General features: G+C 31.1%; 57 protein-coding genes, 1 tRNA gene and 1 pseudogene (1 of these 59 running past the window's edge). 36 read left to right on the top strand and 23 right to left on the bottom strand.

Annotated elements, in window-relative coordinates; genetic code table 11:
- Both SLH33_RS09305 and pdxA read right to left on the bottom strand, forming a co-directional pair.
- On the bottom strand, window positions 1–176 hold the start of the coding sequence (locus SLH33_RS09305; RefSeq protein WP_320418810.1) for a DUF177 domain-containing protein. 370 nt of this gene lie to the left of the window's left edge; 176 of the gene's 546 nt are visible here — the first part of the coding sequence; its start codon is at window positions 174–176; its stop codon lies off the left edge, out of view.
- A 73-nt stretch (window positions 177–249) separates the two neighbouring features.
- On the bottom strand, window positions 250–1284 hold the full coding sequence (pdxA, locus tag SLH33_RS09300) for a 4-hydroxythreonine-4-phosphate dehydrogenase PdxA (protein ID WP_320418809.1): 1035 nt from the start codon (window positions 1282–1284) through the stop codon (window positions 250–252).
- Window positions 1285–1341: 57 nt separating this feature from the next.
- Between pdxA and SLH33_RS09295 the strand changes: the two genes are divergently transcribed.
- From SLH33_RS09295 to SLH33_RS09265, 7 genes are all read left to right on the top strand, one after another.
- Complete coding sequence (locus SLH33_RS09295) at window positions 1342–1929, top strand: riboflavin synthase (RefSeq protein WP_320418808.1); 588 nt, start codon at window positions 1342–1344, stop codon at window positions 1927–1929.
- A 50-nt stretch (window positions 1930–1979) separates the two neighbouring features.
- Window positions 1980–2612: a Crp/Fnr family transcriptional regulator gene (locus SLH33_RS09290; protein WP_320418807.1), complete on the top strand. Its 633-nt coding sequence runs from the start codon at window positions 1980–1982 to the stop codon at window positions 2610–2612.
- Window positions 2613–2709: 97 nt separating this feature from the next.
- On the top strand, window positions 2710–3051 hold the full coding sequence (locus SLH33_RS09285) for a rhodanese-like domain-containing protein (RefSeq protein ID WP_320418806.1): 342 nt from the start codon (window positions 2710–2712) through the stop codon (window positions 3049–3051).
- A 1-nt stretch (window position 3052) separates the two neighbouring features.
- Window positions 3053–4042: a DUF3365 domain-containing protein gene (locus tag SLH33_RS09280; protein WP_320418805.1), complete on the top strand. Its 990-nt coding sequence runs from the start codon at window positions 3053–3055 to the stop codon at window positions 4040–4042.
- Between the two features lie 3 nt (window positions 4043–4045).
- On the top strand, window positions 4046–4345 hold the full coding sequence (gene trxA, locus SLH33_RS09275; RefSeq protein ID WP_320418804.1) for a thioredoxin: 300 nt from the start codon (window positions 4046–4048) through the stop codon (window positions 4343–4345).
- A gap of 1 nt (window position 4346) precedes the next feature.
- Entirely contained in the window at window positions 4347–4937 is a 591-nt protein-coding gene (locus SLH33_RS09270; protein ID WP_320418803.1) for a methyltransferase, read from the top strand.
- Window positions 4938–5054: 117 nt separating this feature from the next.
- Window positions 5055–5771, top strand: coding sequence for a peroxiredoxin (locus SLH33_RS09265; protein ID WP_320418802.1), 717 nt, complete (start codon window positions 5055–5057; stop codon window positions 5769–5771).
- 55 nt (window positions 5772–5826) lie between these two features.
- Here SLH33_RS09265 and SLH33_RS09260 read toward each other — a convergent pair whose 3' ends face one another.
- Entirely contained in the window at window positions 5827–6441 is a 615-nt protein-coding gene (locus tag SLH33_RS09260) for a LysE family translocator (protein WP_320418801.1), read from the bottom strand.
- 111 nt (window positions 6442–6552) lie between these two features.
- Between SLH33_RS09260 and SLH33_RS09255 the strand changes: the two genes are divergently transcribed.
- From SLH33_RS09255 to cydB, 3 genes are all read left to right on the top strand, one after another.
- The gene (locus tag SLH33_RS09255; protein ID WP_320418800.1) at window positions 6553–6990 is read left to right on the top strand and encodes an OsmC family protein; all 438 of its coding nucleotides are present in this window, start codon (window positions 6553–6555) and stop codon (window positions 6988–6990) included.
- 83 nt (window positions 6991–7073) lie between these two features.
- Window positions 7074–8405: a cytochrome ubiquinol oxidase subunit I gene (locus tag SLH33_RS09250; protein ID WP_320418799.1), complete on the top strand. Its 1332-nt coding sequence runs from the start codon at window positions 7074–7076 to the stop codon at window positions 8403–8405.
- A gap of 2 nt (window positions 8406–8407) precedes the next feature.
- On the top strand, window positions 8408–9484 hold the full coding sequence (gene cydB / locus SLH33_RS09245) for a cytochrome d ubiquinol oxidase subunit II (RefSeq protein ID WP_320418798.1): 1077 nt from the start codon (window positions 8408–8410) through the stop codon (window positions 9482–9484).
- On the opposite strand, the gene SLH33_RS09240 is transcribed toward cydB, so the two are convergent.
- Window positions 9481–10464 (bottom strand): AraC family transcriptional regulator, encoded by a 984-nt coding sequence (locus tag SLH33_RS09240; RefSeq protein WP_320418797.1) that lies wholly within the window; start codon window positions 10462–10464, stop codon window positions 9481–9483. The two genes, cydB and SLH33_RS09240, sit on opposite strands and share 4 nt — an antisense overlap.
- A gap of 109 nt (window positions 10465–10573) precedes the next feature.
- Here SLH33_RS09240 and SLH33_RS09235 point away from each other — a divergent pair, with 109 nt between their 5' ends.
- The 13 genes from SLH33_RS09235 to SLH33_RS09175 all read left to right on the top strand — a co-directional run bounded on the left by SLH33_RS09235 (window position 10574) and on the right by SLH33_RS09175 (window position 30108).
- Window positions 10574–12922 (top strand): TonB-dependent receptor, encoded by a 2349-nt coding sequence (locus SLH33_RS09235; protein ID WP_320418796.1) that lies wholly within the window; start codon window positions 10574–10576, stop codon window positions 12920–12922.
- Between the two features lie 78 nt (window positions 12923–13000).
- On the top strand, window positions 13001–14137 hold the full coding sequence (locus tag SLH33_RS09230) for a PepSY-associated TM helix domain-containing protein (protein ID WP_320418795.1): 1137 nt from the start codon (window positions 13001–13003) through the stop codon (window positions 14135–14137).
- A gap of 2 nt (window positions 14138–14139) precedes the next feature.
- Window positions 14140–15327 carry an alpha/beta hydrolase-fold protein gene (locus tag SLH33_RS09225; RefSeq protein ID WP_320418794.1) on the top strand — a complete coding sequence of 396 codons (1188 nt, stop codon included), beginning with the start codon at window positions 14140–14142 and terminating at the stop codon, window positions 15325–15327.
- A gap of 92 nt (window positions 15328–15419) precedes the next feature.
- Window positions 15420–15926 carry a DUF2202 domain-containing protein gene (locus SLH33_RS09220; protein ID WP_320418793.1) on the top strand — a complete coding sequence of 169 codons (507 nt, stop codon included), beginning with the start codon at window positions 15420–15422 and terminating at the stop codon, window positions 15924–15926.
- Between the two features lie 155 nt (window positions 15927–16081).
- Window positions 16082–17542 (top strand): FAD/NAD(P)-binding oxidoreductase, encoded by a 1461-nt coding sequence (locus SLH33_RS09215; RefSeq protein ID WP_320418792.1) that lies wholly within the window; start codon window positions 16082–16084, stop codon window positions 17540–17542.
- A 331-nt stretch (window positions 17543–17873) separates the two neighbouring features.
- The gene (locus tag SLH33_RS09210) at window positions 17874–19181 is read left to right on the top strand and encodes a TolC family protein (RefSeq protein ID WP_320418791.1); all 1308 of its coding nucleotides are present in this window, start codon (window positions 17874–17876) and stop codon (window positions 19179–19181) included.
- A gap of 109 nt (window positions 19182–19290) precedes the next feature.
- Window positions 19291–20370, top strand: coding sequence for an efflux RND transporter periplasmic adaptor subunit (locus SLH33_RS09205; RefSeq protein WP_320418790.1), 1080 nt, complete (start codon window positions 19291–19293; stop codon window positions 20368–20370).
- A gap of 20 nt (window positions 20371–20390) precedes the next feature.
- Window positions 20391–23594 (top strand): efflux RND transporter permease subunit, encoded by a 3204-nt coding sequence (locus SLH33_RS09200; protein ID WP_320418789.1) that lies wholly within the window; start codon window positions 20391–20393, stop codon window positions 23592–23594.
- Window positions 23594–23899: a hypothetical protein gene (locus tag SLH33_RS09195; protein ID WP_320418788.1), complete on the top strand. Its 306-nt coding sequence runs from the start codon at window positions 23594–23596 to the stop codon at window positions 23897–23899. Before SLH33_RS09200 ends, SLH33_RS09195 begins: the two co-directional genes overlap by 1 nt.
- A gap of 2 nt (window positions 23900–23901) precedes the next feature.
- Window positions 23902–24093 (top strand): DUF2892 domain-containing protein, encoded by a 192-nt coding sequence (locus SLH33_RS09190; protein WP_320418787.1) that lies wholly within the window; start codon window positions 23902–23904, stop codon window positions 24091–24093.
- A gap of 104 nt (window positions 24094–24197) precedes the next feature.
- Window positions 24198–24587, top strand: coding sequence for a hypothetical protein (locus SLH33_RS09185; protein ID WP_320418786.1), 390 nt, complete (start codon window positions 24198–24200; stop codon window positions 24585–24587).
- Between the two features lie 68 nt (window positions 24588–24655).
- Window positions 24656–28969, top strand: a complete 4314-nt coding sequence (locus SLH33_RS09180) for a CusA/CzcA family heavy metal efflux RND transporter (protein WP_320418785.1) — start codon at window positions 24656–24658, stop codon at window positions 28967–28969.
- Between the two features lie 11 nt (window positions 28970–28980).
- Window positions 28981–30108, top strand: a complete 1128-nt coding sequence (locus SLH33_RS09175; protein WP_320418784.1) for an efflux RND transporter periplasmic adaptor subunit — start codon at window positions 28981–28983, stop codon at window positions 30106–30108.
- Window positions 30109–30198: 90 nt separating this feature from the next.
- On the opposite strand, the gene SLH33_RS09170 is transcribed toward SLH33_RS09175, so the two are convergent.
- Window positions 30199–31605, bottom strand: a complete 1407-nt coding sequence (locus SLH33_RS09170) for an MBL fold metallo-hydrolase (protein ID WP_320418783.1) — start codon at window positions 31603–31605, stop codon at window positions 30199–30201.
- A 129-nt stretch (window positions 31606–31734) separates the two neighbouring features.
- Here SLH33_RS09170 and SLH33_RS09165 point away from each other — a divergent pair, with 129 nt between their 5' ends.
- Window positions 31735–33015, top strand: a complete 1281-nt coding sequence (locus SLH33_RS09165) for an acetyl-CoA hydrolase/transferase family protein (RefSeq protein WP_320418782.1) — start codon at window positions 31735–31737, stop codon at window positions 33013–33015.
- Window positions 33016–33095: 80 nt separating this feature from the next.
- Here SLH33_RS09165 and SLH33_RS09160 read toward each other — a convergent pair whose 3' ends face one another.
- From SLH33_RS09160 to SLH33_RS09120, 9 genes are all read right to left on the bottom strand, one after another.
- Window positions 33096–33464, bottom strand: a complete 369-nt coding sequence (locus SLH33_RS09160) for a hypothetical protein (protein WP_320418781.1) — start codon at window positions 33462–33464, stop codon at window positions 33096–33098.
- A gap of 9 nt (window positions 33465–33473) precedes the next feature.
- Window positions 33474–34520: a type I restriction endonuclease gene (locus SLH33_RS09155; protein ID WP_320418780.1), complete on the bottom strand. Its 1047-nt coding sequence runs from the start codon at window positions 34518–34520 to the stop codon at window positions 33474–33476.
- 21 nt (window positions 34521–34541) lie between these two features.
- The gene (locus tag SLH33_RS09150; protein ID WP_320418779.1) at window positions 34542–34889 is read right to left on the bottom strand and encodes a hypothetical protein; all 348 of its coding nucleotides are present in this window, start codon (window positions 34887–34889) and stop codon (window positions 34542–34544) included.
- 17 nt (window positions 34890–34906) lie between these two features.
- Window positions 34907–35446: a hypothetical protein gene (locus SLH33_RS09145; protein WP_320418778.1), complete on the bottom strand. Its 540-nt coding sequence runs from the start codon at window positions 35444–35446 to the stop codon at window positions 34907–34909.
- A gap of 4 nt (window positions 35447–35450) precedes the next feature.
- A complete protein-coding gene (locus tag SLH33_RS09140; RefSeq protein ID WP_320418777.1) occupies window positions 35451–35744 on the bottom strand; it encodes a TM2 domain-containing protein in 294 nt (97 codons plus the stop codon).
- Between the two features lie 103 nt (window positions 35745–35847).
- A complete protein-coding gene (locus SLH33_RS09135) occupies window positions 35848–36126 on the bottom strand; it encodes a hypothetical protein (RefSeq protein ID WP_320418776.1) in 279 nt (92 codons plus the stop codon).
- 94 nt (window positions 36127–36220) lie between these two features.
- Window positions 36221–36886, bottom strand: a complete 666-nt coding sequence (locus tag SLH33_RS09130) for a response regulator (protein WP_320418775.1) — start codon at window positions 36884–36886, stop codon at window positions 36221–36223.
- A 3-nt stretch (window positions 36887–36889) separates the two neighbouring features.
- Window positions 36890–38566, bottom strand: coding sequence for a tetratricopeptide repeat protein (locus SLH33_RS09125; RefSeq protein ID WP_320418774.1), 1677 nt, complete (start codon window positions 38564–38566; stop codon window positions 36890–36892).
- A 52-nt stretch (window positions 38567–38618) separates the two neighbouring features.
- Complete coding sequence (locus tag SLH33_RS09120) at window positions 38619–38786, bottom strand: hypothetical protein (RefSeq protein ID WP_320418773.1); 168 nt, start codon at window positions 38784–38786, stop codon at window positions 38619–38621.
- Window positions 38787–39130: 344 nt separating this feature from the next.
- Between SLH33_RS09120 and SLH33_RS09115 the strand changes: the two genes are divergently transcribed.
- The 3 genes and pseudogenes from SLH33_RS09115 to SLH33_RS09105 all read left to right on the top strand — a co-directional run bounded on the left by SLH33_RS09115 (window position 39131) and on the right by SLH33_RS09105 (window position 41377).
- Entirely contained in the window at window positions 39131–39844 is a 714-nt protein-coding gene (locus SLH33_RS09115; protein ID WP_320418772.1) for a hypothetical protein, read from the top strand.
- 150 nt (window positions 39845–39994) lie between these two features.
- A complete protein-coding gene (locus SLH33_RS09110; protein ID WP_320418771.1) occupies window positions 39995–40786 on the top strand; it encodes a universal stress protein in 792 nt (263 codons plus the stop codon).
- A gap of 6 nt (window positions 40787–40792) precedes the next feature.
- Window positions 40793–41377, top strand: a pseudogene (locus SLH33_RS09105) (phosphoribosyltransferase).
- A 113-nt stretch (window positions 41378–41490) separates the two neighbouring features.
- Here the strand turns inward: SLH33_RS09105 and SLH33_RS09100 are convergent.
- Together SLH33_RS09100 and SLH33_RS09095 are read right to left on the bottom strand one after the other, a co-directional pair.
- Window positions 41491–41564: transfer RNA gene (locus SLH33_RS09100), tRNA-Ile, on the bottom strand.
- A 54-nt stretch (window positions 41565–41618) separates the two neighbouring features.
- The gene (locus tag SLH33_RS09095; protein WP_320418770.1) at window positions 41619–42590 is read right to left on the bottom strand and encodes a polyprenyl synthetase family protein; all 972 of its coding nucleotides are present in this window, start codon (window positions 42588–42590) and stop codon (window positions 41619–41621) included.
- Between the two features lie 126 nt (window positions 42591–42716).
- On the opposite strand from SLH33_RS09095, the gene SLH33_RS09090 reads away from it, so the two are divergent.
- The 5 genes from SLH33_RS09090 (at window position 42717) to SLH33_RS09070 (ending at window position 49884) form a co-directional block, all read left to right on the top strand.
- Window positions 42717–43319 (top strand): TetR/AcrR family transcriptional regulator, encoded by a 603-nt coding sequence (locus SLH33_RS09090; RefSeq protein ID WP_320418769.1) that lies wholly within the window; start codon window positions 42717–42719, stop codon window positions 43317–43319.
- Window positions 43320–44651, top strand: coding sequence for a TolC family protein (locus tag SLH33_RS09085; RefSeq protein WP_320418768.1), 1332 nt, complete (start codon window positions 43320–43322; stop codon window positions 44649–44651).
- A gap of 7 nt (window positions 44652–44658) precedes the next feature.
- Window positions 44659–45840 (top strand): efflux RND transporter periplasmic adaptor subunit, encoded by a 1182-nt coding sequence (locus SLH33_RS09080; protein WP_320418767.1) that lies wholly within the window; start codon window positions 44659–44661, stop codon window positions 45838–45840.
- Between the two features lie 20 nt (window positions 45841–45860).
- Window positions 45861–49328 carry an efflux RND transporter permease subunit gene (locus tag SLH33_RS09075; RefSeq protein WP_320418766.1) on the top strand — a complete coding sequence of 1156 codons (3468 nt, stop codon included), beginning with the start codon at window positions 45861–45863 and terminating at the stop codon, window positions 49326–49328.
- Window positions 49329–49413: 85 nt separating this feature from the next.
- Window positions 49414–49884 (top strand): regulatory protein RecX, encoded by a 471-nt coding sequence (locus SLH33_RS09070; protein ID WP_320418765.1) that lies wholly within the window; start codon window positions 49414–49416, stop codon window positions 49882–49884.
- Here SLH33_RS09070 and SLH33_RS09065 read toward each other — a convergent pair.
- Together SLH33_RS09065 and SLH33_RS09060 are read right to left on the bottom strand one after the other, a co-directional pair.
- Window positions 49881–50399: a nuclear transport factor 2 family protein gene (locus SLH33_RS09065; RefSeq protein ID WP_320418764.1), complete on the bottom strand. Its 519-nt coding sequence runs from the start codon at window positions 50397–50399 to the stop codon at window positions 49881–49883. The genes SLH33_RS09070 and SLH33_RS09065 overlap by 4 nt on opposite strands.
- Window positions 50389–51057, bottom strand: a complete 669-nt coding sequence (locus SLH33_RS09060; RefSeq protein ID WP_320418763.1) for a hypothetical protein — start codon at window positions 51055–51057, stop codon at window positions 50389–50391. The genes SLH33_RS09065 and SLH33_RS09060 overlap by 11 nt, the downstream gene beginning before the upstream one ends.
- Before the next feature lie 181 nt (window positions 51058–51238).
- On the opposite strand from SLH33_RS09060, the gene SLH33_RS09055 reads away from it, so the two are divergent.
- Genes SLH33_RS09055 through SLH33_RS09045 form a run of 3 tightly spaced genes read left to right on the top strand, consistent with a single transcriptional unit; the run spans window position 51239 to window position 53051 of the window.
- A complete protein-coding gene (locus tag SLH33_RS09055) occupies window positions 51239–52195 on the top strand; it encodes an NAD-dependent epimerase/dehydratase family protein (protein WP_320418762.1) in 957 nt (318 codons plus the stop codon).
- A 20-nt stretch (window positions 52196–52215) separates the two neighbouring features.
- On the top strand, window positions 52216–52695 hold the full coding sequence (locus SLH33_RS09050; RefSeq protein ID WP_320418761.1) for an ABC transporter ATPase: 480 nt from the start codon (window positions 52216–52218) through the stop codon (window positions 52693–52695).
- Between the two features lie 47 nt (window positions 52696–52742).
- Window positions 52743–53051 carry a hypothetical protein gene (locus tag SLH33_RS09045; protein ID WP_320418760.1) on the top strand — a complete coding sequence of 103 codons (309 nt, stop codon included), beginning with the start codon at window positions 52743–52745 and terminating at the stop codon, window positions 53049–53051.
- Window positions 53052–53060: 9 nt separating this feature from the next.
- Here the strand turns inward: SLH33_RS09045 and truB are convergent, their stop codons facing one another.
- The 5 genes from truB to mce form a co-directional block, all read right to left on the bottom strand.
- Window positions 53061–53753, bottom strand: coding sequence for a tRNA pseudouridine(55) synthase TruB (gene truB, locus SLH33_RS09040; RefSeq protein ID WP_320418759.1), 693 nt, complete (start codon window positions 53751–53753; stop codon window positions 53061–53063).
- A 2-nt stretch (window positions 53754–53755) separates the two neighbouring features.
- On the bottom strand, window positions 53756–54550 hold the full coding sequence (locus SLH33_RS09035) for an undecaprenyl-diphosphate phosphatase (RefSeq protein ID WP_320418758.1): 795 nt from the start codon (window positions 54548–54550) through the stop codon (window positions 53756–53758).
- A gap of 2 nt (window positions 54551–54552) precedes the next feature.
- Window positions 54553–54789 carry a DUF3098 domain-containing protein gene (locus SLH33_RS09030; protein ID WP_320418757.1) on the bottom strand — a complete coding sequence of 79 codons (237 nt, stop codon included), beginning with the start codon at window positions 54787–54789 and terminating at the stop codon, window positions 54553–54555.
- Window position 54790: 1 nt separating this feature from the next.
- Entirely contained in the window at window positions 54791–55669 is an 879-nt protein-coding gene (locus SLH33_RS09025) for a cell division protein FtsX (protein ID WP_320418756.1), read from the bottom strand.
- 62 nt (window positions 55670–55731) lie between these two features.
- A complete protein-coding gene (gene mce, locus SLH33_RS09020) occupies window positions 55732–56133 on the bottom strand; it encodes a methylmalonyl-CoA epimerase (RefSeq protein ID WP_320418755.1) in 402 nt (133 codons plus the stop codon).
- A 408-nt stretch (window positions 56134–56541) separates the two neighbouring features.
- On the opposite strand from mce, the gene SLH33_RS09015 reads away from it, so the two are divergent.
- A complete protein-coding gene (locus tag SLH33_RS09015; RefSeq protein WP_320418754.1) occupies window positions 56542–57228 on the top strand; it encodes a hypothetical protein in 687 nt (228 codons plus the stop codon).
- Window positions 57229–57671: the final 443 nt, after the last annotated feature.

Genomic DNA, 57671 nt, shown 5'->3' with positions numbered 1-57671 from the left:
GAAAGCTCTAACAAAGTGCTTTTTTTAACAAAATTGATTGTTACGGTTGCGTCTACATCATTAAATTCATCAAACTGAAATGCGTCAAAGAACTTTTTATCAATATGATATTCAAATGTATGACTTCCTTCTTTTAAACCTATATAAGGGATGTTAAATTGTTTAAAGTCTTTCATTATCAACATCAATTTGAGCGTGCAAAGATATAAAAAATGTTTTTATTTTACAGTATTGTAAAAAAAAAATAAACTATTTCGTTTTTAGGGCGTTAGCTTCAAGTTCTAAAAGCTCATTCCGATTCCTATAAATTTTAATTGCAGCAAATAAAGCTTCTTCAAAAGAATCAGAATTTGCAATGTTTTTTCCTGCAATATCATAACCTGTTCCGTGGTCTGGAGAAGTTCTTACAACCTCTAAACCTGCAGTAAAATTCACTCCGTTACCAAATGATAAAGCTTTGAATGGTGCTAAACCTTGATCGTGATACATGGCTAATACTCCGTCAAATTGTTTATAGGTTTTTGATCCAAAAAAACCATCCGCAGCATAAGGACCAAACACAAGTTTACCAGTTTCTTTAATTTCGGTAATAGTTGGTCTAATAATTTCATCATCTTCTTTTCCTATTACACCTTTATCTCCACAATGAGGATTCAAACCTAACACTGCAATTTTTGGTTTGTTTATATTGAAATCTTGATATAAAGAACGATGCATAATTTCAACTTTTTCCTTAATTAGTTCAGGGGTTATGGCTTCTGCAACATGAGATACAGGTATGTGACCTGTTATTAATCCGATTCGCAATTCATCGGTCATTAATATCATTAAGCTTTTTCCGTTAAAATGCTCTTCTAAATATTCTGTGTGTCCAGGAAAATGAAATTCATCTGATTGGATGTTTTCTTTGTTAATAGGTGCAGTTATTAAAAGATCAATAGTCTTGTTTTTTAAAGCGTCTGCAGCAGCTGCTAAAGATTTTAACGCATATTTACCACCTTCTGGAGTAATTTTTCCTAGATCTATATTTACATCTTCTTTCCAAGCATTTACCAAGTTAATTTTGCCATGTACTGTCTTATCTGCACTATGAATACCATGAATGTTGGTTTCAGAACCAAGTAATTTTTTATGATATGATACCACTTTTGAGGATCCAAATAAAACAGGGGTACAGAAATCTAACATCCTTTTGTCTTCAAATGTTTTTAAGATGATTTCTAAACCGATTCCGTTAATATCTCCTATTGATATTCCAACAATAATTTTACTTGATTTCTCCATATATACTTGAGTAATATCGTATTTTTGATGCAAACAAAAGTAACTAAAATTTAGAGAATGTTTACAGGAATTATTGAAACTCTTGGAGAGGTTATTAACTTAAAGAAAGATCAAGAAAATTTACACATTACTGTTAAAAGCGATATTACTAATGAACTTAAAATAGACCAAAGCGTTGCTCATAATGGGGTTTGTTTAACTGTAGTGGCTATTAATAATGACGAATATACGGTTACAGCAATTAAAGAAACTTTAGATAAGACAAACATTGAAAGTTTAGAGCTAGGAGATAAAATAAACCTAGAAAGAGCCATGAAGTTAGGAGATAGATTGGATGGACATATTGTACAAGGTCATGTGGATGAAACGGGAGTTTGTAAATCAATAAAAGATGAAAACGGAAGTACAGTTTTTACATTTCAATACAATTCTAATAACAACAATGTTACTATAGAAAAAGGATCCATAACTGTAAACGGAGTAAGCTTAACGGTTGTAAATTCTAAAAAAAATGAATTCAGTGTAGCTATTATACCGTATACTTTAGAGCATACTACTTTCAAAAATTTTAAAATAGGAACTAAAGTAAACCTAGAGTTTGATGTAATTGGTAAGTATGTTGCTCGACTAACCGAGCTAAAATAAAATCAATTTAAAATAGTAAATTACACTACTTTTTATAAAACCAAAAACAATTGAAAGAAAAAATACAACAAAGCTACGGTCATATTTTTGAAAAAGAATTATTAGATGAAATTGCGGAAGTTGGTGTATACAAAGAAGTACAAAAAGGCGATAAATTAATTGAAATAGGAAGTTATATCAAGTCAATTCCGCTTTTAATATCCGGAGCTATAAAAATTTTACGTGAAGATGAAGACGGAGATGAATTGTTGCTGTATTATTTAGAAAGAGGAGACACCTGTTCAATGACTATGACCTGTTGCTTAGGTAACCAGCAAAGTAAAATTAGAGCCATTGCCGAAATAGATACAGAGTTGATTATGATTCCGGTTAATAAAATGGAGCAATGGTCGGCCAAATATAAATCATGGAGAAATTTTGTGTTTGATAGTTATAATAATAGAATAAATGAGCTCTTTGAAACTATAGATAGTATTGCTTTTGATAAAATGGATGAACGTTTAATAGGGTATTTAAAAGAAAAAAAACGAGTAACCAAAGATAATACCATTCAAAACACACATCAAGAAATAGCTTATGAAATGCACACCTCAAGAGTAGTAATTTCAAGATTACTAAAGAAATTAGAAAAATTAGGAAAAATACAATTACACCGTAACTCAATTGAAGTAATTGATTTATAAAACCTGCCTTGTGCAGGTTTTTTTATGTAACTATTGTTACTGTAATGGCTTTGTAAACTCAATAATTTAGCATACCAAAAACAATTGAAGATAAAATATGTCAATTTTTAAATTATTATTCGGAAATTTATTTCAAAACCCTAACGTAGAGGTTTTAACAAGAGAAGATTTTAAAAAAGCTATTTCTAAACCTAAAGTACAATTAGTAGATGTTCGTTCTAAAGGAGAATATAAAACCGGACATATAAAAGGAGCAGTAAACATTGATTTTTATCAACCACAAAACTTTAGAGCCAGTTTTGAGAAACTAGATAAAAATAAACCAGTATATATTTATTGCAGATCGGGTAATAGAAGTAGAAGTGCTTCAAGGATCATTTCTAAAATGGGATTCGAGCAAATTTACGATCTACAAGGAGGTATTTTAAATTGGAAATAATATGAAAAAGCTAGCCATACTTACTGTTTTATCCTTTTCTTTTTTACTGAGCTGTAACTCTAAAAAAGAGAAATACGAGTCAACTTCAACAAAAAAGCAAGAAAAAGTTGCTGAACAAAAAGTACATCCGGGTAAAAAATTAATAAAGACCCAATGTTTTCTTTGTCATAGTCCAACCGCATCACATGATGATAGAATTGCACCTCCAATGATTGCGGTAAAAGCACATTATGTTGATGCTAACACAACCAAAGAAGAGTTTACTAAAAAGTTTGTTGATTTTGTTACTAAACCCACAAAAGATAAAGCAATTATGTTTGGTGCTGTAAGACGTTTTGGAGTGATGCCAAAACAGAATTACAAAGAAGAGGATATAAAGTTAATAGCTGAGTATATATACGATTATCAAATTGAAGAACCAGACTGGTTTAAAGAGCATTGGCAAGAAATGCAAGGAAAATCGTATATTAATACAGGAAAAGTAGCTACAGCTAAAGAAACCAAATCAGCGGCTGATATAGGTTTAGAATATGCTTTAGGAACTAAAAAAGTATTAGGACAAAATTTAATGGGTACCATTCAAAAAAAAGGAACTTTAGAAGCGCTAAAGTTCTGTAATGAAAAAGCGTATTCGTTGACTGATAGTATGGCAACAACGTTTAATGCTGCCATTAAAAGAGTGTCTGATAAACCGAGAAACCCAAAAAACACAGCCACTCAAAAAGAAATTAAAATTATCAATCAATACAAAGAAATAGTAAGTAATAACAAAACTATTGAGCCTGTGGTTGAAGAAGCTAACGGAAAAGTACAGTTTTACTACCCAATAGTAACCAACTCAATGTGTTTACAATGTCATGGTAAACCTAACGAGCAAATTCAACCTACTGTGTTAAAAGAATTAGCTCACTTGTATCCAAACGATAATGCTAAAGGTTATGACGTAGATCAAGTGAGAGGAATTTGGAATATAACGTTTAAGAAACAATAAATTATGTCATCTTTTACAGAAATTATTAATCAAGAGAAGCCAGTTTTTATTGATTTTTTTGCTGATTGGTGCCAACCATGTAAAATGATGAATCCTATTTTAAAAGAAGCAAAAGAAGCATTAGGAGATTCAGCAAGTATTATAAAAATTAATATCGATAAAAACCCAAAACTAGCAGCACAATACGGTATTAGAGGAGTGCCAACGTTTATGCTTTTTCAAAAAGGAAAAATGTTGTGGCGTCAATCAGGAATGCTGCAAAAAAATGATATTATAAATATTATCAATCAACATAAAAATTAATATGATTGATTTAACAGAGGAATTCTGGAACCAGAAATATAAAACCAATAAAATAGGTTGGGATTTAGGCGAAATTTCTTTGCCTTTAAAAACTTATTTTGATCAGTTAGAAGACAAAAACTTAAAAATTTTAATTCCTGGAGGAGGAAATTCTTACGAAGCAGAATATTTGCATAATAAAGGTTTTACCAATGTTTATGTAATAGATATTGCAAAAGAAGCGGTAGAAAGAATACAGCAACGAATTCCTACTTTTCCTAAAGATCACATTATTCATGATGATTTTTTTAATCTGAATGATGCTTTTGATATCATTATAGAACAAACTTTCTTCTGTGCTTTAGATCCTAATTTACGCCAACAATACGCTCAAAAAATGCATCAACTTCTTGTAGATGGAGGTAAATTAGTTGGATTAATGTTTGATGCAAAACTCAATGAAGACCATCCACCTTTTGGAGGTTGTAAAAAAGAATATGTACAAATTTTTGAACCTTATTTTAAAGTTGAGGTTATGGATGAATGTTACAATTCATCAGGAGCAAGACAAGGAATGGAGCTGTTTGTAAAACTCATTAAAAAACAACTATAAAAAATCTTTATACAGCATAAATTTTTAGTATGTTCTCCGTAACAATTGTTACAGTAATTGCTTGATTAACAGTGTAATTTTATACGAAATAATAATAACAAATAAAACGTATAAATTATGGAAACTACTCAAATTCAAGAAACCTTTTCAATGCCAAGAATTGGCGATAAAGCGCCAGAATTTAAAGCAGTAACAACACAAGGTGAAATCAATTTTCCGTCAGATTATAAAGGAAATTGGGCAATACTTTTTAGTCATCCGGCAGATTTTACTCCGGTATGTACTTCAGAGTTTATGACTTTTGCACATTTAGAAGAAAAATTTGAAAAAGCCAATTGTAAATTGGTAGGATTGTCGGTTGATGGGTTGTACAGTCATATAGCTTGGTTGCGTACCATAAAAGATAAAATTAAGTTCAAAGGAATGGAAAACATTGAAGTGAAATTCCCGTTGATTGAAGATATTACAATGAATGTCGCTAAAAAATACGGTATGATTCAACCGGGAGAGCATAAAACGCAAGCGGTGAGAGCTGTGTTTTTTATAGATCCGGAAGGAACCGTAAGAGCAATTATATACTATCCATTAAGCTTAGGTAGAAACTTTGATGAAATTTATAGAGCGCTTATTGCAATGCAAACTTCAGATAAATTTGGGGTAGCAACTCCTGCCGATTGGGAACCAGGTAAAGATGTAATTATATCACCAGCAGGTTCGTGTGGTGTTGCTGAAGAGCGTATGCAAGGAACAGATGATTTAGAGTGTGAAGATTGGTTCTTCTGTACTAAAAAATTAGATAAAGATTTGATTTTAGATGAAATACTTAAAAAGTAATTTTTAAGTTAGGTTAATTAGTTGATGAAAGGCCGTTTTTTAAAACGGTCTTTTTTTATAGTAGTACCTGTGTAGCAGTAAACGCTGCTAAACTAATAAACAAGGCACTTAAAATGTAGTTGATGTTTTTAGCTATAAACTGCACTCTTTCCGCAATAAATACTGCAAAAACAGCATACAAACTAAATAAAGAAAAAGCTCCAAAAACAGCGCCGAATACATATATTATTGAAAACGGGAATTCAATTGGCATCCAACCCTTACTTTCAGCGAAAGTAGCCATAGCTAAATAAAACGGAACCGCTAACATATTTAAAGAAGAAAGGGTTACACCAGTAGAAAAACTTCCGTATTTACGTTGCTTGGTTTTAGCATCAAATTTCTTTTTGGCTTGTATAAAGAAGAAAATTGCTAATCCAGTTAACACAAAAATAGCCGCTATTTTAAGCTTTGAAATAATATCAGGATTTTCAATTAATTGTTTAGCAAAAAACACAGCAACAAACCCTTGAATAAATACCACAGAAGCAGCACCTAATGAAAACAAGATTCCGTCTTTTTTACCTTTTTCAATACTTGTTTTTGCTGAAGTCATGTTCAGCATAGAAGGAGCCAATAATCCTATAAAAGCGGCTAGAAATCCTACCAAAAAAGGTGAAAAATAATTCATATAAATAGCTATTACAGTTGCAAATAAAACAATTCTAAAATAAAAACTATGTAACTCAGGTTACTGTCGTATATTTTATTGGTAGTTAAATTTGTTTTAAAATTAAAACACATGGCAAAAGAACATTTTTATCAAGTAAAAGTAAATTTTGAAAAAGATAGATTAGGAACATTATCATCAGAGGTTTTAGACGAAAAAATAAAAATAGCGACACCACCAGAATTTCCTAAAGGAATTGAAAATGTATGGTCTCCGGAACATTATTTTGTAGCAGCTATTAATGGTTGTTTAATGACTACTTTTTTGGCAGTAGCCGAAAATTTTAAATTAGATTTTGCTGATTTTGAATCGGATGCTGAAGGGAAACTAGAAGTTGTTGATAGAAAATATGTGATTAGCAAAGTTGTTTTAAAACCAACGATTAAAATTAAAAAAGAAGAAGATAGAGAGTTGGCTTTAAAGGTGATTGAAAAATCAGAAAAAGCCTGTTTAATATCTAATTCTGTAAAATCAGAAATAACCATGGAACCAACCATAAAGGTTGTTTAAATTCTTGAAGAAAGACCTGTTAAGAGGTCTTTTTTTATTATTTTTAAAGAGAAATTTACATACATAACTAAAATCCATTTTCAATGGAAGATGCTTTATTTTATGATCGTATGCAATTTGCATTTACGATTACCTTTCACTACTTATTTCCGCAGTTAACCATGGGCTTATCGTTAATGATAGTCTATTTTAAATGGAAATTTTTACGCACTCAAATTGTAAAATATAATGATGCAGCAAAATTCTGGATGAAGATCTTTGCGCTCAATTTTGCTATGGGTGTGGTAACAGGAATTCCTATGGAATTTCAGTTTGGTACCAATTGGGCAAAATTCTCTGAATTAACAGGAGGTATTATTGGGCAAACCTTGGCAATGGAAGGTATGTTTTCTTTCTTTTTAGAATCGTCCTTTTTAGGATTGTTTTTGTTTGGAGAAAAATTACTCGGACATAAATTACATTTTGTGACTGGGTTTTTAGTATTTCTTGGTTCTTGGGCGAGTGGCTTTTTAATCATTGCAACACATTCCTGGATGCAATATCCTGTGGGATATGAAATTTTAGAAAACGGAAAGTTTGTATTGAACAACTTCGGAGCTTTATTTAGTAATCCGTGGCTATGGCCTTCATATTTACACAATCAAGCAGCTTCTTTAGTAACGAGTTCTTTTGTGGTGGCTGCTATAGGAGCTTTTTATCTGTTAAATAACAAACATCACGAATTTGGAAAATTGTTTGTAAAAACTGGCGTTATTTTTGGAGTTTTCTCTTCTATTTTAGTGGCATTTCCAACAGGTGATTTGGCTGCAAAAAATGTGGTGAAACATCAACCGGTCACTTTCGCTGCAATGGAAGGTATTTTTGAAACTGAAAAAGGAGGTTCAGAAATTATCTTGATAGGTCAACCTAATATGAAAGATAAGCAACTGGATAATAAAATAGCAGTCCCTAATATTTTAAGCTTTTTAACATATCAGAAATGGGATGCCGAAATAAAAGGTTTGAATGAGTTTGATAAAAAACTGTATCCAACCAATGTGCCCGGGCTGTATTATGCGTATCACATTATGGTGGGTTTAGGAACTATTTTTATTGGTTTAATGCTCATTGCTGCTGTGCAACTTTTCAGAAAGAAATTATACAAAACCAATTGGATTTTATGGACGTTGATGTTTATGATACCATTCCCTTATATTGCGAACACTACAGGTTGGTATACTGCGGAATTAGGCAGACAACCTTGGCTGGTTTATAATTTATTACGAACTTCAGAGGGAGCTTCACCTACGGTTTCTTCAGGAAATACATTATTCACATTTTTAGGGTTTATAGGATTGTATCTTTTATTAGGGATGTTATTTTTAATATTAGCTGGTAAAATAGTGTATAAAGGACCCGAAACTATAAAACATTAGGTATGGAGTTATTTTGGTATATCGTTTTAATGACCATGTTAGCCGTTTATATAATTTTAGACGGTTATGATTTTGGTGCAGGAATTATTCATTTATTTTTTGCAAAAACAGAAAAAGATAAAAAAGCCATTACCAATGCTATTGGTCCGTTTTGGGATGCCAACGAAGTTTGGTTGATTGCTGCTGGAGGGGTGTTGTTTTTTGCTTTTCCTACATTGTATGCTTCTTCTTTTAGCGGATTTTATTTGCCCTTAATTATGGTGTTATGGTTGCTAATTTTTAGAGCTACTGGATTAGAATTAAGAGGACAAGTTCATAACCGAATGTGGGAGAGTATTTGGGATAAAGCCTTTGGGATTGCCAGTTTTTTATTGGCTCTTTTCTTCGGAATTGCTTTAGGAAATGTGGTTAGAGGTGTAAATTTAGGGATGGTTGAAAGCGGGGTTTCAGTACACGAGCCACATTATTTCTTTTTACCGTTATGGAATCCAACATTTAGTCCGCAAGCAGAACATCAAGGAATTATTGACTGGTTTACTATTTTATTGGGTTTAGTGGCGGTAGTTGCACTTACCATACATGGCGCAAATTGGATTATTTTTAAAACGAATTCCGATTTAAACAAAAAACTACGTAGTGTAGTGTTTAACCTCAATTTTGTACTCTTAGCTTTGGTAATCATTTCGCTATTAGTTTGGCATATTATTGAGCCTAAACCTTTTCATAATTTTATTGAAAAACCTTTTTTATGGATTTTCCCAATTATCACTTTAACTGGGTTGTTTGGCTTATTTAAAAGCAAAACGTTTAAAAAAGATGGTCAGGGATTTTTATTCTCCTCATTATTCTTAGCCGGAGGATTTGCTTCAACAGCGGCATCTATTTTTCCGAAGTTATTACCATCTACTAACACCGTTAATCCTTCTCTAACCATTCATAATGTAGCTGCTCATGAATATGGATTATCAGTAGGTATATACTGGTTTGTAATAGCAGCTTTACTAGTAGGAGTTTACTTTTTTATACAGTATAAAGTTTTTAAAGGAAAAATGGATAATGTAGGCTACGGAGAGCATTAATTAGTAATTAATTTACTAGGTAAATAGCCATATAATTTTTTAAAAGCAACGGTAAAATGCTGTGGGTTTTTATAACCCACCTCTAAAGAAGCTTGAGAAATGGAATAGTTTTGATGAATAATTAAACTTTTTGCTTTTTCCATTCTTAAATGTGTTATATATTTAAAAATAGTGGTAGCATAAATATGTTTAAAATTATATTTTAATTTGGTTGTATTTAAACCTCCAATAGTTGCCAGTTCAGGAATCGTAATTTTCTTCTTATAGTTAGCTTTTATATAATTTTCTACAAGTTTAATTTTTTTTATTTCATCTTTTGAAATGACATCATATTCTTTTTTAGTGCTTAATTTTTTTGCAAAAAGCATGGTTAAAAGTTCTGTAACAAGAGACTCTAAAAAGGCTTTTTTAATAGGAGAAGGATAGTTACAGGTACTAATTTTATTTATAATTTCGTGAATGCTTGCATCAATAGGAAGACTTTTTTCCCACATTACATATGGTTTTTGTTCAGTAATACATTTACCAAGGTCTTGCAAGGTGTTTTTATAGCTGTTTCCTAATATTTTTTTTATATAGCTTTTTGTAAATTTTATTTCAAGAGTTTTTCTCTTTTTTGTTTGATAGCTTAGTTTTCCATTTACTTCGGGTAGATAAAACAAATTATAATGTCCACTAGGTATTTGTATGGGTAAACTTAGTGTGTTATATGGAGTATACTTATTTGAGCCTTCTATTTCGAAATGAAGTTTAAACAAAGGAAAATCATGTAAAACTTCTATTTCATAATGATTTTTTAACTCAATGTCTATGTTGTCTATATAAACACCATTTAATTGAATTGAATGAATTGTACCCTTTATTCCGTTTTGAGATATGTGCTTGGTGTTCTCAATTAATAAACCAGATTTAAAATCTTTGGTATATTTTAATATGAGCTTTTCTTCATCAAATATTTTACTTTTTAACACACTTTTCATTTGTTCTCTTCGCGTTAATTAAACTGCTTATTGCGTTATATTATATTGTTAAGCTCAAATTATTTTTGTCAAAAATAAATAATTTAAATTAAATCTAAATAAGGTTAAGATGATAAAAAAGTATAATTTGATCAATTCTTTTTTTAAAAAAATATTCGCTATAGCAATATTTCTGGCATATTTTACCGGAGTAGCTCAAGAGAAAGGGTATGTTACCGGTAAAGTATTTACAAGTGATAATGAACCAGCTTCATTTGTAAATGTAATAGTAAAGAACACCAACAAAGGGAGTGTTACAGATGAAAATGGAAAATATACCATAAATAGTATTAGTCCTGGAGAACATACGCTTGTATTTTCATTAATAGGATTGCAAACAAAATCTATAAACATTACGGTTAAAGAAGGTGAGGTAATAACAGTTAAAAATATAGTTTTAAATGAAAATGAAGAACAATTAGAAGAAGTGGTTTTAGAGGCAAAAAGGAAAAATAAATTTGATCAAAAACAAACTGAATTTGTTTCTAGAATGCCTTTGAAAAACATAGAAAATCCACAAGTATATTCTGTAATTACTGGAGAATTGTTAAAAGAGTTAGAGGTAACAGATATCCAAAGTACGTTACAAAATGCTCCAGGTATAAGTAACGTAATGCAAGGAATTGGTTCTGGAGGTGTAGGTGTAAACTTGTATTTAAGAGGTTTTAGTGCAGATATTGCTATGAGAAACGGTATTGGAGCATCTGTAAGAACAGGAACAGATCAATCAAATATTGAAAGAATTGAGGTAATAAAAGGGCCTTCAGGAACCTTATTTGGTACCAGCATAGTTTCATCTTATGGTGGGGTTATCAATTTAGTAACAAAAAAACCATATGAAACATTTGGAGGCGCTGTTAGTTATACTACAGGAAGCAATAATTTATCAAGATTAACGGTAGATTTTAACTCTCCTTTAAATAAAGAAGAAACCGTTTTATTTAGAGTAAATGCGGCAAAACATAATGAACATAGTTTTCAAGATTATGGATTGGTAAGAAACTGGTTTGTAGCTCCTTCTTTAACTTATAAAGCAACTGACAAACTAACCTTAAATGTAGAAGCCGAAATTTATAACAATAATGCACCTAGTATATATTTTAATGTGGCTAACACAGGTATATCATCAATGAATGAACTAAATTATAATTTTGAAAACTCATATGGTAGCGATTATTTGAGCAATGAAAATAAAACATTTAATGTTTTTGCAGAAGCAAAATATCAAATATCCAATAAATGGACCTCACAAACTGTTTTCTCAAAAAGTAGCGTAGACAACAGTACAAATTATTTGTTTTTGGATTTTGCAGATGCAAATGAAGCTACACGAAGAATAATGAATATAGAAAGTCAATTTAATGTAACCCAAATACAACAAAATTTTATAGGTGAATTTAAAATAGGAAGCCTAAAAAATAAATTGGTAGCAGGAATTGATTATTACGATATAAAAACGCCATACAGAAGAACTCAATTTAACTATGATACCATAAGTGCTGATAATCCGCAAGTAGACTTTAATCCTAAAAAATATGAAAATATGTTAGGAGAAACAGATGCCTTTAGAGTAGGAACTAGAGATCAAAGTAGTTTTAGTATATACGCCTCAGATGTAATTAATTTTACCGACAAATTTTCTGCAATGTTAAGTTTAAGGCTTGATAATTATAATGATAGAGAACAAGATTATAAACAAAGTTATTTAGCTCCAAAATTAGGATTAGTATATCAAATTATAAATCAAGAATTATCTGTTTTTGCTAATTACATGAATGGTTTTACCAATGTTGCTCCAGATATGTCATCTGGTGAAGAAGTTAAATTAAATCCAGAGTATGCAACTCAAATAGAAGGAGGTATAAAGGCCGAATTATTAAAAGGAAAATTAAGCACCACATTAAGTTACTATGATATTACAGTAAATGATGCTGTAAGATGGGAAAATAATGGTGGAGTTTGGTCGCAAATACAAGACGGAAAAAAAAGTAGTAAAGGTTTTGAATTAGAATTTATTGCAACACCAGTAAAAGGATGGAATATAGTAGCAGGTTACGCTAATAATAACAGTGAGTTTGTAGAAGGAGATGATTCTATTAAAGGAAACACACCTTATGCAGCTCCAAAAACAACCATCAATTTTTGGTCAAGCTACAAAATACCTTTAGGATCAATTAAAGGATTAGGATTTGGTGTGGGGCTTAATCATGTTAGTGATTCTTTTGTTGATGATCAAAACACATTATTAGTACCTTCTTATACAATACTAAATAGCTCAGTTTTTTTAGACAAACCAACGTATAGAATAGGTGTTAAGTTTAACAATATATCAGACGAAAAATATTGGTCAAACATGGGGTCATATGTTCAGCCTCAAAAAACAGTAAATACAGTAGTTAGTTTTACCTACAAATTTTAAGTGTGTTATTTGAATTTTTGTTAAAAGCACAACAATCTCTATCAAAGAAATTGTTGTGCTTATTTTAATTTAAAGCAAATGAAAAAAACTCCCAAAAAACAAAAAAGTATATTCAAAAAAATAGTTTCATGGCTACATTTATGGCCTAGTTTGGTAGCTGGTATCATTGTGTTGTTTGTTTGTATAACAGGTACCATAATTGTATATGCGGATGAAATTATGGAGCTAGCTGCAGGAGAAGCTTTGTATGTGGAAGCCAAGGATGAAAGAATATCTCACGAAAAAATTTTTGATGTTATAAATAATATTAACCCTAATTATAAAATTTCAGAGATAGTATTTTATAAAGATCCAAAGCGTACTTTTAGACTTCGTGTATTTGATTTGAAAGAAAAAAATCTTTTTATGATGTACATGGATCCATACACGGGCAACATTCTTAAAACAGATCATACAATTTATTTCTTTTACATCACTGCACATTTACACGCACAATTATTAGCAGGATCAATAGGAGGTTGGATTGTAGTGATTTCTACCATAGTTTTTTTAATAGGTTGTATAACAGGACTTATTTTGTGGTGGCCAAAAAAATGGAATAAAAGCACACGAAAAGCTAGTTTTACCATTAAATGGAAGGCTAAGTTTAAACGCCTAAATTATGACCTGCATAATGTTCTAGGGTTTTATACTTTACCTTTTTCAATTATTTTAAGTTTAACCGGACTTATTATTTTTTTTCATCCTTTAATGAATTTTACAGTAAAAGTATCAGGAGGAGGAACAATGGGAGTGCAAGAAGCTTTGCCTGCTGCAGATACTACTAAAGTTTCTAAAGACCTAGTAGCTTATGCATACAAAACATTAAAAAATGAATATCCAACAAAAAAAGCGGTTAACTCTTGGGTGTATAGATTAGACAAGTTAGGAGCATTTTCTATAAACTCAGGAAAACCAGGACTAAAAAGTATGGAAAACGTTGACTATACAATTTACGATAGATATACGGGAGAAAAAATAATGCTACAACAAGAACAAATAATTCATGAAAAAGTTGAAAATACAGTTTGGCAACTTCACATGGGGCAATGGTGGGGACAAATAGGTAAACTCATTACATTTCTTACAGGGATAATAGCCACTTCGTTGTCGGTTACCGGATTTTTAATTTGGTGGGGAAAGCAAAAAAAGAAAACTAAAGTAAAAACTTTATAAAAATGAAAAAAATATTACTAATTACTATTCTACATCTTTTTATTTATAAAGCATATTGTCAATCAAAAATAAATATAGGAGAAAAATATAAGATATTTTCAAAAGTATTAAATGAAGAAAGAGAGTACTGGGTGTATCTTCCTGAAAATTATAATGATACTATTTATGCTCCCGAAAAATACCCAGTAGTTTATTTTTTAGATGGAGACAGGCACTTTCATTCATTAACAGGAGTGCATGATTTTTTGAGTAAAGGACCATATGCTTCATTACCTCAAATGATTTTTGTGGGTATTTTAACAACCAAAAATAGATCCAGAGATCTAACTCCTACAAGGGTAAAAGAATCTCAAACAGAAAAAAATTTTTTATTTAAAAACAGTGGAGGAAATGACCTTTTTATAAAATTTCTTAAAAATGAACTAATTCCACAAATTAAAAATAATTACAGAACCAGCGGATATAAAACAATGATTGGTCATTCTTTTGGTGGATTAACAGTTTTAAATACATGGCTTACACAACCAACCCTTTTTAACTCCTACATAGCCATAGATCCAAGTATATGGTGGGATAATGAGTATATTTTAAAAATAGCTGATAACAAATTAAAAAACCCTAAATTAGAAAAAACTACTTTATATTTTACATTAGCCCATGAAGAAACTACCATTGATAATACTGCTATAGAGCATGAAAATGCGATTAAAAAATTTAAAGATAAATTAGGCAGTTTACAATCAAAGATAAATTGGAAATATCAATTTTTAAAAGAAGAAGATCACGGAACAATATCCTTACCATCAGAATATTATGGATTAAGATTTGTTTACAAAGGCTATCAATTACCGGTAAAACTAGTTGCTAGACAACCTTCAATTATGGCAGATCAATTTCAAGAACTGTCAAAAAGAATGAATTTTAATATGAAACCAGCTGAATCACGAGTAGATTGGATTGCCTCTTATGCCTTCAAAAATGACCAAAAAGAAGCAGCAATAAAACTTTTAGAAACCAACCTTAGTAATTATCCTTATAGCGAAAACGCTTATATAAGTCTATTCAAAACGTATCAAAAAATAAAAAGTACATCTAAAGCAGAAGAAATAGTAAAAAAGGGATTGAAAAAGTTTCCGAACTCAAAAAAAATATTACAATTAAAAACAGATATAGAAAGTATAAAAAATTAATAATTTTTGGTATTTAACGGTTGGTTTGTAACCTATGTTACTGTTTTTTTACCTTATCTAAACTAATTTTATAAACAATAAAACAAGAAGTTATGAAATCAATTGTAAAAATATTAGTGTTAGGTATAATCCTTCTAAGTTCTTTTCAATCAAAAGCTCAAAAAATATCCTCTAAAGAAATAAACGATATGAAATACATGCTTGAAGAAGAAAAAGTAGCTCGAGATGTATATGATTTTTTAGGTGAAAAATGGGGTGTTAGAGTCTTTGATAATATTAAAAGGAGCGAGCAAAGGCATATAGAAATGATGCAGAATTTACTTGAAGTTAATAAGGTAGCGTACCAATTAAACAATCAAAACGGAAGGTTTTACAATAAAGATCTTCAAAAAATGTACAACGATTTAATAGCAAGAGGGTCAATATCACTAAAAGAAGCGTTTGAAGTAGGAAAGCTCATAGAAGAAACAGATATAAAAGATTTAGAAGAAGCTATCAAAAACACAGATAGCAGTTTTTCAAAGCAAGTTTATTCTTATTTGTTAAGAGCCTCCAAAAACCATTTAAGAGCTTTTAATAGACAATTATCAAAATATTAAGTTAATAAGCAGCCTTTTGGCTGCTTTTTTATGTAACCTATGTTACTGATAATAGTTTTCTTATTAAAGATATTTACACAATCATAAAACTTTATATGATTTATATCAGTGTATACATTATACTGTTTAACTAACTTTCAACAAACCAAAATAAAATGTCAAAAATAGTTGTCTTGGGAGCAGGAATTTCTGGTCATGTGGCAGCATCTCATCTAAGAAGAAAGCTGTCTAAAGAGCACGAAGTTTTAGTGGTATCTCCTAATAGTAATTACCAATGGATACCCTCAAATATTTGGGTAGGTGTGGGTAGAATGAAACCTAAAGATTTAATTTTTCCATTAGCACCTTTATACAAAAAGAGGAGCATAAATTACAAACAAGCAAAAGCAGTAAGTTTTCATCCCGAAGGAGATAAAACAACAGAAAGGCCTTTTGTAACTGTCGAATATTTCGTTGGAGAAGAAAAAGGAAAAACAGAAAAAATTACGTATGATTATTTAATAAATGCTACAGGACCCAAGTTAAATTTTGAAGCTACCGAAGGTTTGCTACCAGGAACAAATAAAGCATACTCTGTGTGTACATACGATCATGCACAGCATGCTTGGGAAGCTTTAAATGAGCAAATTCAGTTAATGAAACAAGGTAAGAGAGTTAAAATTCTTATTGGTACTGGGCATGCAAAATCAACCTGTCAAGGTGCGGCATTTGAATATATTTTAAATGTAGAACAAGAATTGCGTCGTCATAAAGTGCGCGATATGGCAGACATAACTTGGATTGCCAACGAATATAAATTGGGCGATTTTGGTATGGATGGTATGCTAATGAGCTACGGAAGTATGACCATGAAATCTGACCAAATGGTAGAAATGATTTTTGAAGATCGAGGCATTAATTGGATTATTGGTGCAGGAGTAAATAAAATTGAAGATGGAATAGCGCATTATGAAACGTTAGATGGTGAATTTAAAACCGAAACCTATGATTTTGCCATGTTAATTCCTGCATTTTCGGGTCACGGATTCAAAGCTTATGATAAAAATGATGCAGATATTACTGATAAACTTTTTAAAGGGTTTATGATTGTTGATGCCGATTATACACCAAAACCTTATGAAGAATGGAGTGTTCAAGATTGGCCAGAAACCTATCAAAATCCGAGTTACCCAAACATATTTGCTCCGGGAATTGCGTTTGCACCACCGCATCCAATATCCAAACCAAGAGTTAGTAAAAACGGAACGCCTATTTCACCTTCACCTCCTAGAACAGGAATGCCATCGGGTATTACTGCAAAATTGGTAGCTGATAATATTATTGATACCATTAAAAAAGGAGGAGATGTTTCGTTACACCACAAAGGATCTTTAGGAAATATGGGAGCAGCATGTATTGCATCTGCAGGTTATGGATTAACACAAGGAAGCGGAATTAGTATCACAACTTTTCCAATTGTACCAGATTACAATAAATATCCAGATACTCAAGGAAGAAAACTAGGAAAAACGTTTGGATCTATAGGTTTAGCAGGTCACTGGTTAAAATTAGCACTACACTATGCTTTTCTTTACAAAGCAAAAATGCGCCCATTTTGGTGGTTAATTCCAGAATAAGATTTAACTCAAAATAAATGATATAATAAACCAATTGACCAAATAAAGAATATAAAAATGACAAAAAGAATATCAAAATATCAGCGGTTTAAAATGATGAACCCCATCATCCAGTTTTTCAAGTTTATTTACTTAAGCCTAAAAATTATGCTTATAGTAGCAGGAGGACATGGAGGAACGAGAAAGGCAAATTGATTGTTTTCAATAATTAATTGTTTTTGGTTAGTGAGGGTGTTTCATAGTAATGAAACACCCTTTTTTTTCTTGGTAACTAATGTTACTGACTGCACTGCACTGTCATAGTAATTTTGTCTCAAATAAAAATTAACAAATGAATCGAAAATTTTTAACAGTAATAAGCATACTTACTTTAGGAGGTATTTCGTGGGCACAACAAACAGTACCCATTTCTAAAAACGAAGTGCTAACCAAAGTTGCAGAGGCAAATATGGCTATTAAGATTTCAAAATCTGATTACGATGCTGCAAAGGCAGACTACCGTCAAACCAATGCTATTTTCTTGCCAAATATAACAGCTTCGCATACAGCTATGGCAACTACCAATCCGTTAATGGCATTCGGATCTAAATTGAATCAGGAAATTTTGACACCTGCTGATTTTGATCCTGCTTTGTTAAATGATCCTAAGCAGATAGAAAACTTCGCTACAAAAATTGAAATTCAACAACCTTTAATAAACGTAGACGGAATATACCAACGTAAAGCTGCTAAAACCAAAATGCAAGCTATGGAACTTCAAACACAACGTACCAAAGAGTACTTAGATTTTGAGGTTGAGAAAGCATATATGCAATTGCAATTAGCATACAAAGGTGTTGAAGTATTAGAAAAAGCATTGAAAGCTGCGGAAGCTAATCAAGAATTAGCAAATAATAGTTTACAACAAGGATATTTACAAAGAGCAGATGTGTTGTCTGTTGAAGTGCGAGTAACAGAGGTAAAAAACCAGTTGCAAACGGCTAAAAGTAATGTAGCAAATGCTTCTAACTATCTGTCATTTTTAATGAATGATAAAAGCTATAAAATTTACCAACCCACAGATAGTTTATCTGTACATCCGGAAGGGTTGAAAGATGCAATAACTATTTCTGAAAACAGATCTGATTTAAAAGCGATGGAGTTAGCTTCCACTGCATACCAATCGATGCACAAAGCAACTAAAATGTCATTTTTACCACGTTTAAATGCTTTTGGTTCTTATGAAATGCATGACGATCAAATTTTTCAAGCAAATGCTAACGGATATACTTTCGGAGCACAATTAAGTTGGGATATTTTTCAAGGTTCAAAACGTTTCGGAAAAACACAAAAAGCAAAAGCTGAGTTTGAAAAATCGCAATTAGAATACGAACAATACAAATCACAAAGTCAGTTAGAGTTAAACAAGGCTAACCGTATGTTAGCAGATGCTAAAAACAAACTTAATTTAACGCAATTGGCATTACAACAATCAGAAGAATCACTAAGAATTCGTACCAACAGATTTAAAGAGGGATTAGAAAAAACTACCGATTTGCTTATGTCAGAAACGCAATATGCACAAAAGCAATTAGAGTATTACCAAACGGTGTTTGAGTATAACTATGCACAATTATATGTAGAATTCTTAACTAAATAAATTTAGAAACAAGATAAGAGAACCAAGAATCAAGACCAATTTCTTGAATCCTGATTTTTGACTCTTCAATCAACAAAAACTAAACATCAATATTAAAAAAACAATTAGAATGAATAAGATATATACATCAGTAGTTTTAGTAGCCACATTATTGTTAGCTTCTTGTGGTTCTGACGATAAAAAAACAGCTGTAGATAATTCACCGGCGGTAAAAGTAGCCGTACAAAAAGTAGTTGCCGATGGTAACAATCCGTTTGTAACGGCAAGTGGAAAAATACAAGCTACCAACAGTGCTAACTTAAGTACCCGTATGATGGGATTTGTAAAAAAAGTATATGTAAAAGTTGGTGATAAAGTAAATAAAGGACAGTTGTTAATATCTATTAATAATGCCGATTTACAAGCCAAAGCGGCTCAAGTAAATGCTGGAATTACAGAGGCAACAGCTGCTTATAACAATGCAGAGAAAGACTACAACCGTTTTAAGAATTTATTTGAGCAAAAAAGTGCTTCACAAAAAGAAATGGATGATATGACTGCTCATTTTGAAATGGCAAAAGCGCGTTTAGAAGCTGCTAAACAAATGAAAAATGAGGTAAACGCTCAGTTTAGTTATGCTAACATTCGCGCACCGTTTAAAGGCGTAGTAACTAATAAGTTTATTGAAGAAGGAGATATGGCAAACCCAGGAATGCCTTTAGTGGAGGTTGAAACTCCAGGGCGTTTTGAAGTAACTGCTATGGTGCCTGAAAGCGAGATTTCTCAAATTAAAGCTGATACTGAAGTTGATGTATTAGTTAAATCGATTAACAAAATGATTAAAGGAAAAGTAACTGAGGTAAGTACATCTGCTAAAAACACAGGTGGTCAATACTTAGTAAAAGTTGATTTAGGAAAATTAGATGCAAATATCCTTTCAGGAATGTATGCAACGGTTCAGTTCCCAGTAGAAAAAACATCAAAAGCAAATAGCATGGTGTTAATTCCAACCAAAGCATTGGTAATTAAAGGGCAGTTATCAGGAGTATATACCGTTAGTCAAAGCAATACTGCGGTGTTACGTTGGTTACGTTTAGGAAGAACTTTTGGAGACAACGTTGAGGTATTATCAGGATTATCAGCAGGTGAATCATTCATCATCTCATCTCAAGGAAAATTATACAACGGAGCAAAAATTACAATTCAATAATCATAAATCAATAATAAAAAATGAAAGAAGGTTTAGCAGGAAAAATAGCCAAAGGCTTTATAGGCTCAAAGCTTACTGTGCTTCTAATGGTCGTGTTTATGGTTATTGGAGTGTACAGTTCATTCTTAATTCCGCGTGAAGAGGAGCCACAAATTGATGTGCCAATGGCAGATATTTTTGTGGGATATCCGGGGGCGAGTCCAACTGAAGTAGAATCGCGTGTTATTAAGCCATTAGAGAAATTAATCTCAAATATTAAAGGGGTAGAATATGTGTATTCAACCTCTATGAAAGAACAAGGAATGGTCATCGTTCAGTTTTACGTAGGTGAAGATATAGAGCGTTCATTTGTAAAACTATATAACGAAATCAACAAGCACATGGATATTATGCCACAAGGGGTAACATTTCCGTTGGTAAAAACACGTGCTATTGATGATGTGCCAATGCTTGGGTTAACCTTGTGGAGTGAAAATTATGACGATTTTCAACTAAAACAAATGGCGCAAGAGTTAACCGATGAAATTGAAAAGGTAAACGATGTAGCGGTTACTAAAAAAATAGGTGGACGTAATCGTCAGCTACGTGTCGTATTAGATAAAGATAAATTAGCAGCTAGCGGATTAGATTTCTTAACTGTTGCTGAAATGATTAAGGCGAATAATCAGCAATTAAGTGCTGGTAGTTTTAATAAAAATGATACTGAGTTTTTAATCAACACAGGTAGGTTTTTAGAAACTGTTGAAGATGTAGAGAGTTTAGTAGTTGGGGTTCAACAAAATCAACCTATTTACTTAAAACAAGTTGCTAAAGTTATTGACGGACCAGAGTTGCCTAAAAACTATGTGTCTTTAGGTTTTGGACAAGCAAGTGAAAAAGCAGCTGATTATCCATCAGAATATCCAGCAGTTACTATTTCGGTAGCGAAGCGTAAAGGAGCTGATGCGATGAAAATTTCGGATGTTATTTTGGCAAAAGTAGAGCATTTACGCAGCACGTTAATTCCAGATGATGTACATGTAGAAATTACTAGAAACTATGGTGAAACGGCATCGCAAAAAGTATCAGAATTATTAATGCACTTAATCGGTGCTATTATCGCAGTAACCTTAGTAGTCATGTTAGCCATGGGTTGGCGAGGAGGTTTGGTAGTGTTTTTATCAGTACCAATTACATTCGCATTAACATTGTTAAGTTACTACATGTTAGATTATACCTTAAACCGAATTACCTTATTCGCATTGGTATTTGTAACTGGTATTGTGGTAGACGACTCCATTATTATTGCCGAAAACATGCATAGGCACTTTAAAATGAAACGCCTACCGTTTAAGCAAGCAGCATTGTATGCGATTAATGAGGTGGGTAACCCAACCATTTTAGCAACCTTTACAGTAATTGCATCGGTATTACCAATGGCATTTGTATCTGGATTGATGGGGCCTTATATGAGTCCGATGCCAATTGGAGCATCAATTGCAATGTTGTTGTCATTATTTGTTGCTTTAACTATTACGCCTTATTTAGGATATTTATTCTTAAGAGAGAAAGATAAAAAAGGAGATGAAGCTCATGAAGAAGATGAAGTGAAGCAAATGGAACAAACCTTCATTTACAGAATGTATGAGAAGTTTGAGCGTCCGTTAATTGAAAATAAAACCAAGCGTTGGGCATTTTTAGGAATTACCATCGTCTTGTTATTAGGTTCGTTAAGTATGTTCTTTACCAAATCTGTTGCAGTAAAAATGTTACCGTTTGATAACAAAAATGAGTTTCAAGTGGTAATTGATATGCCAGAAGGAACAACTTTAGAGCGTACAGCAGCAGTTACAAAAGAAATTGCACAGTACTTATCAACTCGTTCAGAAGTAGTAAACTATCAAAGTTATGTAGGCGCTTCGGCACCAATTACGTTTAACGGTTTGGTGCGTCATTACGATTTACGTGGAGGAAGTAATATGGCAGATATCCAAGTGAATTTAACTGACAAACATGATAGAAGTGCGCAAAGTCACGATATCGCAAAATCAATGCGTGCTGATATTCAGAATATAGCTTCTAAATTCAATGCTAATGTAAAATTAGTTGAGGTTCCACCTGGGCCACCGGTATTATCTACTATTGTAGCTGAAGTGTATGGACCAGATTACGACAAGCAAATTGAAGTGGCAAATTCTGTTCAAAATATTTTGAAAAATACAGATGATGTAGTAGATGTTGATTGGATGGTAGAAGATGATCAAGTAGAATACGATTTTATCATCGATAAAGAAAAAGCCATGTTATACGGTGTTGCACCACAACAAATTGCATACACTATGAATATGGCGATGGCTAATAGAGCAACTACAACTTTGTATGATGAAGATGCTTCTGAGCAAGTAGGTGTGGTATTAGCACTAGATGAAAAGGAAAAATCTACTATTTCAGATATTTCGCAATTAAAAATCAAATCAAAACAAGGAAACATGGTTTCAGTAGGTGATTTGGTAAGCGTTAATGAACGTACAAAAGCAAAAAGCATTTATCGTAAAAATCAAAAGCGCGTGGTATATGTTATGGCAGATATGGCAGGTAAATTGGAAAGTCCAGCGTATGCTATTTTAGGAATGGAAGACAGATTGAAAGAAATTCCGTTACCGGAAGGATATCAAATAGAAGAAAAATACTTAGGGCAACCAGAGTTTGAAGATGATTACACGGTAAAATGGGATGGAGAATGGCAGATTACGTTAGAAGTATTTAGAGACTTAGGAGTAGCCTTTTTAGGAGTTATCGTCATTATTTACATGTTAATTGTAGGATGGTTTCAAAACTTTAAAGCGCCTGTAGTAATGATGGTGGCAATTCCATTATCTATGGTAGGTATTGTACTTGGTCACTGGATGCTGGGAGCTTACTTTACAGCAACATCATTCATAGGTATGATTGCGTTGGCAGGTATTATGGTACGGAATTCCGTCCTTCTTATCGACTTTGTGAATTTACGTTTAGATGATGGTATTCCTTTAAAACAAGCAGTTATCGAAGCAGGAGCTGTGCGTACCATGCCAATTTTATTAACAGCAGGTACGGTTGTAATTGGAGCATTTGTAATTCTTTTTGACCCAATTTTCCAAGGGTTAGCCATCTCGTTAATGGGAGGAACCATAACAGCTACTATTTTAACATTATTAGTTGTGCCATTGGTGTATTATTTAATTGAACGAAAAAACTATAAATAATGAAATTATTAATCATTACTGCAATTGCTGAGTTTGAAAAAGAAGTAAAGCAATTGTTAAAGCAGGCAGAAGTAATTACCTATTCATACAAGCAGGTGACTGGTTACAGAGATTCCACCTTAGATGCAGTAGAAAGTAATTGGTTTGGAGTTGAAATGAATGAAAGTGATGCTATTTTATTTTATGCTTTTGTAAGCAAAGAAAACGTAGATACAGTTTTTGAGCTAACAGAGCAAAAAAATGCAGAACATACATCAAAATCTAGAATACACGTAGCAAGTATTAATATTGAAAAATCTAACTAAAAATGACAAGAGAACGAATAATAAGAGCAATAGCAGGAAGCTTTATTTTAATAAGCTTAATTCTAGCTGTTAAAGTAAACATCAACTGGTTGTGGTTTACAGCCTTTGTTGGTGCCAATCTTTTACAATCATCAATTACCAAATGGTGTTTAATGGATGATATTTTAAAGAAAGTCTTTAAAGTAAAAGATTAATTGTCTGATGTTAGTTCGGTTGAGTTTTACTTGACCGAACTCTTTTAAATAAGTATCAAAAGTTACATTATTTATGTAAATAATATTCTACATTTACTAAATTAATGGGAAAATTAGCTTCTATATCATTATCTATATTGATTCTTTTTCAAAGTTTTAATATTCATCTTGAAGACATTACCAGTGTTCAGGTTTTGGTAGAGCATGCTCAATTTCATAAAAAAATGTATGGTGATAGTTTTTTTGAGTTTTTAGCAGATCATTATGGTAAAAACATGAACGAACATAAAAATGACCATAAAGAACATAAAGACTTGCCTTTTAAAAGCGATTATCAAAATCATTTTCATCACAATATCGCTTTTACATTAAATCACGCTAGTTTTGCTATTAAGCCCTCTATTTATCAAGAAGTAATTCGTAACTTTTTGTATAGAGATTCTAATTCGACTCATAACATACCACCTATTTTTCACCCACCCGCAGTAGCATAATTCATTTTTATTAAAATCATTTATTAATAAGTTGTTTTTGAACAGCTTACAATTTTTTTATATGAATTATGTTAGGAAATATTATAAAATTCAGTATAAAGAATAAGCTTATTATTCTACTTTCTGTTGCATTTGTTATTGGGTTCGGAATTTACTCTTTAACTCAAATACCTATTGGTGCGGTACCCGATATTACCAATAATCAAGTGCAAGTTATAACTACATCAAGAAATTTATCAACGCAAGATGTAGAACAATTTATTACCTATCCCGTAGAGTTAGAAATGGCTAATTTACCTGGGGTAGAAGAAATCCGTTCCGTATCCAAATTTGGGCTTTCTGTGGTTACCATTGTTTTTGATGATGATTTAGGAACGTATTTACCCAGACAATTAATTGCTGAAAAAATTAAATCAGCATCAGAAAAAATACCTTCAAGTTTTGGTTCACCAGAAATGGGACCCATAACCACTGGTTTAGGTGAAATTTACCAATACATTTTAGATGTAAAACCAGGTTATGAAGATCGATACTCGGCAACTGAGCTTCGAACCATTCAAGACTGGATAGTAAAACGTCAATTATCTGGAATTCCTGGAGTAGTTGAGGTTAATACTTGGGGCGGATTTTTAAAGCAATATGAAGTTGCTATCAATCCGCAAAAATTAAAAGCTATGAACATTTCTATTGCTGATATGTATTCGGCTTTGGAAAAAAATAATAGTGTTGCTGGGGGTGGCTATATTGAAAAAACTAATGAAGCCTTTTTTGTGAGAGGGGAAGGCTTAGTTTCCTCATTAAAAGATATTGAAAATATTGTGGTCTCTAACAATAACGGACTGCCAATTTACATCAAAGATGTAGCAAAAGTTGGTTATGGAAGCGCTACTCGTTTTGGAGCAATTACCGGAAATGGTCAAGGTGAAAAAGTGTTGGGGCAAATTATGATGTTGAAAGACGGAAATTCCAAACAAATCATCGAAGCCGTAAAAGAACGTGTTGAATCTATTCAAAAGTCCTTACCGGAAGGGGTGTATATCAACGGATTTTTAGAGCGAAGTGAATTGATTGGTAAAACCACCTTTACAGTTTCAGAGAACTTAATTTTAGGGTCGTTAATTGTAATCTTTGTAGTGGTATTGCTTCTCGGAAATTTACGTTCTGGGTTGGTGGTTGCCTCAGTAATACCGTTAAGTTTATTATTTGCCATCTCGTTAATGAATATCTTCGGAATAGATGCTAACTTAATGAGTTTAGGAGCGATCGACTTTGGAATTATCATTGACGGAGCTGTTATTATTGTGGAGTTTATTGCGTTTCAAATCACCACGAAAAGTACTCAAATTTTATCACTTTCAAAAGATGAAAAACAGCAAGAAATTGATGAAATTACATCCAAGAGTGCCTCAAAAATGATGAATTCAGCAGTATTTGGGCAACTCATCATTTTAATTGTTTTCATTCCAATTTTATCATTAAGTGGTGTAGAAGGTAAGATGTTTAAACCTATGGCACTTACGTTCAGTTTTGCTTTAATTGGAGCAATGTTGTTTTGTTTAACCTATGTTCCGGTGGTTTCTTCATTGTTTTTAAAACCTACAAAAGCAAGCTCAAAGAATATCTCAGTAAAATTGATGAACCAATTAACAAGTTGGTACAAACCAACTATTGAATGGGCATTGTCAAACAGAAAAATTGTAGTTACACTTTCAGCAATTTTATTAGCATTTAGTGTGTGGGTTTTTAGCAGAATGGGTGGTGAGTTTGTGCCAACACTTGATGAAGGAGATTTTGTAATTCAACCTGTTTTAAAAACGGGAACATCTTTAGGAAAAACGATTGAAATCACTACGAAAATTGAACAAATACTATTAGATAATTTCCCTGAAGTTGATCAAGTAGTAAGTAGAATTGGTGCTGCTGAAGTTCCAACAGACCCAATGTCAATGGAAGAAAGTGATGTCATCATCAAATTAAAACCTAAAAAAGAGTGGACTTCAGCTCATAGTAAAGATGAATTAGCCGATAAATTCAAAGAAGCATTGACGGTAATTCCAGGTATGGAATTTGAGTTTACACAACCCATTGAAATGCGTTTTAATGAGCTGATTACAGGAGTGAGAGCCGATGTGGCGATTAAAATATTTGGAGAAGATTTATCGATTTTAGCCAACAAAGCCGATGAAATAAAATCTCTTATTCAAAATGTAGAAGGAGCCTCAGATATTATTATTGAAAAGGTTGAAGGATTACCTCAAATGAGTGTGAAGTACAACCGAAGCAAGATAGCGCGTTACGGGCTCAATATTGCCGATTTAAACCAAATTGTATCTATGGGATTTGCCGGAGAAGCTGTTGGAAGTGTATTTGAAGGTGAAAAGCGTTTTGATTTGGTAATGCGTTTAGATAAAGAACATCGTAAGGGCATTGACAACCTTCAAAACTTATATGTAGATACTCCAAGCGGGATGAAAATTCCGTTAAGCGAATTGGCAGAAATAACTTACACCAAAGGGCCTGCAAAAATATCAAGAGATGATACCAAACGTAGAATTGTAGTTGGAATTAATGTTCGTAACAGAGACTTACAATCGGTAGTAGATGATGTGCAAGCAATTATTGAAAGCAAACTAAAATTACCTACTGGATATACGATTACCTATGGTGGGCAGTTCGAAAACTTACAAAGTGCCAAAGCACGATTACTCATAGCAGTGCCAATAGCCTTGGTGCTTATTTTTATCATGTTGCACTTTGCTTTTAAGTCGGTAAAAGAAGCGCTTATGGTCTATACAGCCATTCCATTATCTGCTGTAGGTGGAGTTTTATTATTATGGATTCGAGATTTACCTTTTAGTATTTCGGCAGGCGTCGGTTTCATTGCTCTTTTTGGTATTGCTGTACTCAATGGAATTGTACTTATTGAACATTTTAAAGAATTAAAACACCAAGGAATTATGGACATCAAACAACGTATTGTAAAAGGAACTACAGAACGTTTACGTCCGGTTTTATTAACAGCTTCCGCAGCAGCTTTAGGATTTTTACCTATGGCAGTTTCGACCAATGCAGGTGCTGAAGTGCAAAGACCGTTAGCTACTGTAGTTATTGGAGGGTTAGTAACAGCTACCTTATTAACCTTGATAGTTTTACCAGTTTTGTATGCTTGGTTTGAAGAAAGAGAAATGAAGTTGCATAAAAAAGGATTAACAGCAGTAATTCTTCTATTGTTATCATTTTCTGTAAGTGCACAACAAAAACCATTGACTCTTGAAGAAACGTTAGATTTAGCTGTTAAAAATAACGCAGGCTTGAAGGCAGCATCGTTAAAAATAGAAGAATCCAAAGCGATGATTAACAGTGCTTTTGATTTTGACAAAACAGCTATTTATTATAGTTATGATGAAAATAATTTAGCTACTAATAACCGTCCTTTAAAAGTGTTTGGTATTCAGCAAGATTTTAAATTTCCAACGGTTTATTTCGCTGATAAAAGAGTAAATAAAGCTAAAAGTAACATTGAAAAATCTAATTACAATATTCAGTTAGAAACACTTAAAAGAGATGTTTTTTTAGCGTATTACAACTTACAGTATGTAAAAAACAAAGCTAAAACCTATCAGTTTTTAGATAGTTTATATCAAGATTTTGCAAAAGCATCTACACGTAGATTTGAATTGGGCGAAACCAATTATTTAGAAATGTTAACTGCAAAATCAAAGCAAAAACAACTACAAACACAACTTACTCAAATGCAGCAAGAAATGGTTTCAAGCTATGAGCAGTTAAAAAAAGTGGTACAGGTAGATACACTTTCAGTTGCTGAGGTTCCTCTAGAAAAACTATCATTAAAAGCTTTGTCAACAAACGAGAATGTAGGCTTACAGTATTTTGAAGAGTATAAAAACTACTTCAATACTTTGCATAAGCAAGAAAAACAACAGTTAATGCCTGATTTAAGCGCAGAATATTTTCAAGGAAGTAATAGCGGTATAAATGAGAATTTTATTGGATATCAATTCGGAATTAAAATTCCGTTGTTGTTCGGCGGAAAATCCTCTAAAATAAAAGCTTCCAAAATTGCGAAGCAAATTGCTGAAGAGCAGCAAAACGATTACAAGATCAAACTTTCTGCAGAATATAATAAGCTCTATGCGCAACTTCAGCAATATCAACAAGCATTAGATTATTATGAAACTCAAGGCAAGCAATTATCTGAAGAAATAATAAAAACTGCCGAAAGAAGCTTTAAACATGGTGAAATTGACTTTTTTCAATACATCCAAAGCTTAGAAAATGCTACGGATATAGAGTTGAACTATTTAGAAACTTTACATAAGTACAACCAAACCGTAATTTCAATAAACTATTTAATTATTTAAAACAAGAACCTATGAAACGAATATATATAGCACTTTTCTCTCTTTTGATACTTTCCTGCGGAAAATCAAAAGAAGCAACATCAGAAGCAGAGCAAACTTCAGAGAGTAATATTATTACAGTAACTAAGCAACAGTTTGAATCCGAAAAAATGCAATTAGGTGCGCTTTCTGAACAATCGTTTAACGAAACGATAAAGGCAAACGGATTTATTGATGTGCCTCCGCAAAACAAAGCAAGTGTAAATACTTTTTTAGGAGGTTACGTGAAAAGAACACCATTATTGATTGGGGATAAGGTTAAAAAAGGACAGTTAGTGGTAACGCTTGAAAATACTGAATTTATAGAGATGCAGCAACAATATTTAGAGGTTGCAGAAAGATTGAATTTTTTAAAATCGGAATATGAGCGTCAAAAAACCTTATTTGATGAGAAAATAACCTCGCAAAAAAACTATTTAAAAGCGGAAAGTGATTATAAAAGTGCGTTGGCTCATAACAACGGATTGCGCAAAAAATTATTGATGATGAATATCAATCCGAGCTCAGTTGAACAAGGAAAAATAGCGTCTGCTATTAACATTTATGCTCCCATTACAGGTTATGTTACCAAGGTAAATGTGAGTACAGGTGCATATGTTTCTCCTTCGGATGTAATTATTGAAATTGTGAATACCGATCATATTCACCTTGAGTTATCAGTGTTTGAAAAAGATGTTTTAAAAGTGAAAAAGGGACAGGAAATTTTGTTTAAAATTCCAGAAGCTTCTGAGGAAACTTATAAAGCAGAAGTACATTTGGTAGGAACTTCGGTAGATGAAAAAGATAGAACTATTAAAGTACACGGTCATATTGATGATGATGAAAAATACAATTTTGTGACCGGTATGTTTGCTGAAGCAACTATTATAAGTGATTCTACCAAAGGTTTTGCACTTCCTAAAAATGCAGTTACAGAAATAGATAACGATTTTTTTGTGTTAATGCTTGATAAGCAAGAAGGAGCTGATTTTAACTTTAAAAAGGTAAAAGTAAATATTGGTAAGCAAACAGAAGAATATTATGAAATACTGAATGCTGAAGCTTTACAGGGTAAAATAGTACTTACGAACGGAATTTTCATGCTCATGAGCGGAGCATAGACAATATAAAATTAGCGTTTTATAGTTATTGTTTTGGTTTAAAAAATCCCTTTCGAGCTTTATTTCGAAAGGGATTTTAAATATTCAAGGTTAGTTACACACACAACTTGGGCAGTTATTAGGGCATTTTAAAAGTGCAATTTTACTTTTTTTAATATCTGTAAAACCACCATCAACATTTATAAGCTTATTAAAACCGAATTGTTTTAAGATTGAAATAGCAATTACTGAGCGGTATCCACCAGCACAATACACGTAATACGACTCTTTTTTGTCAAATTCATGAATGTTTTCAAAAATATAATCCAACGGTAAATGCAAAGCTTTTTTTACACGATTATCCGTAAATTCATTTTCTCGCCTAACATCTAAAAATGAGCTTTTAGCATCTATCAATTCATCTGAAAAAGCAGAAATAGAACAAATACTTTCAGTTTCAAAATCTTTAGCTTGCCATTCGTTAATATCAAAATATCCTAATACATTATCATAGCCAATTCTTGCCAAACGTGTAATAGCTTCATTTACTTTTTCTTTAGAGGCTACTAAAATGATAGGCTGATTTATATCTTTAACTAAAGTGCCCACCCAAGGAGCAAATGTTCCGTCTAAACCAATGTAAATTGATCCTGCAACATGTTTACTAATAAACTCTTCAGTAGATCTAACATCTAATAAAATAGCTTCATTCAGCGCTAATAATTCTAATACTTTTGAAATATTTATAGAGGTTAATCCTTTTTTAATTACATCATTTACATTTTTGTTGATAGATTTATTTAACAAAGCATTTTTTGGAAAATATTGAGGTGGAGGAGTTAATCCATCCAATACTTGTTTAATAAAATCGTCTTTAGATAAATTCGGATTTAAAGCATAGTTGTTTTCTTTTTGATTTTTTAGAGTATCATAGGTTTTATCACTTATATTTTTACCGCAAGCAGAACCTTTTCCGTGGTTAGGATAAATGATAACATCTTCAGGTAAAGTCATGATTTTTTCATGTAAGGAAGTATATAATTTTGATGCTAAATCCTCTTTAGAAATACTAGAGTTTACTGCTAAATCAGGTCTGCCAACATCGCCAATAAATAAAGTGTCCCCCGAAAATAAACAGTGTTCTTTTCCGTATTCATCAAATAATAAATAAGAAGAAGATTCTAGCGTGTGTCCTGGTGTATGAAGTAAACGGAGTATTATATGACCAATAGAAAAGTCTTCACCATCTTCTCCTTCATAAAAATCAAATTCCGCTTTAGCGGTTGGACCGTAAATGATCTTAGCTCCGGTTTCCAAGGCTAAATCTACATGACCAGAAACAAAATCGGCATGAAAATGTGTTAAAAAAATGTATTTTAATGTTGCGTTGTTTTGTTGGAGAAGTTCTAAATAAGGATCCGTTTCTCTCAACGGATCAATAATGGTAGCTTCTCCGTTAGATTCAATATAATATGTAGCTTCTGCTAAGCAATGGGTGTATAATTGTTTAATTTTCATATGGTTATTAATTGAGGTGAATGGTAAAGTCAAGACAAAAAAACTATAATTTTTACCGATATTTTATGATATATGTCATAGTGTATTTTTAGTTTGTATTGTTGTTTTGCAGTGTTTAAAAAAACTAGAATGACAATAAATAAATTCAACATTGTTTCTGCAGAAGAGGCTGTTTCTATAGTAAAATCAAACGATAAAGTATTTTTTCAAGGAGCAGCTATGACCCCAAATGTATTAATAGATGCCTTGTGTAATAGATATCAAGAATTAGAAAATATTGAAATCATACAAATTCATACACATGGTAAAGCAAAGTATGTAGAAGAACCATATAATAAAACCTTTCGATTAATGAGCTGTTTTGTGGGAAGCAATGTTAGAGAAGGAGTTAATAAAACAAATGCCGATTATATTCCTATTTTTTTAAGTGAGATACATTGGTTGTTTAGAAGGAAGATTTACCCGTTAGATGTTGCTTTTATTCAGGTATCACCACCAGATAAACATGGATATTGTTCTTTAGGTGTTTCTGTAGATATTACGTTACCGGCTATTCAAACAGCAAAAATAGTAATAGCTCAAGTCAACCCAAATGTACCTAGAACCCATGGAGATGGTATTATTCATATAAGTAATATTAATTATGCAGTTGAAGTGGATGTACCCATTCATGCAGCAGTGTTAGGAGAACCTTCTGCTGTGGAAGCTAAAATAGGAAAATATGTTGCAGAATTGATAGATGATGGAGCTACACTTCAGATGGGGATTGGTAATATACCTAATGCTGTACTTCATAACTTAACCAATCACAAACGATTAGGCATTCATACCGAAATGTTTTCTGACGGGGTTTTACCACTTATTGAAAAAGGAATTATTACAGGAGAAGAAAAAGAAATTAAAACAGGTAAAATTGTAACTTGTTTTGCTATGGGTACTCAAAAACTATATGATTTTGTAGATGATAATCCTATAGTACATTTTAAAGAGGCGGGATATACTAATGATACAGCAATTATAAGACAAAACCCCAAAGTAACTGCAATTAATAGTGCTATTGAAATTGACTTAACAGGACAGGTTTGTGCAGATACTATTGGTAAATATCAGTATTCTGGAGTAGGAGGTCAAATGGATTTTATTAGAGGAGCTTCTTTATCAGAAAAAGGAAAACCAATCATTGCAATGCCTTCTGTAACTGCAAACGGAATTTCTAAAATCACACCATTTTTAAAGCAAGGAGCTGGTGTTACAACAACAAGAGCACATGTACATTACGTAGCTACCGAATATGGAGTTGTTAATTTATTTGGAAAAAGTTTAGAGCAGCGTGCTAAAGCATTGATTTCAATAGCGCATCCAGATCATAGAGAAGTACTTGAAAAAGCAGCATTTGAGAGGTTTTTTTAAGGGTTTTTAAAAAAGCACTTGCAAATTTGCAAGTGCTTTTTAGCAATTTATAGTTTAGTATTTCCCTTTTCAATATTTAATTAATGTTGATAGCACCTACCATTTGCATTTTTTGTGCGTCTTTTGCATCTTCTTCCTGATGTTGTTTTTCCTGAGCATTGTACAGCAGATCCTCTTTTTGCAGAAGTTTGTTTTTGATGATTACTATTTATGTTATTTGTAAATGTGTTTGAGTTTTTTGAACCTACATTGTAGGGTTTACATATTTTACACGCAGAGTACCCTAAAGCAAGTACCTTTTCTAAATCAATTTCTTTTTTTGAGTATTTTAAAAACCTACAATTTTCTTGATGATATTTTTTTCCTGTTTTGGTTATAAAAACGGTTTGAGCAATAGTGTTACTTGAATAAACTATTAAAATGATAATTAAGAGTGTTCTTAAATTCATTATGATTAATTAGTTATAATAATTAACAGTTTTTAAAAGTTGTTCCTCAAATTGATAGAGATCATCAATTGTTTCTATTAGTTCTTTAGTTTCATTTTTATTTTCATCAAACAATCCTAAGTATTTTTTTCCACCGTTTAAATGGAGCCTACATAGAGGTTTACGATTATTATTATCTAATAAAATCCCGAAATAAGACTGAGTGTCTCTATGAGAAATTCTATCAATAGGTAACTCTCTCCTAAGAATAGCAACTATAATTCTAAACCCTTCTAATTCTTCTTCTGTTGTAATAATTTTACTTTCTTCTTCAATTTCTATAGTTTCTTCTTGCTGTTTCTCAGATTCTTTATTGAGTGCTGCATTTAAACGGTCATTTACTTTTTCACTTATTACTTGATTAAAAGCCTTGTGTGTTAAATCTGTAAATTCACTCATAATCTTCTCTGTCAATCTACCTGAATATATTTTACCGGCAAATAACCTAACAAAATCATGTGATGGTGCCGATAATTCATTTGAAATACATTTTTTTATTTCTTTCGTGTATTTTAAAGAACTAGCGTTATTAACAATTTTGGTAACGTCAAAATTTGACTTATGAAACTTACCTATTTCATGAATATCTCCATCTTTTAGTTTAGTAATGTCAAATTCTAAAAAAGGTTTTTCATCCATTTTATTGGGTTGTTCTAAATCTGTATAGAAACGATATTGAATGCCATTAGTTAATAAAGCAAAACGTGTTTTAGTAGTGTGGAAATATCTGAATAATTGAGAATTATGGTTATCTAATGTTTCTTTCCAACATTTACATTCAATAATTAATATTGGAATTTCATTTTGAAAAATAGCATAATCTACTTTTTCGCCTTTTTTTAAACCTAGATCTGCGGTAAACTCCGGAACTACTTCTAAAGGATTAAATGTATCGTAACCTAATATATTAATAAAAGGTAGTACAAATGCATGTTTAGTAGATTCTTCCGTTTCTATTTTGTCTTTCAGTTGATTGATTTTATCAGCTACAAAGCGAAGTTTGTTTTGTAGTTCCATGGTGTTTTAGTTTATGTTAAGTTAATAGCAAGTACATTGATAATCTTTTATGTATTTATGAAAGCGGTCACCATAAGAATCAGAATCGCTATAGCCTCCATACTGGAAATCACTCCAATTTTCTGACGGAATACCACAAAAAATATATGATCTGGGAGAGTAATCATATTCATTTCTTTTGATTTTTGCAATTACATATATTTCAAAATCATACTCATAGGCAGTTACTTCGTACAACCATGATGAGTTTAATGTATAATTAGATAATGAAGTTTTATAAGACCCGTTCGTTTCAATATATTCTAGTAAGTCTTCACAATCTACTTCTTGAGAAAAAGAAAGATTAATGCTTAATATTATAAAAATCAAAAAAACAAAAGCCTTTTTCATAATTTTAATTCTTCAATTTTCTCTTTACCTAACTGAAAAGCATTCTCAAGTATTTCATAATTTTTTGTGAATAAAGTATTATTACTCCCATACTTTTCAAGGTTTATATACCATGTTGATTTTTCTTTATTTATGTAATAACCAACTTCAAAACCATCTTCTGTTATAAATTTGTTTTCTAAATAGTCTGATTTGGTATTTAAATCAATTTCTACCTGAGCTTTTAATCTTAAAATAGCTTTTTGTATCTCCATTACATCTTCATAAGCTATAGATGCGGTTTTGGTATCGTATTTTCCTTTTTTTGAAATTTGCAAAAAATACTTTTCTTCATTTCCGCTAATTATCTTTCTAATTTTACATTCTGCTATAGAATATGATGATTTAATATTTGGTAGTCTATAATCTTCAAATTTTAGAATTACACCTGTTTTAGATACAAAATTTAACATTTTAGATGTCTTCTCTTTTTCTGTTTGACCAAATAAGCTTGAAGTAATAAAAAAGACTATTAAAGTTTTAATTAAATATTTCATTTTTTTAATTGTTTTTAGAAGCTGTAATCATAGCAAGATTCCTAGCGTGAATTTCTTCTTTTTCTTTTTTTTCTATATCATCAATTTGACTAGTTATTAATATGTTGTGCTTACTGACTTTAGAAGGAATATGAAATAGATTGATTAAACACCAAATACCTAGGCCTCCTAATGTAAACCAATACAAAAACTGTAAGCCCCATTTATCTAAATATGCATAATGACAGCCGAGAAAAAACCAACATAAATATGCAGTTCCAGAAGATTTCATTTTAGATAATAAATAATGTTTGTTCATAATTAGTAATTTTTAAGTTTAATATTTCAAACTTAAACTACTTGAAAAACAAAACCTTACGGTATCCCGTAAGGTCAAATGTTGTTGTTAAATAAAATTAATGTTAATCTAAAGAAAGATTCTCTTTTAGCCATTTTGAACAGTTAGTATCAAAACCTGTCCAAGCTCCCTCACCATATAATCTAACAACTAAAAGTTTATCATTTTGATCTATAAAATTTAATAAATAATCTCTAACCTGAGATGAAGAATTATTAGTTTTTATAATAAATGTGCTGTCAAGACAGTGCCACCAGTTACCTATCTCTTTAATTTTTTCTATCAAAGTAGAATAATCTTGTCCACTTTTGTTTAAATCATAACCTATTAAGTATGTTCTCATTATAGTAATTTTTAAGTTTTTCAAATTTACAATCAACAAAAGAGTATTCCTTACGGGAAACCGCAGAAGGAAAAACTTTTAAAAAAGAGAAGAATTAAATAAGCCCTAAATCTTTAACAATAGCTACTAAGTGTATAGCATTGTTGGCTTTAAATTGAATGCGTAGTTTATTTAATCGTTTTTCTACAGAGCTTAAACTACTAGGAGAAATATTATTGTTTTTAAGATATATACTTATATCTTCTTGTGATAATCCGGTAGAAAGTAGTTTAACCAACTCTATATCATAATCATTTATTTCTAAATCTGTTTTATGGCTAATGGCCTGCGCTACTTGGGGAGATAAATAGGCTTGATGGTTGTAAACCGAAGGAACTGCTTTTTCTAACTCTATTAAACCACGCCTACCTTTGCATACATAAGCATCGGTATGGTAAGTGTTCATTAATAAGCGTACTTTTTGAAGGCGATCTTCAACAGAATAAGCTATGATTTTTAGCTCTGGATGTTCTTCTTTTAGCACTTTAATTAAATCTTCACCAGAAGAATATTTTTGTTTTCTATGGTCTGCTTTAAAAGATAAATCGGTTATCAATAAATCAAAAGGATCTTTGTCTAAAATTCCTCTTTTAATTTTAAGATAGGCATCATCACAATATTGTACTTGTTGCACGTTGGTAACGCCTAAATTGTCTAATACCGAAAGCACTCCTTGGTTAATACTTCCTAAATCATCTGAAACTAACACCTTTGAAAACATAACTTAAATTATAATTTTTGCTTTAAATCCTTTTTTGGGTTCAGAATCAAAAGTAATAGTTCCGTTTACAGAGTTTATACGGTTTTCCACATTAAATAAACCATTCAATTTTTTAACGATACAACCAATACCATTATCATTATATTCAATAGTTAATTTGTTATTGGTTTGATTAAAATTTAACAAAACAATTGAAGCTTTACTGTGCTTCTTCATATTGGTCATTAGTTCTTGTAATACTCTATAAATAGCTGTCTTTTTTTCATTTGAAACTTTATTCCAATTCACTTTAGAAATGTTTCTCGTTATTACATTTACATTATTGTCTTTATAACTTAACAGTAAATCTTTAAGGAGCTCATTAAAATTCTTTCCAACATTCATTGCACTATTTTCCCTAGAAATATCTCTTGTTTTAGTATAAATTTCTTCTAAATCGTCAAGAACTTCTTCATTAATATTTGCATTCGTCTGCAGTTTAGTCATTACATGGTAAACATCATTAGCAACTTCATCATGTACTTTTTTAGAAATTCTTGTTTCAGTAATATAAATTTGCTGTAGTTTTTCTTTTTTATGACGAGATTTTAAGATGTAATATGAAAATATTGAAGTTAATAATATAAACACTCCAACAGCTAAATAGATAAACTTTAAACGCTTTTGTTTTTCTTTTTCTAACTTGCTTTCTGCAAGCATCCGTTTGGCTTCTTCAGCTTTTCTTTTCTCTTCAGAAAAATCATATTTCATTGATGCAAACTTATTTTCATTTAATTGACTTGCCATTGAAATACTATCGGTTATTTTTTTATACTCTAAAATTTTAGAGTTATTTTCCATTTCAATGATTAAAGACAGAGCATCTAATTGATAGCTTATGTTTTGTTTTTCTTTTCCAATAGCTAACACTTTATTTGCATAAAGTAATGCTTTTTGCTTTTGATTTCTATCTTTATGATATTCAGATAAATGTAAATAACTAGCAATAATACCAGGAAGATACTCTTGTTTTTTTCTAATTTCTAAGGCTTCTAATAAATTATTATATGCATCTTCATAATTTAATTTTGCCTTTACATAGCCTAAATTACTTAAAGCTCTTGCAATTTGTTTTTTATCATTACTTTTTAAACTTTTTTGATAAACTTCTGTAAAGAAATTAAAAGCCTTTTTGTATTCTTTTTGCTCTTTATAAATATAACCAATGTTATTTAATAGGATATTTTTATGTTTAGGAGCTTCTGTTAAAGCTAAAGACTTCTCATAGTATTCTAAAGCCTTATTATAGTTACGAGCGTTTCTATAAATAATTCCTAAATCATTATATAAACCTATTCTAGCTTCTTTAGTGGTGTTGGTAGTATTTAATAAATCAAGTAATCTTAGAGCTTCTACGGCTGAAGCTTCTGCATTATTATATGCCCCTAATTTTTTTTGAATGATAGTTATAAACCTTAGGTCTTGGATAGCTGTAATTGTATCATTATTTTTTAAACTCCATTCCTTATGCTTATCATAATATTTATAAGCTAAAATTATCTCTGACTTTTCTTCTGTTCTATAAAATAGATCATAATAATACCGTAAGCTATCATTAGGTTTTTCCGCTTGACTCCAACAAAAATTAAAACCACTAAAAAGTGAAAATAAAAAGAGGAATGAAATTCTTAACTTTTTCATTCCTCTAAAATAATAACTAATTTTAAGTTATTTAATCTTTATTCCTTGGTTTTTAAGGATTAACAGGAGGAGGTGGTGGTGGAATTTCACCTTCATCATCTCCTCCAGTATCTTGATATAATTCTGATTCTTCTAAAAGAGTTTCATTATCATCTATAGTACAAGACGTAAATCCTAAAGTAAGGAAAACCGTAAGCATAATTAAAATTATTTTTTTCATTTTGTTGTATTTAAAAATTTGACAATAGTGTTGCTGTTCGAGTATTTCATCGAATCATTCAATTGTGTTTAAACACACATAAAAGGCCTTTGGGAAGTGAAGAGAAGAGTGTAAAGTGTAGCAAGCACTTCCCGGTTCAAGTCACTAAACACTCAACTCTATTTTCAGAAAAGATGAAGTATTTTAATTCATATAATTTTAGATTAACTTGTTCATCAATTCTGGTACAAACTAACTTTAAAAACTTGGGAAGCCCGGGAAGAATACAGGAAACTAATAAGAAAGATTTAGGAGACTTTTTTCTTATTATTTTCCTCCATAAATGCAACTAAAATCAAACTACCATGCATCAAAAAATTGTAGAAGAGGCATTCTCTAAAATAAGAGAGGAAGCACAAACCAAAGAAGGAGTTAAATTGTCTAAAACGCAAGCTTCAGAGTATTTATCAAACCTATTAAATGACGAGTATAAAGTTCAATTTGGAGATAGGAGATTACGGGATGTTTTAAATAATGTTACTGAGATTAAACAATCAGATGTTTTAAAGGCTTTGTGCAATTTTTTAGGACATGAAGATTATCAATCCTATTTAAAAGATAAATTTCCGGAAAAGACAAAAGAACAAAAGGATATAACTACAACAGAGATAAAGAACAGAAATTTGAATGATTTTATAGAGAGAAATAAGATTGTCATTATTGTTGTAATACTAATATTGTTATTAAGTTTTACGTATGTTTTTTCTGTACAAAAACAGCGTTGGATGGTTTGGAAAGAGGATCACTATGAAGAAGTTAGTTTTGATCCAAAAAAATATGGCATAGGTCAGTTAAAGTTATACAAAGAAGAGAGGATAGAAAATTTTAAAAAAATTAAAGGAGAATGTGATTATACTTTTTTTAATAATGGAGAGATTAAAGTATGGTATGGTAAAAATAATAAAGGAGAATTAGAACTGTTTACTTCAATTGGATTACATCCAGAAACAGGAAAAACACTAAAACCTATTACAAAATATATGATTAGAAAATATATATGTCCTGATTTTGATAAGTAGATTATTAATTGGGAGTTGAAAAGAAAGAAAAATATTTTTGACTTTGTTTGCAGCTGGAACTATTCAGAAATATGAGCATTGTCATTTTAAAAACCTTTTTCAGGTTATATTTTTGGTGTTTTAATATTTAAAATGTTTAAAATGTTTAAAATGAAAAGGATACTGTTCGCTACCGATTATTCAGAAAACACGGTTTCAGGTTTAAAATACGCTTGTAATCTTAGTGAAAAACTAAATGCGAGTTTATTTGTAATTTATGTATCTAAAAAAAAGTCTGATAAATCTCATGAAGTTGAATTAGAAAACTTTTGTAGAGAACATTATGATCTTGATTTAGACAAACTTGATATAAGTTTTGAAGTAATAGAGAGTAATTCAATTGAAAAAGGAATTACCAATAAAGCTAAAGAACTAAATGCAGATGTTATTATAACCGGATCAAAAAGTGAAAAATTAATAAAAGAACTATTATTAGGAAGCACAATTAAACATTTAATAGATAAAGCACCCTGTCCCGTTCTAATGGTACCTAAAAAAGCAAAAGTAAGAGAAATAAAAACTTTTGTTTATGCTTCTGATTTTGAAGAAAGTGACATTAAAGCAATCGATAAGTTACTTAAACTAGTAAAACCATTTAATGCAATGCTTAAAATTGTGCATTTTTCAAAAGATGAGAATATAGAAGAGGAAAAGATGGAATGGTTTAAAGAACTACTTCGTGAAAAAATTTCATATGATAAAATAGAAACAGACGTATTGATTTCAGATAACATTTTTAACAATTTAAGATATTATCTAGGAAAGAATAAAGCAGATATTGCAGTAATGTTAGAACGAAAACCACGGAAGTTGGTAAAGAAACTATTCCATGCTGATTTGGTTAAAAAAATGGGTACACTGAGTAATTTTCCACTAATGAGTTTTAACGAAACTAACTTGTAAAAAGTTATGTTTAAAGATAGAATAGAGGCAGCAAATCAACTAGCAAAAAAATTACAATATTTAAAAAATGAAGATGTTGTAGTGTTAGCAATTCCTAGAGGCGGACTTCCGTTAGGATATGTTATTGCTAAAGAGTTGAACGCTCCTTTAGATATTGTTCTTACTAAGAAAATTGGTCATCCAACAAATAAAGAATACGCTATAGGAACGGTTAGTTTATCAGGCGTAGTTTTAGGTCAAGAGTCTTAAGATATATCAAAAGAGTATATTGATTATGAAATTTTCAAAGTAAGAGAGAAGTTAAACAAACGACTTAAAAAATTTTACAGAAATGTTTCTCCCAAAAGCGTAAAGGCAAGAACAGTAATTATAACCGATGACGGTATAGCCACAGGAAACACACTTTTGGTGACTATTGAATTGGTTAAAAATGATAATCCGGCTAAAATAATAGTAGCAGTTCCGGTTGCTCCACTCAAAACCGTTAAAAAAATTAAAAACTCACTGTACGTTGATGAAGTGATATGTTTAGAAACACCTACTTTTTTTAATGCTGTAGGAAATCACTATAGAAATTTCAATCGAAGTTAGTGACGACGAAGCTATTCGTTATTTTGAGGAAGCGAACGAACAAAAATATTTTGATATTGGTAGTGTTTGAAACAAAAAATCCCGAGTAATTTTACTCGGGATTTTTAAATCTGTGGTCCCACCTGGACTCGAACCAGGGACCACCTGATTATGAGTCAGGTGCTCTAACCAACTGAGCTATAGGACCGCCTAAATATTAGGACTGCAAAAATAAAAACTTTTTTGAATAAAAAGCTATTTTTTACACTTTTCTACTCATTAAATTATTCCCAAAATCTATTAAGCCTTGTTTAGCATCATCAGTAATAGCTATGTTTTGTAAATAGCCAAAGGCCTTATTTGTGTAATACTCAATGAGTTCTTGTGTTAAAGCGGGAATGTCATTTTGTTCAAAAATACGAGTTACCTCAGTAATTTTTATTGAATTTTCTTCTAATTTCTGATTAAAGAAAAACTTTAATTTCTCTTTGTCAGTAGCATCAGCCACTTCTAAACTTTTTAAATAGAGGTATGTTTTTTTATTTTCAATAATATCACCACCTACTTGTTTTCCAAAAGTTTTAGGGTCACCAAAGGCATCTAACAGGTCATCTTGTAATTGAAATGCAATTCCAAGGTTTAAACCATAATTGTATAAGTTATTAGCCTGCTCATCATTAGTCTTGGCAACAATGGCTCCCATTTTTAAAGCAGCTGCCACTAAAACTGATGTTTTTAAAGTAATCATGTTAATATACTCATCAATAGTAACATCATTTCTAGTTTCAAAGTCAACATCTAATTGTTGCCCATCACACACTTCAAGAGCTGTTTTACTAAATAATTGTGCTAATTTTTGAAAAACAATAGGTTCGTAGTTTTCAAAATATTGATAAGCTAATATTAACATGGCGTCACCAGATAAAATACCTGTGTTAATATTCCATTTTTGATGAACGGTTTCTTTTCCTCTTCTTAAAGGGGCTTCATCCATAATATCATCATGCACTAACGTGAAATTATGAAAGGTTTCTACTGCCATTGCCGCAGGTAAAGCCTCCTTAACAGTCCCCGAAAAGATGTCAGCTGCTATTAAAGTTAAAAGCGGACGAACTCTTTTACCTCCTAATTGTAAAATGTATTCAACTGGAGTGTACAGGTTTTTAGGCTCTTTGTTAAATGTTTGAGTTTTTAAATAGGCATCAAAAGCCAATTGATACTTTGATAAATCCAAATCTTGAAATTTTTTGTAAAAATAAGGCAATCTGAAGAATGTTTTTAACGGAATGTTAAAAAATCATTAAAACTTAGGAAACTTTTTTTGTTTCTAAAGTTTCCTGTTGTATTTTTGCCGTCGATTATGAGAGAAAAAATTTTAGATAAAGCTGGAGAAATGTTTTTAAACCTAGGGTTTAAAAGTGTTACTATGGATGATATAGCCAGTGAAATTGGTGTTTCTAAAAAGACAATTTATACTCATTTTAAGAATAAAACCGATTTAGTAAAGGAAGTTACCAACTATATGTTTGATAATATTTGTTGTGGAATTGATTTAATTCATGAGCAAGAAAAAAATCCGATTATTGAATTGTTTGAAATTAAAAGATTTGTTATTAATCACTTAAAAAACGAAAAATCGTCACCACAATATCAACTTCAAAAATATTATCCCAAAATATTTTCAGACATTAAAAAGAAACAATTCGATTTTATGCAAAATTCAATTAAAGAAAATTTACAAAGAGGATTAGATCAACAACTTTTTAGAGATACTATTGACGTAGAATTTATATCACGAATTTATTTTTATGGTATGACAGCAATTAAAGACAATGAATTGTTTCCTACACAAATGTTTTCACAAAATGAGTTGTTAGATAAGTATTTAGAATATCATTTACGAGGAATATGCACAAACAAAGGAATAGAAGTTATAGAAAAACAATTAAAAGAAATTAAATAGATGAAAAACGTATTTTACTTAGTCTTTCTTTTTGTAGGATTAAGCTCTGCAGTAGCACAAGATACCGCCTTAAAATTATCATTAAACGATGCAATTGATTATGCAATTAAAAACAATTATGATAACAAAGTAGCGGCTAAAAATATTGAAGCAGCAAAAGAAAAGAAATGGGAAACAACTACAATTGGGTTACCACAAATTAATGGTAAAGCAGATTATCAAAGTTGGATAAAACAACAAGTACAACTAATAGACTTAAATGGAGATGGAATTGATGAGGAACTTGCATTTGGGCAAAAGCAATCATTTGATGCGTCAGTAACTTTAAGTCAGTTGTTATTTGATGGCTCTTATATTGTAGGTCTTCAGTCAGCCAAAACATATTTAAAAATTTCTGAACAAGCTAAGGAGAAAACAGAATTAGCTACTCGTGAAGCGGTAATTAACGCTTACGGAAATGTACTAGTAGCAGAAAAATCAATTGAAATTTTTGAGAGAAATAAAGAAGTTTTAACTAAAAACTTAAATGAAACTCAAAAAATTTATGAAAATGGTTTAACGGAATTAGAAAACGTAGAGCAATTACAAATAACCTTAGGAACCTTAGAAAATAACTTACGAAATGCACAACGTTTAAGAGAAATTGCATATCAGATGTTAAATATCTCTTTAGGAAATCCTATTAATAAAAATTTAGAATTAACAGATACTTTAGAAAGTTTAACAACAGAAAACACAGATCTATCACTACTTACAAAAACGTTCAATATAAACGAACATATAGATTATCAAATAGCAGAAAATGATAGAGAAGCGAAACGCTTATTAATGAAACTAGAAAAAAGCAAAGCATTACCAACATTATCTGCATTTGTTAATTATGGAGCTATTGCTTATTCAGACTCTTTTACATTTTTAAAGAGCGAGCAACGTTGGTTAGACTATTCCTTATTAGGAGTTTCTTTAAACATTCCAATTTTTAGTAGTTTAGGAAGAACCTCTAAAACAGCACAAGCTAAAATAGAGTTAGAAAATGCTGATATTCGTTTAGATGAAACCAAACAAAAATTGAATTTACAAGCAAAAACAGCTAAAAGTGAATATCAATTAAGTATTGAAAATTATGAAACTGCTAAGAAAAACCTAGCCTTAGCAGAGCGTATTGAAAAGAAACAAGAAATCAAATTTTTTGAAGGAATTTCTTCAAGTTTTGATCTTTTGCAAGCGCAAAATCAATTATACAGCCAACAAAACAATTATGTACAATCTATGCTTAATGTTATTGCAAAAAAAGCAAAACTAGAAAGCGCATTAAACTTACCAATAAAATAATCAACTAATGAAGAAGACATTAATTACAGCATTAAGTATAGTTCTTTTAATTTCTTGTGGAAAAAATAAAGAACAATCAGTTCAAGAAGTTTTAGATTCAAATAACTTAGAACAACTAAGAGCTAAAAAAGACCAATTAGATGAACAACAACAAAGTTTAGCAGCAGACTTAAAATTGTTAAATCAAAAAATTTCAGAACTAGACACTAACAAAAAAGTACCATTAATAACCGTTATTAATGCAAAAGAAAATTCGTTTAATCACTTTTTAGAATTGCAAGGGAGTGTACAAACTAAAAAGAACGTTTTAGTATACCCTGAAGTTGCAGGACAGTTGGTAAGTATTTACGTTCGTGAAGGTCAACAAGTAAATAAAGGGCAAGCACTTGCTAAAATTGATGATGCAGGAATGGGTAATCAATTAGCACAGTTAGAGGCCAATGCAGAATTAGCTAAAACCACATATGAACGTCAAAAACGTTTATGGGATCAAAAAATAGGCTCAGAAATTCAGTATTTACAAGCAAAAACCAATTATGAAGCCCAAATGAATGCGGTTACTAATTTACGTAAAAACATTGCAAAGTTTACCATTAGAGCACCATTTGCAGGAATTATTGATGATGTAATTAAAGAGCAAGGTACCGTAGTTGCACCAGGAGCAGGAGCAGAAGTTTTTAGAATCGTAAATTTAGGTGATATGTATATTGAAACAGATGTGCCAGAGAATTACATAACTTCAGTTACTAAAGGAAAAGATGTTCAAGTTGAGTTTCCTATTCTAGGAAAAACAGTAAACTCTAAAATTAGACAAGCAGGGAATTTTATCAATCCGGCTAACAGAACCTTTAAAGTAGAAATAGGGGTATCTAATAAAGATAGAAGTATAAAACCAAACTTAACCGCAAAGCTTAAAATTAACGATTATACCAATCCTTCAGCTATTTTAATTCCTCAAAGTATTATTTCAGAAAATGCAGGAGGAGAACAGTATGTATATGTAGTTGAAAACATTAAAGATAGTGTTGGTAAAGCAAAACAAGTAGTAATTGAAACAGGAAAAACACAAGGAGATATTATTGAAGTTGTTAAAGGAATAACTAACGGAGATACTATAGTAAATGAAGGAGCACGTAGTGTAAAAAACGGACAAGAAGTTAAAATATTAACTGTTGCTAACACCAAGTAACCAAACTAAACTACACCGTAATGACAGAGCAACAAAAGAAAGTAGATAAAGAGTTTGGGTTATCAACCTGGGCTATTAACAATAAAACAACCATCTATATAATGATGGTTATTATTCTCTTTTCTGGTATTTCAGCATTTTTAAATATGCCTAGAGAAGATTTTCCGGAAATTAAGGATACTAAAATTTATGTAAACTCAATATTTCCAGGAAATACTGCTGAAGATATTGAAAAGCTGATTACAGATCCCTTAGAGGAAACATTAAAAACAGTCAGTAATATGACTAAAATAACATCGACTTCACAAGAAAATGTATCGATGATTATTTTAGAGTTTGATGATAATATCAGTATTGAAGAAGCCAAACAAAAGGTAAAAGATGAGGTAGACCAAAAAGTTTCAGGTGAAGATTGGCCTACATTTAACGGAGCTAAAGTAGAACCAAATGTGTTTGAGTTGGTAATGTCAGAAGAAATGCCAATTTTAAATATCAATATTTCGGGAGATTACACTGTAGAGCAGTTAAAAGAATATGCTGAATATTTGCAAGATGAAATAGAAGATCTGGATGAAATCAAAAAAGCTGACATCCGTGGTGCTGAAGAAAAAGAAGTAGAAGTAGCAGTTGATATTTATAAAATGATGGCTGCTCAGGTAAGCTTTCAAGATGTTATTCAAGCAATAGGAGGAGGAAATACAACTATATCTGCCGGAAATATAATTACCAGTGGTCAACGTCGTACCATTAGGGTTTTAGGAGAAATCAAAGACCCAAATGAATTAACAAACTTTGTAGTAAAATCAGAAAGAGGAAACTCTATTTATTTAAAAGATATTGCTACAGTTTCATTTAAAGACAAAGACAAAACTACCTATGCGCGTGAGTTTGGAGAAGCTGTAGTAATGCTAGACGTTAAAAAGCGTACAGGTAAAAACATGGTAGAAGCAGCAGAGAAAATTAAAGAAATTGTAAAAGATGCGCAAGCCAATGTGTTACCAGCCAATTTAAAGGTTTCTATTGCTAATGATCAATCTTCAAAAACTATTGGTCAGGTAGATGATTTGGTTAACAACATTATTTTTGGGGTAATACTAGTAGTTACCGTATTAATGTTCTTTTTAGGATTCAAAAATGCATTGTTTGTAGGATTTGCAATCCCAATGTCTATGTTCATGTCGTTAATGATTTTGAATGCTATGGGATATACAATGAATACCATGATTCTTTTTGGATTAATTATGGGGTTAGGGATGTTAGTAGACAACGGAATTGTGGTTGTTGAAAATGTATATCGTTTGATGGATGAAGAAGGGATGAGCAGAATTCAGGCAGCTAAAATGGGTATTGGAGAAATTGCCTTCCCTATTATTATTTCTACGGCAACCACTGTAGCAGCTTTTATTCCTTTAGGGATGTGGCCTGGAGTTATGGGGCAATTCATGAAATATTTCCCAATAACTTTATCTGTAGTATTAGGATCCTCTCTTTTTGTAGCTATATTCTTTAACTCAGTAATGGTGTCTCAATTAATGACTACAGAAGATAAAGACATGCCATTAAAAAGAATTATCATGCTAACATCTATAATGGGAGGCATAGGTTTGCTAATTTTAATTTTTGGAGGTAGTTATAGAGCTTTAGGAACATTAATGGTTTTTACAGCTATAATGCTTTGGGTATATCGTATGTTTTTAAGACCATTAGCAAACAAATTCCAGAATCGTGTTTTACCACGTTGGGAACGCTTTTATGAACGTATGTTACGTGCGTCTTTACAAGGGTGGAGACCTTATATTATAACTATTGCAACTGTTATTTTATTAATTTTTGCATTTGTAGGCTTTGGAGCATCGGTGGCTACCCAAAGAACTAAAGTAGAGTTCTTTCCAGATAATACTCCTAACCAAGTAATTGTATATGTTGAATATCCGCAAGGAACGGATATTGAAAAAACCAATGCCATTATGATGGATTTGGAAGAACGTGTAGAAAAAATATTAAACTCTCCTGAGTATATGGAAGGAGATGATTATAATTTTCTAGTTGAGAGTTCGGTAACCCAAGTAGGTGCAGGTGCAGGTAATCCACAAACAGATGGAGGTTCTACCGCAGAAATGCCACATCGTGGTAAAATTGTGGCTACGATGCGTGAATATAAGTATAGAAAAGGAGCGGATAGTAAAGAGCTAAAAAGAAAAGTTACAGAAGCATTAAAAGACATTTACCCAGGGTTATCTGTTTCTGTAGAAAAAGATCAAAACGGGCCACCGGCAGGCTACCCAATTAATATTGAATTAGAAGGTAAAGATTACGATGAATTGATTGTTACCGCAGAAAAAATGCGTGATTTTATTAACTCTAAGTCTATTCCAGGAATTGCAGAATTAAAAATAGATGTTAATAAAGACAAACCAACCATGTTGGTAGATGTAGATCGTAAAAAAGCTGGTGAGTTGGGTATAAGCGCATCTCAAGTAGGGCAGCAGCTGCGTAATTCAATTTTCGGTAGTAAAGCAAGTGTATATAAAGAAGATGGTGAAGATTATGATATCTATGTTCGTTTTAATGAAGATATAAGATATAATACAAGTGCAATCTTTAATCAAGCCATTACGTTTAGAGATATGGCATCTGGACAAGTTAAAGCTATTCCGGTTTCGGCAGTAGCTAGTCAAAAGAATACTTCTGGGTTTAGTGCAATTAAACATAAAAATGCAAAAAGAGTAGTAACAGTATATTCTGCTCTATCTCCCGGGTATACAGATGCAGGAGCAATAGTTTCAAAGGTACAGCATGAAATGAAAACTTTTGAAGCATTGCCAGAAGGAATTAAAATTGATTATACAGGTCAAATTGAAGAACAAAATAAGCAGATGGCGTTCTTAATGGGAGCCTTTTTCTCAGGTTTAGGTTTAATTTTCCTGATTTTAATTTTTCAGTTTAACTCGGTATCAAGACCAGCTATTATCATGCTAGCAATCTTCTTAAGTTTTATTGGAGTATTTGGTGGTATTGTAGCTTCAGGAGCATCATTTGTAATTATGATGACCATGATGGGTATTATCTCTTTAGCAGGTATTGTGGTGAATAACGGAGTAGTATTATTAGATTATACTCAGTTGTTAATTGATAGAAAGAAAGTTGAGCAAAACATAGATGAAAATGAATTTGTTAATATAAAAACACTTAATGAATCTATTGTTAAAGGAGGAAAAGCACGTTTGCGCCCTGTATTATTAACAGCAATTACAACCATTCTAGGATTAATTCCTTTAGCTATAGGTTTTAATATTAACTTCTATACATTATTTAGTGAATTTAATCCAAATATTTACTTTGGAGGAGATAATGTAATTTTCTGGGGACCACTAGCATGGACCGTTATTTATGGATTATTTATAGCAACATTTTTAACCTTAATTGTAGTACCTATATTATTTTATTTGGTTACTAAGTTTAAAATGTGGCTACGTTCTATTATATAATTGATTTTTTGTTAACTATAAAAAGGTTGAAAAGGTTTTTGCTTTTCAACCTTTTTTATTTTTAGCTATTCTGTACTTTCGTGTTATGAAAAAGCAAGTAATATCGGTAGAGGAAGTTAAACGTAAATTAGAACAGTACTGTGTTTATCAAGATAGATGCCATAAAGAAGTGGAACAAAAGCTGTTTGAGTACGATTTAATTCCGCAAGCAAAAGATATGATATTATTGCACTTACTGGAGCATAATTTTTTAAATGAAGAACGCTTTGCAAGAAGTTTTGCTCGAGGAAAATTCCGAATTAAAAAGTGGGGAAAACTACGAATTGTAAGAGAGTTAAAGCTTAGAAATATTACGGAATATAACATTAAAACTGCTTTAAAAGAAATTGATGAGCAGGAATATATAACTACACTTTATGAGTTAGCTGAAAAGAAAAACGACTCAATAAAAGAAACAAATATTTTTAAAAAAAAGAAAAAACTCATAGACTATTTGAATTACAGAGGCTATGAGTCAAATTTAATTTTTGAAGCGGTAAATGCTACTGTTAGTTAGTTTTTATATTTTAATAAAAAGATGGAGTCTTTTTCTTGTTTAATTTTTATCAATTCTCTAACATCATCATTAGGCACAGTAACCGATAACACATAGTGTTTTATTTTCCAGTTTGAGTTTTTCTTTTGCACAACTCCAGATCCTCTGCAAACACCCATCCAAGTATCTAAAAGTTCATCAAACCAAACAAATTCACCTCTTTCATCAATATAAATATTTCTATCAATTGTGGTGAAAGACCAAGCTTTACCTTTATCAAAGTAAGGTTTGCTAAAGTTTTCAAATTGCTGTTTACTCCAAATTTCTGCAGCATCTGTACCCACAAAAACAGAAACAGAATCCATAGCAGTAAAATAATTTGAATAATTAGCTTCAGCAGCTGCTTTATGCCAATCATCTAATAATATATTAACTTCTTGAGTGAGTTGAGTAGTATTAATTTTGCTGTCAACGGGTTTGTTACAAGAAACAGCTACTAGTAAAATCAATGATAAAGTCAGGAATCTAATTTTCATCTTTTTTATTTTGAAGTAAGGATTTTTTACGTAAAAAAGCTTTCTTTTTTTCTAAACTAACAGGATTTGCTCTTTGAATTTGTTTTTCTGGTTTTTTAACAGTTTTAGGTTCAGTCTTTTGTTTGTTGTCAATAGAATCTAACTGAAAAAAATCTTCTAATTCAATCTCTTCATCAAATAATTTCTTCTGATAAATGGTGTTTATCTTCTCATTAATACTGCTAAAAATAAGTATGTATTTGTCTATTTGTAAATTTATTTCTTTAGCAGTAATAGCAGGAATCATAGTCATATCATATAAACGTAACGCTTCATTTTCCAAAACATTTACACGAGCTTTAAATGCAGGAGTTTTAAAATCTTTTATTTTAATACTATCCTTCATTTTTTTAGTAAGGTCTTTTAATTCAACCGCATAGTTTAGTGCTTCTAGAGGAGAAATATTTTCAAAACGTGTTAAAAGTTCTTCCACATCTTTATATTCTTTCCAATTTTTAATTTCTTTTTTAGAATAAGAAGATAACGCTGCGTAGTTTTTATGTTTTACAACTACATTCATTTCGGGTTTTTTAGCATCTACAGCAACTTTTTGAATATTTTTTTTACAACTTGTAGCTAGAAAAAATAGAGAAATTAAAAGTAGAATTTGTTTAAACATATTTTGGTTTTTGTAGGCGTAAAATTACATTTTTTTAATGGTTTTCTTATCAATGAAAAGTTAATGCTTCACAATCAATAGCTTAAATGGGTGTTTTACGGATAGTTAAAAAATAATAAAATATAATTACGAACTTTTAAATTTAATAACTTTGCAACGTTAAATTTATGAACTTTTAAAAATGAGTAAAACCATTTTAATTCTTGGTGCTTGCGGACAAATTGGAACAGAGCTAACCCAAAAACTTCGTTCAATTTATGGAAATGATAACGTAATTGCTTCTGATATAAGAGAAGGTAATGAAGAGTTAATGAGCTCGGGGCCGTTTGAAATTATTGATGCTACCGACAAAGACACTATTTTAAAAGTCATTAACAAGCATAAAATCACACAAGTATATTTAATGGCAGCAATGCTTTCTGCAACTGCCGAAAAATATCCGCAAAAGGCTTGGGAATTAAATATGAATTCGCTTTTAGCTGTATTAGATTTAGCTAAAGAAAAGCATATAAATCAAGTATACTGGCCAAGTTCAATAGCAGCATTCGGACCAACATCTCCTAAAGTAAATACTCCGCAACAAACGGTTATGGAACCTACAACGGTTTACGGAATAAGTAAAATTGCTGGAGAACATTGGTGTAATTACTATCATGAAAAATTTGGAGTAGATGTACGTAGCATTCGTTATCCAGGAATTATTAGCTGGAAAACAAAACCAGGAGGAGGAACTACCGATTATGCTGTAGATATTTATTTTAAGGCAATTGAAGAAGGTAAATACGAATGCTTTTTAGCTGAAGATACTTGCTTGCCAATGATGTATATGGATGATGCTGTAAATGCCACGATTCAATTAATGCAAGCAGGTGCTAAAGATGTTAAAACCAGAACTTCCTACAATTTAGCAGCTATGAGTTTTACTCCTGAAAAAATTGCTTCTGAAATCAAAAAGCATATTCCGGAATTTGAAATTTCTTACCAACCGGATTTCCGTCAGCAGATAGCTAATAGCTGGCCACAAATTATTGACGATTCAAGTGCTCGAAAAGATTGGGGCTGGCAACATAAATTTGATTTAGCAACAATGACTCAAGAAATGCTGAAAAATATTAGTAAACAAGAACAAACAGTATAAGCTTTAGTTATATTTGCTGCATGTTTGTTGAAATCAATTCGTTATCTGACGATGCTAGAGTGTGGGTATATCCGTCTAGCCGAAAATTTTATCCGCAAGAAATAGAAGAGCTTAAAGAAAAGCTCAAAGATTTTGTTTCTAATTGGAAGAAAGAAGATGAAAACTTTAAAGCTTCGTTTGATTTAGTCTACGACCGATTTATTGTTTTTTTTGCTGATGAAGATTCGCAAATCACTAATCAAGATTTAGATACTCAAGTGGTTTTTATATTGCAATTGCAACAACAATATGAAGTTGAATTGTTAGATAAAATGAACGTTTGTTTTAAGCAAGGTGAATTTGTGCAGTACAAAGAGGTAAAAGAATTTAAAAAGCTACTAAAAAGCAAGTCGGTTAATGATAAAACCATTGTTTTTGACAACCTTATCCAAACAAAATACGACTTAGAAAATTATTGGGAAGTACCGATTACTGAAAGCTGGTATAATCGTTTTTTGTAACGGTTTATGTAGAATTGCGTCCTATATGAAATTCAAAAATAATTATTATGGGAGGAGAAGGAAGTATGCAAGCTATGAATACAATTCTCAAAAATAATAGAGAATTACTTCGTAAAAAGCGCACATTTGATAAAGAAAAAAGTTTTTCATCTATAACTGATTCAAAATTAAATTTCAAACAAGTTGATGAAAAAGAATTAGAAAAAATAAAGAGAAGAATAAGAGAAAAATCTATGAAAGATAGAAGAAATTCTAGACTTTTTTTAATTTTAGTACTCGTTCTACTCTGTTTTACATTTTACTTCTTATTTAAAGATTTTTATGTGGACTTCGATATTTTTATGAGAAAATACTGATTAATAATTTTAATCCTTTAAACTATCAACAAATTCATCGATACTCTGTGCATCATCTACTGAAAAATCACCAATTTTTGTTCGGCGTAAAACCGATAAATGGGCTCCAGAGTTCAAGGCTTGACCAAAATCATGCGCTAAAGAACGAATATAAGTACCTTTACTACAAACCACTCTAAATTCAACATTAGGCATATCAATTTTAGTGATTTCAAACTCGGTAATTTCTACTTCACGAGCTTTAATTTCTGTAGTTTTTCCTTGGCGAGCTAATTCGTATAAACGTTTACCATCTTTTTTAATAGCAGAAAAAATGGGTGGTTTTTGTTGAATTTTACCCATAAATTGTTCAGTAGTTTTATGAATTAATTCATCAGTAATGTGCTCTGTTGGAAAAGTTTTATCAATTTCAGTTTCTAAATCGTAACTAGGAGTAGTGGAGCCTATAACAAACGTTCCGGTATATTCTTTTATTTGACCTTGATAGGTTTCAATGTTTTTAGTCTGTTTTCCTGTACAAATAATTAATAAACCTGTGGCAAGCGGATCTAAAGTTCCGGCATGACCTACTTTTATCTTTTTTAAATCAAAACGCTTACGAATGTGCCAACGTAATTTATTAACTACTTGAAAAGAAGTCCATTCTAAAGGTTTGTCAATTAATAGTATTTTTCCGTTTTTAAAATCTTCTGCAGTATTCATAATTAAAAAAATAGTGAATAACCTATGGCAATTAAACCTACAATTGCACAGTAAATAGAAAAATAAGAAAGTTTACTTTTTTTAACCAATGCAATCATCCAATTACACGCTAATAAACCTGCAATAAAAGCGGCTATAAAACCAGCAGATATGGGAATTATTTGAGTAGATTGAAAATTAATATCACCACTTAAAATGTCTTTTCCAATTTTTCCAAAGATAAGTGGCACAACCATTAAAAAAGAAAATCTTGCAGATTTTGTTCTGTCAATACCTAACAATACTGAAGTAGAGATGGTGGCTCCAGATCTTGATATTCCTGGTAACATTGCTATTGCTTGCGAAACACCAACAATTAGTGCATTTTTGAAAGAAACATTTTTATCTGTATTTTTTGCTTTATCGGCTAAAAGTAAAAGTAAAGCCGTGATTAAAAGCATTACACCAACAAATAAAACTTTGCCTCCAAAAAAAGCTTCAAGCTGCTTTTCAAACAATAATCCAATTATTACCGCAGGAATCATTGAAATAATGATTTTAAGTGAAAATTGAAATTCCTCATTCCATTTGAATTGAAATAAACCTTTAAAGATTTCAAAAACTTCTTTTCTAAAAATAACCAAGGTACTTAAGGCGGTTGCAAAGTGTAAAACTACGGTAAAGGTTAAGCTTTCTTCTGGAACAGAGTTATCTCCTAAAATGGCTTTTGCTAATTCTAAATGACCGCTAGATGAAACTGGCAAAAACTCAGTAAGTCCTTGAATAATTCCAAGGATAATTGCTTCTAAAATATCCATGTTTATTTTTTAGGATTTGTTAAGATGGCATAAATTTCTATTCCGAAACCAATAAGAACTAATGTTGGAGCTAAACGAATACGTCTCCAATTATAAATTTCTGGATTAAAAACATTTGGGTCGTCACTACCTCCACCTGCCATTAATATAAATCCGAGTGCAATTACAGCTAAACCAATTAGCATGAACATATAATTTCTTTTACCGAACAAAAATTCGGACTTTTTATCTTTTCCCATTTTAATAATATAAATCGTTGGTTTGAAGGTTTAAAAATCTTTGTGTAGCAAAGAAAGTGCTGATCCATGTAATAATGAATGATACCAAAAAGATTCCTGCAACTAAATAGGTTAAAGAGAGGTAATCTTTAACTAACTCTAAAGAAGGAATATATTTATTGATATAATAAATTACAATTGCTAAACCTACTAAAGCAATTATTGCTGCTATAAAACCTAATTTAACACTTTGCCAAATAAATGGGCGACGGATAAAGCTTTTAGTAGCACCTACCATTTGCATGGTTTTAATGTTAAAACGTTTTGCATAAATTGATAAACGAATAGAGCTGTTTATTAAAATGATAGCTACCAAACCAAAAAATCCGCTGAGTATCAATAGCCAAAAACTAACTCGTTGAATATTTTTGGTTAATTGCTTTACTAAAGGTTTGTCATAAGAAACATCGGCAATAAAAGCATTTTGCTTGAATTCTTTTTCCAAAGCTTCCATTTTATCAGCAGTTACATAATCAGCTTTTAAATACAGATCAATTCCATTTTTTAGAGGATTATCACCTAAAAATTCTAAGAAATCTTCACCAAGATCTTTTTTATAAGATTGTGCAGCTTCATCTTTAGAAATAAAGAAGATGTTTTTGGTGTATTCCTTTTCTAATAAAGCTTGTCTGAATCCTTCAATTTGAGCTTTTGTAATACTGTCTTTTAAAAATAAAGACATTACTACCTCTTCTTTAAAATGATTGGCTACTTTGTTAGATTTTAAGAGGATTAAACCTAAAACACCTAACATAAATAAAACAATTGCAATACTAATGATAACGGAAGCATACGAAGAACGTAGGCGTCGTTTTTGAAAAGAATCATATGAGTTAGTCATATTTTATATTACAATTTTATGGTTGCAAGATACAAATTATTGATAGTGATAAAGGTTAAAAACTACTTAATGTCTTGACAAAGCTCAATTAACACTCCGTTAGTAGTTTTTGGGTGTAAAAAAGCAACTAATTTATTATCAGCCCCTTTTTTAGGAGTTTCATTTAATACAGTAAAACCTTCTTTTTTTAACCGATCAATTTCACTTTTAATATCTTCTACTGCAAAAGCTATATGATGAATGCCTTCTCCTTTTTTTTCTATGAATTTAGCTATGGGGCTATTTTCTTTTGTGGCTTCTAATAGCTCAATCTTGTTAGGGCCTGATTTAAAAAAAGATGTTTTAACCCCCTCACTTTCTACTTCTTCAATTTTATAGTGAGGTTTACCAAACAAAGAAGCAAATAATTGGTTAGATGTTTCCAAGTCTTTTACGGCAATACCAATGTGTTCAATTTTCTTCATAAGGTAAAAATAAAAAAACGCCTCAATACAAAAAAATATTGAGGCGCTGAAGTATTACAATTAACTATAAATACAAATTAAACTAACCCAGTATTAGTAATACTTCTTAAAAAGAATATTAAAAACACCTTAACAAATCTGCTGAGGTGTTTTTGCAATTTTCCCCGGAAATAAACCTGAAATCTGATTTTATTTTTGACAAAGATGTAATTTGTTTAATACTATTACAAGGGCTTAAAGCTTAAAAAATGAAGAGTGTTTTTCATTATTGATGAAAGGTGTTTTTCCTGTTTTTGTTAATGAGGTTGACGTGTAGTAGTTTGGTTTTTAGTTAATTATTGGTTGTGTATGTTGTAAATATCAATAATAACAACATATATTTAAGGAGTTAATTTAAAATTTAATATTATGAAAAAAACTAACCTACTACCACTTATTGTTTCAATTATAATGATTGGAATATTAGTAACTTCTTGTAAACAAGAAAAATGTGATTGTGAGAATCAAAAAATAGATGTTGAGTCAATTGAAGGATATTTTTGTTATCCCGCTGCCGAAAGTCGCCCACCTGTAGCTTTAAATTACAAAGAGATAGTTAATATGTTAACTAAGTATGATACTACTCGAATACAACCTTTAAAAGATGCTTTAGGTTATTATGATAGTAGAATTAATACGTATGATTTTAATAATTTTGTACATTACCTAAATTATATTAAAAAAAAGAGTAAAAAAGCTAAAATTAAAATTTCAGGGATAAGTTTTATATATGCAGCAAAATCAAACTACAATGATACTGGAAAGAGTTATCAAGATTTAATATATATACCTACCACTACAATAAATGGAAATCAAATACCTTTTGATGCTGTTCTTTCTGCTGAGAGAGATAGTTTGGTAACTTTTAAGGCTGCTTTAGCAGAAAACGGTTATAAATGGATTTATGATAGTAAAGACGATTTTGAAAATGGAAGAAGCCAAGAAAAAAATCATAACTTTTTAAGTCGAGAAAAAAGTCAGGTAAGCTCAAATACTGTGTTAGATGCAGAAGATAGTGGAGCTGGAAATGTTGCTCATTTACGCCCTCCATATTAACAATGCAATAAAAGTTGTTTATGCAAATAGAAAAAGTAACACTTATACCACAAATGGTAGCAGCTTTAATAAGTTTATTTTATTTTAATAAAAACAAGAGTTTTTTTTATAAGCTGCTTACCATTTTTTTAGTTTTAACGTTAATTGTAGAAGTGTTGGGTTTGTTTTTAACAAAAATTAATAAGCCCAATTTTGTTGTTTATCAATTTTACATCTTAATTCAATTTCCGTTACTATTTAGTATGTATTACAATATAATAAATGATAAAACATGGTTGAGGTTTTCTAAAATTTTGTTTGTTTTTTTTCTGTTAGTTTGGGTGCTTATTTTTTTAGATAAAAGATTTTTTTTCTATACCCAAATTGTGGGATCTATTAATATAGGACTATTGGTTTTCTTATATTTAAAAGAATTGCTATTATCAGAAAAAATTTTAAATTAT

Origin of the sequence: Tenacibaculum sp. IB213877, assembly GCF_034043975.1 — a bacterium.
In the GTDB taxonomy this organism is placed as follows: Bacteria; Bacteroidota; Bacteroidia; order Flavobacteriales; family Flavobacteriaceae; genus Polaribacter.
The sequence above is the reverse complement of the archived record's forward strand: the minus strand, read 5'-3'. Positions and strand labels throughout refer to the sequence as shown.

Excerpts from the sequence above, each read along its gene's own strand:
- SLH33_RS09070 (WP_320418765.1), top strand. The coding sequence starts at position 49,414 with ATGAAAAAGCAAGTAATATCGGTAGAGGAAGTTAAACGTAAATTAGAA.
- SLH33_RS09215 (WP_320418792.1), top strand. The coding sequence starts at position 16,082 with ATGTCAAAAATAGTTGTCTTGGGAGCAGGAATTTCTGGTCATGTGGCA.
- SLH33_RS09225 (WP_320418794.1), top strand. The coding sequence starts at position 14,140 with ATGAAAAAAATATTACTAATTACTATTCTACATCTTTTTATTTATAAA.
- SLH33_RS09025 (WP_320418756.1), bottom strand. The coding sequence starts at position 55,669 with ATGACTAACTCATATGATTCTTTTCAAAAACGACGCCTACGTTCTTCG.
- SLH33_RS09175 (WP_320418784.1), top strand. The coding sequence starts at position 28,981 with ATGAAACGAATATATATAGCACTTTTCTCTCTTTTGATACTTTCCTGC.
- trxA (WP_320418804.1), top strand. The coding sequence starts at position 4,046 with ATGTCATCTTTTACAGAAATTATTAATCAAGAGAAGCCAGTTTTTATT.
- SLH33_RS09205 (WP_320418790.1), top strand. The coding sequence starts at position 19,291 with ATGAATAAGATATATACATCAGTAGTTTTAGTAGCCACATTATTGTTA.
- SLH33_RS09240 (WP_320418797.1), bottom strand. The coding sequence starts at position 10,464 with ATGAAAAGTGTGTTAAAAAGTAAAATATTTGATGAAGAAAAGCTCATA.
- SLH33_RS09075 (WP_320418766.1), top strand. The coding sequence starts at position 45,861 with ATGACAGAGCAACAAAAGAAAGTAGATAAAGAGTTTGGGTTATCAACC.
- SLH33_RS09285 (WP_320418806.1), top strand. The coding sequence starts at position 2,710 with ATGTCAATTTTTAAATTATTATTCGGAAATTTATTTCAAAACCCTAAC.
- SLH33_RS09200 (WP_320418789.1), top strand. The coding sequence starts at position 20,391 with ATGAAAGAAGGTTTAGCAGGAAAAATAGCCAAAGGCTTTATAGGCTCA.
- truB (WP_320418759.1), bottom strand. The coding sequence starts at position 53,753 with ATGAATACTGCAGAAGATTTTAAAAACGGAAAAATACTATTAATTGAC.
- SLH33_RS09145 (WP_320418778.1), bottom strand. The coding sequence starts at position 35,446 with ATGAAATATTTAATTAAAACTTTAATAGTCTTTTTTATTACTTCAAGC.
- SLH33_RS09155 (WP_320418780.1), bottom strand. The coding sequence starts at position 34,520 with ATGGAACTACAAAACAAACTTCGCTTTGTAGCTGATAAAATCAATCAA.
- SLH33_RS09055 (WP_320418762.1), top strand. The coding sequence starts at position 51,239 with ATGAGTAAAACCATTTTAATTCTTGGTGCTTGCGGACAAATTGGAACA.
- SLH33_RS09045 (WP_320418760.1), top strand. The coding sequence starts at position 52,743 with ATGGGAGGAGAAGGAAGTATGCAAGCTATGAATACAATTCTCAAAAAT.
- SLH33_RS09190 (WP_320418787.1), top strand. The coding sequence starts at position 23,902 with ATGACAAGAGAACGAATAATAAGAGCAATAGCAGGAAGCTTTATTTTA.
- SLH33_RS09120 (WP_320418773.1), bottom strand. The coding sequence starts at position 38,786 with ATGAAAAAAATAATTTTAATTATGCTTACGGTTTTCCTTACTTTAGGA.
- SLH33_RS09195 (WP_320418788.1), top strand. The coding sequence starts at position 23,594 with ATGAAATTATTAATCATTACTGCAATTGCTGAGTTTGAAAAAGAAGTA.
- SLH33_RS09140 (WP_320418777.1), bottom strand. The coding sequence starts at position 35,744 with ATGAACAAACATTATTTATTATCTAAAATGAAATCTTCTGGAACTGCA.
- SLH33_RS09220 (WP_320418793.1), top strand. The coding sequence starts at position 15,420 with ATGAAATCAATTGTAAAAATATTAGTGTTAGGTATAATCCTTCTAAGT.
- SLH33_RS09135 (WP_320418776.1), bottom strand. The coding sequence starts at position 36,126 with ATGAGAACATACTTAATAGGTTATGATTTAAACAAAAGTGGACAAGAT.
- SLH33_RS09030 (WP_320418757.1), bottom strand. The coding sequence starts at position 54,789 with ATGGGAAAAGATAAAAAGTCCGAATTTTTGTTCGGTAAAAGAAATTAT.
- SLH33_RS09160 (WP_320418781.1), bottom strand. The coding sequence starts at position 33,464 with ATGAATTTAAGAACACTCTTAATTATCATTTTAATAGTTTATTCAAGT.
- SLH33_RS09165 (WP_320418782.1), top strand. The coding sequence starts at position 31,735 with ATGACAATAAATAAATTCAACATTGTTTCTGCAGAAGAGGCTGTTTCT.
- SLH33_RS09280 (WP_320418805.1), top strand. The coding sequence starts at position 3,053 with ATGAAAAAGCTAGCCATACTTACTGTTTTATCCTTTTCTTTTTTACTG.
- SLH33_RS09255 (WP_320418800.1), top strand. The coding sequence starts at position 6,553 with ATGGCAAAAGAACATTTTTATCAAGTAAAAGTAAATTTTGAAAAAGAT.
- SLH33_RS09185 (WP_320418786.1), top strand. The coding sequence starts at position 24,198 with ATGGGAAAATTAGCTTCTATATCATTATCTATATTGATTCTTTTTCAA.
- SLH33_RS09110 (WP_320418771.1), top strand. The coding sequence starts at position 39,995 with ATGAAAAGGATACTGTTCGCTACCGATTATTCAGAAAACACGGTTTCA.
- SLH33_RS09230 (WP_320418795.1), top strand. The coding sequence starts at position 13,001 with ATGAAAAAAACTCCCAAAAAACAAAAAAGTATATTCAAAAAAATAGTT.
- pdxA (WP_320418809.1), bottom strand. The coding sequence starts at position 1,284 with ATGGAGAAATCAAGTAAAATTATTGTTGGAATATCAATAGGAGATATT.
- SLH33_RS09060 (WP_320418763.1), bottom strand. The coding sequence starts at position 51,057 with ATGTTTAAACAAATTCTACTTTTAATTTCTCTATTTTTTCTAGCTACA.
- mce (WP_320418755.1), bottom strand. The coding sequence starts at position 56,133 with ATGAAGAAAATTGAACACATTGGTATTGCCGTAAAAGACTTGGAAACA.
- SLH33_RS09080 (WP_320418767.1), top strand. The coding sequence starts at position 44,659 with ATGAAGAAGACATTAATTACAGCATTAAGTATAGTTCTTTTAATTTCT.
- SLH33_RS09170 (WP_320418783.1), bottom strand. The coding sequence starts at position 31,605 with ATGAAAATTAAACAATTATACACCCATTGCTTAGCAGAAGCTACATAT.
- SLH33_RS09125 (WP_320418774.1), bottom strand. The coding sequence starts at position 38,566 with ATGAAAAAGTTAAGAATTTCATTCCTCTTTTTATTTTCACTTTTTAGT.
- SLH33_RS09250 (WP_320418799.1), top strand. The coding sequence starts at position 7,074 with ATGGAAGATGCTTTATTTTATGATCGTATGCAATTTGCATTTACGATT.
- SLH33_RS09260 (WP_320418801.1), bottom strand. The coding sequence starts at position 6,441 with ATGAATTATTTTTCACCTTTTTTGGTAGGATTTCTAGCCGCTTTTATA.
- SLH33_RS09180 (WP_320418785.1), top strand. The coding sequence starts at position 24,656 with ATGTTAGGAAATATTATAAAATTCAGTATAAAGAATAAGCTTATTATT.
- SLH33_RS09050 (WP_320418761.1), top strand. The coding sequence starts at position 52,216 with ATGTTTGTTGAAATCAATTCGTTATCTGACGATGCTAGAGTGTGGGTA.
- SLH33_RS09085 (WP_320418768.1), top strand. The coding sequence starts at position 43,320 with ATGAAAAACGTATTTTACTTAGTCTTTCTTTTTGTAGGATTAAGCTCT.
- cydB (WP_320418798.1), top strand. The coding sequence starts at position 8,408 with ATGGAGTTATTTTGGTATATCGTTTTAATGACCATGTTAGCCGTTTAT.
- SLH33_RS09035 (WP_320418758.1), bottom strand. The coding sequence starts at position 54,550 with ATGGATATTTTAGAAGCAATTATCCTTGGAATTATTCAAGGACTTACT.
- SLH33_RS09295 (WP_320418808.1), top strand. The coding sequence starts at position 1,342 with ATGTTTACAGGAATTATTGAAACTCTTGGAGAGGTTATTAACTTAAAG.
- SLH33_RS09130 (WP_320418775.1), bottom strand. The coding sequence starts at position 36,886 with ATGTTTTCAAAGGTGTTAGTTTCAGATGATTTAGGAAGTATTAACCAA.
- SLH33_RS09235 (WP_320418796.1), top strand. The coding sequence starts at position 10,574 with ATGATAAAAAAGTATAATTTGATCAATTCTTTTTTTAAAAAAATATTC.
- SLH33_RS09265 (WP_320418802.1), top strand. The coding sequence starts at position 5,055 with ATGGAAACTACTCAAATTCAAGAAACCTTTTCAATGCCAAGAATTGGC.
- SLH33_RS09090 (WP_320418769.1), top strand. The coding sequence starts at position 42,717 with ATGAGAGAAAAAATTTTAGATAAAGCTGGAGAAATGTTTTTAAACCTA.
- SLH33_RS09210 (WP_320418791.1), top strand. The coding sequence starts at position 17,874 with ATGAATCGAAAATTTTTAACAGTAATAAGCATACTTACTTTAGGAGGT.
- SLH33_RS09270 (WP_320418803.1), top strand. The coding sequence starts at position 4,347 with ATGATTGATTTAACAGAGGAATTCTGGAACCAGAAATATAAAACCAAT.
- SLH33_RS09115 (WP_320418772.1), top strand. The coding sequence starts at position 39,131 with ATGCATCAAAAAATTGTAGAAGAGGCATTCTCTAAAATAAGAGAGGAA.
- SLH33_RS09065 (WP_320418764.1), bottom strand. The coding sequence starts at position 50,399 with ATGAAAATTAGATTCCTGACTTTATCATTGATTTTACTAGTAGCTGTT.
- SLH33_RS09015 (WP_320418754.1), top strand. The coding sequence starts at position 56,542 with ATGAAAAAAACTAACCTACTACCACTTATTGTTTCAATTATAATGATT.